Consider the following 57,671-nt stretch of genomic DNA (forward strand, 5'->3'; position numbering starts at 1 on the left):
TATTTTCTTCAAAACGTAGAAAACAAAAAGTGATCGGAATTTCTTCCGACCACTCCTGCCCCTAAAGGCTGCTTTTCCAATATAATAAACACTACTTTATCAATAACGAGCTTCTACAGCGCTCCAGTCAATTATCTTCCATAATTCGGCAAGATGGTCTGCACGACGGTTTTGGTAATCAAGATAATAAGCATGTTCCCATACGTCGAATCCCAAAAGCGGAGTCAACCCCTTTGTAATAGGGTTTCCGGCGTTAGGTTCTTTTGTAATTTCCAGGTTGCCTGCGTTATCTTTAGCCAGCCATACCCAGCCTGAGCCGAATACTGCTGTACCTGCTGTAACGAATTCTTTTTTGAAGTTTTCGAACGAACCCCATTTTTTGTTAATGGCTTCGGCGAGTTTTCCCTTAGGCTCTCCACCACCGTTAGGGCTGAAAGAAAGGAAATATATATTGTGGTTCAATGTCTGTCCTGCATTGTTGAAAATAGCTCCGTCACTTTCCTTTACGATTGTCTCAAGGTCGGCATTCTCAAATTTGGTTCCGGGAACAAGATTATTCAGGTTTGTTATATAAGTCTGAAGGTGCTTACCATAGTGTAACTCGATAGTCTGTTGGCTTATAACCGGCTCTAAAGCATTTGTCGCATATGGCAACTTTGGTAATTCAAATTTCATAGCTTTTGTTTTTTGATTGTTATTATTATCGTTGTTTATATTTTGTGCTTTAGCATTACTAATAAGTAATACAGAGAGCGTTAGACACGTAAAAAATATCCTTTTCATAAACTTCTGTTTTTTAGTGTGTATGCAAAATTAACAATCTTAATCCGATATTTGTTTAACAATTAGCTGATAATTATCATAAATTGTTTTTAAGGGATTATCGCTAAAATCTATAAGTGTTGATTGTGATATAAATACAGACTATGTTTCTTAAATTATATAGATAAAGATTTTAGAAAAAGATATCAGAATAAATATGTATTTTTGTTCTCAAAATTATCGAGTATATGCTTTTTGTAGATTCGTCCTTTATTTTATCGGAAATCGTAGAAGAAAATCACCAGTTGATCCCTGTTATCAACCGTTTTGGAATAAAACTGGGGCTGGGGGATAAAACCATAGACGATATTTGCCGGAAAGCAAATATCAATACGGAGTTTTTTCTCGCCATACTCAATACTTTCCTCAACGAGGATTACTTCCCTGAGCGCAAACTCCAAAAATTCGATATTGAATTGGTGGTCACATACATAAAGCAGACTGATGCATACTTGATACACGGGCAGCTACACAATCTGGAAAAGCATCTGAACGCTTTCATATCTATGAGCGACCCCAATAACCCCCAGTTGAAACTAATAAGCCGTCTGTTTACCGAGTTTAAGAATGAACTGATAGGACAGATTGAGCAGGGGATGATGAAAGGGGATGCTCCGTTGGCTCTTCTTACCGATCTTAAAAGCATTATAATTAAACATATATCCGGAAACTTTAACGAAAATATGTGCTATGCCACTATATTTACCATAGACAGTTTTCAACGGGATTTGGAGAAGCATAACCGCATCAGGGAGAAAATCTTAAAACCCATGATTGCGGATTTGTCCGAATCGGGGATAGAAGACCTGCAGGAACTGATATCGGTTAGCCATGCTATTAAAGCAACAAAAGCACAGGCTCTGTCGCAGCGGGAGCTGGATGTACTTCGCCTCGTGGCTTTGGGGCTGTTGAACAAAGAGGTGGCCGATAAACTCAATATAAGCCTGAACACCGTATTGTCGCACCGAAAGAATATTACAGCCAAATTGGGGATAAAAACAGTATCCGGTCTGATATTCTATTGTATGACAAACGGATATATTACCGCCGACGAAATAGAACTATAATATTATGGATAAGTTAAACCGTTACATATCTTTCGAATTACTTTTTGCCCTGTTGTTTATAATAGCCTTTTCGTTGCCGTGGCTCGATATGGGATTAGTGAAAATTGTAGGTTGGGATATACCGGACATACAGAAAAAGGTAACGAAAGTAACAAATTTTTTCTCCCGCAACAAAGAGTCGGTTTATACTACATATGTTGTTTATCTCGTTCCTCTACTCAGTATCTTCAGCGCCGTATTATGGCTGTCCCTCAAAAAGAAATCAGCGCGGGTATTCCTGATGATAGCAGGCGTATTGGCTTTTGCAGTCTCTCTCAATCTTTTCTATAAGCTGCCGAAATACGGGAGCGGGGTATATCTGCTCTGTGCCACTTCTGTCCTGTCGGTAGTATATCTGATAATCGTATTCCGAAAAAAGAAAGTGCAACCGGTAATAGATGAAGATGATCTATTAGATAATCCCGGCCCGGACATTCTCAGTGAACGGTAAAGAATATTTTCACGCAAAGGCGCAAAAGGTAACACATATATCAGTAAACAGTAAACAGTCAGCAGTTAACAACTCGTATCTCGTATCTTGTCTACTCGTAACTTGTAACTGCCCGAAGGGCGAAGTAACTTGTAACTGTTAAAAGGTAACACTTATTTCAGTAAACAGTAAACAGTAAACAGTCAGCAGTTAACAACTCGTATCTCGTATCTTGTCTACTCATAATTTGTAACTGCCCGTAGGGCGCAGAAATAACATTCGCCGAAGCGAAGGCGAGGCAAACTCGTAACTATATCCAAAAAGTTACAAAAGTTACACTTTTCCCACTATTTTTTATCTGTTCCTTTTTTCCCTCTCTGTAAGTCCCCCTTGGGGAAACAACGTTCGGCGGAGCCAATTTAGGGGGCTCCTTCAATACTTCAAAGAACTATCAGCTAAGCGCTGTATATATAGATAAAATTCTAAAGATAAGATAACATATCCCTTCTGGCATAGAAATACGGATATATCGGGCACTGCAATATAGAGAGCATTTAACAAATTAAATTTGACATAGAATTATTAAATGTCATTCTTTTTTCATTTCTTTGTTGTGGAAACGATTTCAAAAAAAACAGCACGCACAATAAATGAGATATGTATATATAATATTAGGGTTTATAACTCTAAGTCTGGGTTTGTTGGGTATAGTTACACCGGGATTACCGACCACTCCTTTTATTCTTCTTACAGGTATTTTGTTTGCGAAAAGTTCGCCACGCCTGCATCAGAAGCTAATGGACAATAAGTTGACGGGTAAATATATTCGCCGGGTCAATGAAGGATTTAGCTGGAAAGGACTGGCAATTTCGATAGGAATCATGTGGAGTATGATTATATTTACGGCATTTGTCGTATTCGGATATGGCACTATGCGTTTTGTAATGCTCGGTTTAGGATTGATCGGTACCATTTCCCAAATAATAGTCCTGAGTAAAAAGAAAAGGAAAAAAGCGGTGCTGATGCCGATAGATTTACCTGATAGCAACGTGGATACGGAGGATGAACTCAAGGTATCATGAGACGCTTAAAATATGTATATTTGTGTTATAAAATATATATGCTTTCCTTTGATTTTATGCGATATTTCTGTTTCTTTGTAGAAAGGGCTACGGGAAAGGAGATTTTATTAGGTTGCAATAAATAATTTAGCTGTGCTGACCGTTGGTTCATAGAAGACATTTGTAATTTGCTGATGGACAAAATCCTGAAATCTTGAAATTAAATTTATATAATAGAAAAGTTATGGAAAATAGAAATGAACAGGACAATCAGATTCAGATAGAACTGCCGGAAGACGTAGCCCAGGGAACATACTCAAATCTAGCTATCATAGCCCATTCCTCATCCGAATTTGTCATTGATTTTGTTCGCATTTTGCCCGGATTATCGAAGGCAAAGGTACAATCACGTATTATATTGACCCCCGAGCATGCCAAGCGTTTGCTATATGCGTTAAATGAAAATATCAATAGGTTCGAAGCCCAGAACGGGCCTGTATCTGCCGATAATTCGGCCGGATTTCTTCCGCCGATAACAGGACCAATAGGAGAAGCATAAAGTTATATTTTTAACTATTAAATAAAAGATTCTTATGAAAATCGGAATTCCTAAAGAGCTGAAAGCTTTTGAAAATCGGGTGGCAGTTACACCGGCAGGTGTGTATGAGTTTGTTATTGAGGGACATGAAGTATTTGTACAAACCGGAGCCGGGCTTAGCAGCGGCTTCACCGATCTGGACTATACGGAGGCCGGAGCAACCATTCTTTCCACCATCGGGGAGGTATATGCTATCGCGGATATGATTGTGAAAGTGAAAGAGCCGATTAAAGAGGAATATGACTTGGTAAGGGAAAATCAGATTGTATTTACTTATTTCCATTTTGCCTCCAGCCTTGAGCTTACCAAGGCGATGATAAAGAGTAAAGCGATCTGTATAGCTTATGAAACAGTAGAATTGCCTGACCGCTCACTGCCCCTGCTTGTGCCTATGAGTGAAGTTGCAGGGCGTATGGCTATTCAGGAAGGTGCGCGTTTTCTCGAAAAACCGCATTTGGGAAAAGGTGTTCTTCTGGGAGGAGTACCGGGCGTAAAACCGGCACATGTAATTGTTATCGGAGGCGGTATTGTAGGCGCACAATCAGCTAAAATAGCAGCCGGAATCGGAGCCAGAGTGACTATTCTGGACAAGAGCCTGCCTCGCTTGCGTTACCTGAGCGATATCATGCCTGCAAATGTCACCACCCGTTATTCGGATGCCCATACAATCAAGGAATTGTGTAAAGACGCCGATCTGATTGTCGGAGCAGTACTCATTGCCGGAGATAAAGCCCCGCAGGTGATATCGAAAGATATGCTCAAAATCATGCAGGCCGGCACAGTATTGGTAGATGTGGCCATAGATCAGGGCGGATGTTTCGAAACATCAAAACCGACTACACATCTCGACCCCGTATTTGTTATTGATGATGTAGTACATTACTGTGTTGCGAATATACCGGGCGCTGTACCTATGACTTCTACTTTAGCCCTTACAAACGCGACATTCCCTTACGCCCTCAGTATTGCAAACCTGGGCTGGGAAGAAGCTTGCCGTCAGTATAAAGATTTACGGAAAGGACTGAACATTCTGAAAGGCGATATTGTTTACAAAGCCGTAGCCCATACATTCGGCCTTGAATATAAAGAATATTGATATCGGAAATGCGAAGTGAAAAACGGAGAATGATAAATGAAACATGAAAAATATTTTTCACTTTTTGTTTTTCACTTCAGCTAAATAATAATAGAAATCCTCATATATTTACTAATATAAAACTAATATTTATGGAACTACTAAGTACATCGTTAATAGACTGGTCAAGAGCCCAGTTTGCTATGACAGCAATGTATCACTGGTTGTTTGTGCCCCTTACCCTCGGGCTGGGGATCATAATGGCAATCATGGAGACAATGTATGTGCGTACAGGTAACGAACAGTGGAAGAAGACCGCTAAGTTCTGGATGGTCATTTTCGGTATCAACTTCGCTATAGGGGTTGCTACAGGGATTATCATGGAATTTCAATTCGGTACCAACTGGTCTAACTACAGCTGGTTTGTAGGCGATATTTTTGGCGCGCCACTGGCTATCGAGGCCACACTGGCATTTTTCCTTGAAGCCACCTTTATTTCCATTATGTTCTTCGGATGGAAACGGGTTGGCAAAAAAGCTCACTTGACAGCTACATGGTTAACTGTTACCGGAGCGACCCTTTCGGCGTTATGGATACTTATTGCAAATGCGTGGATGCAATATCCTGTGGGAATGGAGTTTAATCCGGATACTACCCGTAACGAGATGATTAACTTCTGGGATATCGCTTTATCTCCGGTAGCTATTAATAAATTCTTTCATACGGTGCTTTCGGGCTGGATACTGGGTGCGGTATTCGTAGCCGGAGTGGCTGCGTGGTATCTGCTGAAAAAGAGAGATACCGAGTTCGCCAAACAGAGTATGAAAGTTGCAGCAGGATTCGGGTTAGCGTCATCTCTTCTTATAGCCTGGACAGGACATGGTTCGGCCCAGCAGGTAGCGGATAAGCAACCGATGAAGCTGGCTGTGATGGAAGGCTTATATGAAGGTGGAGAAGGAGTGGGGCTTATAGCCTTTGCCATCCCTAATCCGGCGAAAGAGTCATATAAAGACGGTGTGGACCCATATCTAATCAATATAAGTATACCGAAAGGCCTGTCATGGCTTAGCTTTGGCGAACTGGACGCCTACGTTCCGGGTATCAAGGACATAATTGACGGCGGATACAAAGAGCCGGATGGTTCTACTGCCCTTTCATTTGCAGAAAAACAGATCAAAGGAAAAGCAGCTATCCAGGCACTCGCCGATTACAAAAAGGCTAAAAAAGAGGGAAATGAAACGGCAGCCAATGAATATAAAGAAATATTGAAGTCTAATTATTCATATTTCGGATATGGTTATCTGGATACTCCGGAGCAACTGATACCGAATATACCGTTGGTGTACTGGCCATTCCACATTATGGTTTACCTTGGGGGCTGGTTCGTATTGTTGTTCGTTGTGCTTTCCTTCTTTGTGTATAGGAATAAAGATATCGAAAATAAGAAATGGCTTCTGTGGGCGTGTCTGTGGACTATTCCTTTGGCATACATTGCCGGTCAGGCCGGGTGGATGGTTGCCGAAATCGGACGCCAGCCTTGGACTATACAGGATGTATTACCACTACAGGCAGCGGTATCGGCTATTTCTGTTAAATCGGTAATGATATCATTCTTCTTGTTCCTGGCTTTGTTTACAGCATTACTTATCGCGGAGATTCGTATTATGCTCAATCAGATTAAAAAAGGTCCGGAGGACTCTCACTAATTAAGATTTTAAGATTTAATAATTTCAAGATTTCAAGATTAAAGTCACGAAATCTCTAAAAGATATAATTATGGATTATTCATTTTTACAACATTATTGGTGGTTCCTCATATGCCTGATCGGAGGTCTCTTCGCATTCCTTCTATTTGTTCAGGGCGGACAATCGATGCTCTTCTCTTTAGCTAAAGACGAAAAAGAGCGCATGATACTTGTTAATGCTTTAGGTCGCAAGTGGGAATATACATTTACTACTCTTGTAACTTTTGGCGGAGCTTTGTTCGCATCTTTCCCATTGTTTTATTCTACCAGTTTCGGCGGGGCATATTGGGTATGGATGGCGATTCTGTTCTGCTTCGTATTGCAGGCGGTATCATATGAGTTTCAGTCGAAACCAGGTAACCTGTATGGGCGTAATACGTACCGTTGGTTCTTGTTTACCAACGGCTTGCTGGGTACGTTCCTCGTGGGGGCGGCACTGGCTACATTCTTTACAGGATCTGACTTCACAGTGAATAAAGAAAATATGACTGATGTGATAAACCCGGTTATCAGCCGTTGGGGAAGTGAATGGCATGGCTTGGAAGCTCTTGCCAATCCTCGTAATTGGCTGTTAGGGCTGACAGTTTTCTTCCTTGCACGTACGCAGGCTTGTTTGTTCTTTATCAATCGCCTTCAGGACGAAAAGCTGGTAGATCGTTCGCGTAAGTTCTTATTGTATAATTGTGTACCATTTGTAATATTCTTCTTGGCATTTGTTATCTGGGCGTTTATTGCAGACGGGTTCGCTGTAAACCCTGATACAAAAGAAGTATTTATGGAACCACATAAATACTTTAATAACCTGATAGAGATGCCTGTAACGGGTATTGTGTTTGTCGCAGGAGTTTTGCTTGTACTATTTGGCATCGGTAAAACATTATTGACTAAAGGTTATAGTTTCGGTATATGGTTTACAGGGTCAGGTACAGTGCTGACTGTATGTATGCTGCTTCTTATCACAGGGTTCAACAATACAGCTTATTATCCATCTGCTACCGATCCTCAAAGCTCGTTGACAATACAAAATTCTTCTTCGAGTGAATTCACGTTAACAGTGATGAGCATTGTTTCCATCCTTGTTCCGTTTGTGCTTGCATATATTATTTATGCATGGAATTCTTTGGAAAAGAAACGCTTCGATGTAAAAGACTTCAAAGATGACGGACATGTGTATTGATCTGTCTTGTTAAATAGAAGAGACGGGAATACCAGCAAAGTATTCCCGTCTCTTTTTTTGTCCGTTAGTTATGGGGTAGCCTTCGATACAGTCTTTGACTGTGCGTAGCATAAAAGAATCCAACATTTAAATACAACTACTGATCCGCACTTTTAGTCAGCCAGTGAGTAAAGGAGAATTTATTATTCTATTTCGGACTAATAGAAACTTTTTGTAAATTTGGGTTATGATAATCTCAATAAATGTATGAGCCAGCCATTAGCAGAACGTTTGCGTCCACGTACCCTGGACGAATATATAGGACAAAAGCATCTTGTGGGTGAGGGCGCTATCCTGCGCAAGATGATAGAATCGGGGCGAATACCGTCATTTCTTCTCTGGGGACCTCCCGGAGTAGGAAAGACGACGCTGGCCCAGATAATAGCCAACACACTGGATACGCCGTTCTATACATTGAGCGCGATAAACTCAGGGGTGAAAGATGTACGTGAGGTGATAGAACAGGCCAAAAAGAGCCAGTTCTTCAATACAAAAAGCCCTATCTTATTTATCGATGAAATCCACCGTTTTTCAAAATCACAACAGGATTCGTTGCTCAATGCGGTAGAAACGGGGGTGATTACATTGATAGGCGCCACAACGGAAAACCCTTCATTTGAAGTTATACGGCCATTGTTGTCTCGTTGTCAGGTGTACGTTTTACAATCCTTGGATAAGAATGACCTGATCGAACTGGCTCACCGTGCCGTGACACAGGATATTATACTTAAAGAGCGGAATGTCGAATTACAGGAGACCAATGCATTGCTTCGCTTTTCGGGAGGTGACGCCCGCAAGTTGTTAAATATACTCGACTTAGTGACGGGAGCAGATGTCGGCGATAAGGTTGTCATAACAGATAAGGTAGTGACAGAACGCTTGCAGGAAAATCCGGCAGCATATGATAAAGGAGGCGAGATGCATTATGACATTATTTCAGCCTTTATCAAGTCTATCCGGGGCAGTGACCCCGACGCGGCCATCTACTGGCTGGCACGGATGGTGGCCGGTGGAGAAGATCCGAAGTTTATCGCCCGGCGGCTGGTTATTTCGGCGGCGGAAGATATAGGGCTGGCAAACCCCAATGCCCTCTTACTGGCGAATGCATGCTTCGATACTTTGCAGAAGATTGGCTGGCCGGAAGGCCGGATTGTCTTAGCCGAAGCTACTGTTTATCTGGCAACTTCGCCAAAGAGTAACTCGGCATATATGGCTATAGATGAGGCTATCGCGTTGGTGAATGAAACGGGTAACCTGCCGGTCCCCTTGCATCTGCGCAATGCTCCTACCAAGCTTATGAAAGAACTGGATTACGGTAAAAACTACAAATATGCGCACAGCTTCGAGAATAACTTTGTACAGCAGGATTATGTGCCTAAAGAAATAAAAGGACGCCAATTCTGGAAGCCTCAGCAAAATGCATCGGAGAGCAAAATTGTGGAATGGCTGAAAAAATTGTGGAAGGACAGGTATTGAACAGTGTGCCGGTATGCCAATCGGTAAATGTACCAATGAAATATGGGACGGTAAAAGAACTTTATAAATGATGAAAAAAGCTGTAATCAGAATCTTTGTGGTTTTATTATCACTCTATATATTTCTATGTGGGTTTTTTTACTTTTTTCAGGAAAAGCTGATATTTTACCCTACAAAACTTGATAATAACTATATTTTCCGGTTTAAGCAGGATTTTGAGGAAATATATTTAAAAGCGCAGGATGGGACACCATTGAATAGCCTCCTGTTCAAAACAGAAAATCCGAAAGGATTGATTTTCTATCTGCATGGTAATGCCGGGGCTCTTGATTCATGGGGACATCTGGCTTCTGTATATACGGATTTAGGCTACGATGTTTACTTCCTCGATTACAGAGGATTCGGCAAAAGCGGAGGAGAGGTTGATAGCCAGAATCAATTATTCAGTGATATCCAGCTCGCTTACAATGAGATGAAGAAGCGATATGATGAGGACCAGATAATTGTACTGGGTTTCTCTATCGGAACCGGTCCGGCCGCAAAGATTGCCGCGACAAATAATCCTCACCTGCTGATTTTACAGGCTCCTTATTATAGCCTTACAAATGTTATACAGGACATTTGTCCTGTTATCCCGGGTTTTCTGGTCAAATACAACTTGGAGACATGTAAATATGTGAGTGAATGTAAAATGCCGGTTGTCATCTTTCACGGAAATAAAGACAAGGTGATTAATTATAATAATTCCATGAGATTGAAGGCTGTATTAAAAAAATCGGATTCGCTGATTACATTAGAAAATGAAGAACACAACAATATAACTGATAATGAAGTGTATAGAAGGGAAATAAAAAGGCTGCTGGATAAATGAAATAGATATGACTGTGTCCTTAATCATCTTTACAACAATCGCAACCCTCATGTTTATCCAATACCCGATGCGGAAAATCGCCGTGTCCGACAATTTCGATGGGGCAGGAGGAGTATGATTCTTCGAGCCATTCGGTCGTAATATTGGTACCGGAATGATAGTGAAGGCCTTCATTCACGCAGGCTATATTTTTAACGAGCGATATCACCGTACCCACATCATGTGAGACAAGAATAATGGCGGTGTCTTTATTTATATCTTCGAGTATTTTATAAAAATCAGTCTCAAAACGTTTGTCCACATACGAATTAGGTTCGTCGAGCACCAGCAGGTCCGGTCCGTCTATAATAGCGCGTCCAAGTAAGGTGCGTTGGAGCTGGCCTCCGGATAATGCGCCTATAGGCCTGTCGATAAGTTTATCCAGTCCCATCTGATTCGCGATTACCCCTACTTTTTCTTTTTGTTCTTTGGTATAAGGTGAAAAAATACGGTGTTTGATAGTCAGCCCCGATAGTATAACATCGTGTACAGATATGGGGAATTTTTTATCTATCTGATTTATCTGGGGCAGATAACCGATGTTTATCTTATCTGTTTTTACGTTATTCCTGAAAAAAGATATAGTGCCGTTCGCTGGTTTTACAAGCCCGAGTATCGTTTTCAACAAAGTGGTCTTTCCACCGCCGTTAGGGCCGATAATACCCAGAAAATCGTCTTGAAAAACATTCAGGTTCACGTTTTTCAAGACATAAGGGCTGTCATCATATCCGACCGATAGGTCTCTTATTTCAAGTATCTTACTCATCAGTTTTCCTGTGCCAATGCTTTGGCTATTTTTATCATTTCTTCGTCCCAATTATACGATAACAGGTTTATCCGGATTGTTTTCCCATTTATCGCTTCTGCTACGGTTTCTGCATTTTTCGTATCGAATTCCTGCTGAATGAATACAACTTTTACTCCTTCAGCTTTTGCTTTGTCAATCAGTTCCTTTAACTGGGATGGAGATGGATTTTTTCCCTCGTATTCTATTGAATACTGAGTCAGTCCGTATTCATCGGCAAAATAGCTGAGTGCAGGATGATAGATTATAAATGATTTGCTCGGGGCTTTGTCTAAATACGATTTTATAATGCTGTCGGTATTGTTTATTCCCGACACCAACTTGTTGTAATTAGCCGTATAATCAGCTTCATTTTCGCCATCAAGTTCTAACAATGCTTTATACATGTTTTCGGCTATGATCTTAGCCGACCTTACCGAACTCCATGTATGCGGATCACCTCCGGCATGTCCGTATGTATGATTGTGTTTGTGACTGTCATCTTCGCAATGTATATGGGCATCACCTATAGGTTCTATTCCTTGCGAACAGTTTACTATCTTAAGTTCCGGATTACTCTGCGATACTTTATCTATCAATGTATTTTCTATGCCCAAATAACCGATTTTGAAGTATGCCACACTTTTGTCCATAGCCATCATCTGTGATGGGGTGAAGTCTGCACTTTCGGGATTGGACCCGGATGGAACAATACAATTTATCTGATAATGGTCCCCGGCAATTTTACTCAGGAAATATTTTTGTGGTTCTATAGTTACCGACAGAGTCCGGATTTTATCTGCTTTAGATGGTTTACAACCACTAAGAGATAGAATACCCAGTAATATCATGGTAACAACTAATTTATAACTCATAACTTATAATTTATAACTTGCGTCAGACCTATTCTCCTTTTGTTAGATCGTATATCTTGCGGATACGGTTCAGTTCTTTTTCAAAGTCTATTTCCAGATCGTGGAGTATACCGTCGTTCAAGTCATAGACCCAGCCGGCCACACGCGGATATCCCTTTGCCAGATACGATTTCTGTACTTCCGCCGTCTTTATTATATTCAGACATTGTTCGTATACGTTTATTTCTACCAGGCGGTTATACCTGGCTTGCGGGTCGGAAATGGTATCCAGTTCTTTCTCATGCAGGCGGTATACATCACGTATGTTACGCAGCCACGGATTCAGTATTCCTAAATCTTTAGGCTCCATAGCGGCTTTTATCCCCCCGCAATTGTAATGTCCGCATACAATGATATACTTTACATTCAGGTACTCCACCGCATAGTTTATTACCGACAATACATTAAGGTCATTGTTGACCACCATATTGGCAATATTACGATGTACAAATACTTCTCCGGGTTGAAGCCCCATTATTTCATTTGCATGCACACGGCTGTCGGAACATCCTATATAGAGATAATCGGGGTTTTGTTCATTTGCCAGATGGGTAAAAAAGTCCGGATTGTCCTCGCTTATTTTCTCTACCCATTTTTTATTTGCATCGAATATACCCTTGTATGATTTTTGTATTTCCATTATGTTTTATAAGTCTTTTACTTGTTTCAGAATACCGAGCACTTGTTCAACCAGTGAACGTGTCCCATCATTAACAATTACAAAATCAGAAAGTTTAGCTTTCTCTTCATCCGGCATCTGGTTTTGCATACGTTCCAGTACTTTTTCGCGGGTAGTATTATCCCGTTTCATAGTGCGTTCCAGTCTTATTTCCAGAGGTGCGTATACCATCACTATCCTATCCATAAGCTTATTGAAACCAGACTCGAAAAGAATCGCGGCTTCGTGTGCTATCACCGGATAATGTGCATGGTCAGTTACCCATTCTTTGAAATCTTTTTCTACTTCGGGATGTATTATTGCGTTTACCTCCTCCAATTTGGCTTTATCATTGAATATATGGGAAGCCAGCAAAGCTTTATTCAGCACACCGCCCTCAAATAATTCCTTCCCATAGATATTAATCAACTTTTCCTTTATGACTGGGGAAGTTGCCACAAGCCTTTTACTTTCTGCATCGGCAATGTAAACAGGAACATTACAAAGAGAAAATATTTCGGAAACGGTAGATTTGCCACTGCCTATTCCCCCTGTTATACCCAATTTAATCATTTTGTGAAGGATTGTAATTAAGTAAAAGTATATAATTATAGATGTATTCCGGCCCTATATCAATTCTTGAAAAACATATCATTAACTATTATTTACTTAGTGTTGTATTTAAGCCTTTTCCAATCAGTTGATAGCTTAGTAAATAATAGGTCCGCAACCTATTTCTGCTCCAGCACAAATTCCACTTCGGAAGGAACAGGTCCTTTTGTCTGTATATAATCCGGACTTTCGGTTATCCGTACAGGAATTGAGGCTTCTTTCAGGTCTTTGAGGTCATTATAGTCTACAATTACCTGAAAATCGTGAGACGAAATATCGTTATATCTTTTGATACCGACAAAGAACGGGATCTTGATAGACGACGGGAAGAACTTGATTGTCAGGTTTTCCGGTAAATTGATGCACTCGACAGGAACTTCCACTTCTTTTGTGCTGAATTTATCTACCGATACATTTAATTCTACAGTGTTGGGTACAAAACGAATGCCTTTGGTCTGCTTCATCGCAACCAGCATTTTTTTATCCTCTGTTACTTCACGGAGCGTATCGCTGACCGTGTGAGCGTAATGCAGCGTATCCAACGCGGCACGGCTGCCGTATACAAGCACCGAATCGGGTTTGATTGTCAGCTCACCGTCGATCAGATAGCCTGATGCCAGGCTTATGTACCCGTCATATATAACAGGCAGTTTCTTCTGATGCAATACGGCATATGCATAAGATACGCGGGTAGGAGAATAGCTTATCAGTTCCGAAGAAGCAAAAAGTTTCCCCCGTACCAGCTGTTCGAAGTTTCGTCCCTGGATCACCTTTTCCTGTGTCCCTTTCACTATATCCCTTACATCTACTTCCAAAGAATCGTTTCTGTGAGTGAAATAGTATTTGAACATAGACGCCCCGTCATCTTTGATGCGTACATATATCTTCAACGGCAGTTCGTTTTCGAAAACTATACTGTCAGGTATATTCACATACTTAACAGGTATGGTAAGAGTAGACTCAAATTTTTGACGATAAACCTGCATCATCCAAAAAACTGAGGAAAGCAATACAAAAAACAAAAAAGTCAGCATCTTTTTCCATGAAATTTTTGTGAAAAACGATCTGACTTCCTGTATTATGAAATTTCTAGTATCGCTCATATAGCTATACCTGACTTATGTTTCGTTCAAAAGAATTATCTGTTGTTAGTCTGGGTATCGGCAGCAGAAACGTAAACAGAAGATTTTTCTATTGTAATTTTTATTCCGTCGGCAATTTCAAGTACAAATGTAGAGTCGTTTACCTCTTTCACTTTTCCGTGGATACCTCCGGCTGTAACTACTTTGTCTCCTACTTTGATGGCATTACGCGCTTCCTGCAATGCTTTTTGTTTCTTTTGCTGCGGACGTATCATAAAGAAATACATGATGGCAAACAATAACACCATCATCACAATCATGCTACCGCTGCTACCTAATCCCAGAAAACCTCCGCCGGCAGGTGCACCACCCTCGGCTGCTTGTAATAATACACTTAATAAAGTCATAAATTCTTTAATATTTGATTTATATTATTCTTGATTTATCTCCTTTTCTAAAAAAAGCTTTACAAATATAAGCGATTATTTTGAATTAGAGCGAAGGTGAAAATATGATAAATATTATTATTTCTTAATTATCTTCTTTTCTTCTTTCAGTTCTTTTACAATTGCATCCAAAATACCGTTTATAAAAGATGCGCTTTTAGCTGTACTATACGATTTTGCTATATCTATATATTCGTTCAGGGTTACGCTTATCGGTATGGATGGGAAGCTCACTATCTCAGCTATAGCTATCTGCATTATTACCATGTCCATGAGAGCGATACGTTCCGATTCCCAGTTTTTGGTGTATTTATCTATCAACCCGCGATACTCTTTGCCATTCCAAAGGGATTCCCGTAACAATTTCACAGCAAATTCCCTATCGGAATCGTCTTTGAACATAGGAAGCAATTCCTGAGCCGTTCCCTTATTTTCCTCAAATCGTTTAATTGTTTTCAAAACAAAAGACTCGATGATTTCAATGTCGTCATTCCAGTAAAGGCTTTCATCCTCCAGCAAGGTGTATAATTCTTCATCGGTACAAATGACGTGTTTGAACGTTTTACGCCAAAATTCGCGATCATTGTCATAATTGTGAGAATCACTTTCCATATATTCTCTATAAATATCCGAATTCAGAATATTGTCAAGCATCCTACGAACGAAAGTCTCATGTTCGTACCATGAGAACGGCCTGTCTTTAAGATATTTATTCAATTCGAGGTTTTCTCTCAACTGAAGAATAAATTTGTTTTTTAATAGTCTCGTATTTGGCTTTATATCTTCTTCTGTGGGCAAAAGTTTCGACTTGCGGTTATCGACTTTTTGGGCATAGGAGTCGGTGAGTTCAACCAAAAGTGATAGTAAATAGAAGTATAAATCGTATGATTTTTGCAGACTGAAAAGAAGCTCGTTTTCGGCTTTTCTCATGTCTGTAGTTTCACCCTGACTGTATGAAAACAGTATCTGGACAACTCTGATACGGATAAGAACGCGGTTTATCATTTCTACATTTAAAATGTTTCAGGCTGCAAAATTAAACATTTTTTTCAATAAAGTAACTATTTTCGGAATAGAGTTCATTATGGCGTCTGTAATATATTTCAGAAAACTTTATCTATACAGTCGGAATAGTCAGAGCCGGGGGCTTTAGCAGTTAGCTTACAGCTCTTTGAGAGATTGGAAACCAAGCGTTGAGTGAAAAGTGACAGAATAAAAAAAGAAAAAATGTCAGTTTTTTTTGAAAGAGTTACAAATTATTGCGCTTCAGGCTGTCTGACAAGGATGAAAAAGGTATCGGCCAATAGCTAAAAATAGCTATCTTTGTCCCCTGATAATTAAATAAATTTATAAGGGATAGACTAAACATTTATTCTGATAGAATGTTTTAAAATTAAATATGAAAAGAATAGTTATTGCAATCGACGGTTTTTCATCGAACGGTAAAAGTACAATGGCGAAAAGCCTGGCAAAACAAATCGGATACATCTATATAGACAGCGGGGCCATGTACAGGGCAGTTACACTTTTCTGCATCCAGCAAGATTTATTCGAAGATGGCAAATTGAACGAAGGTAAATTGCATGACGAAATAAAAAATATCAGAATAGAGTTTCAGTTAAACAAAGATACAGGAGCGCCTGATACGTATCTTAACGGAGAGAATGTTGAATCCGCTATCCGTAGCATGGATGTTTCATCGAAAGTAAGCATTGTGAGCGCCATTCCATTTGTGCGTCATGCAATGGTTGCTTTGCAACAACAGTTGGGTAAGGCTAAAGGCATAGTGATGGATGGGAGGGATATTGGTACAGTTGTATTCCCTGACGCTGAGATGAAAGTCTTTGTTACCGCGGATGCCACAATAAGAGCACAACGGCGTTTCGATGAGTTACGTTCGAAAGGTAATACGGAAACAACTTTCGATGAAGTATTGGAAAATCTGAAATCCAGGGACCATATGGATCAGACGCGTGCTGAAAGTCCATTGGTAAAAGCGGATGACGCCATCCTTCTGGATAATTCATATATGACCATTGATGAACAGATGCAATGGTTGCTGGAGAAGTTTAAACAAATAACAACAAACTAAATGAGTAATATAGAGATAGACGCAAAATCAGGTTTCTGTTTTGGAGTGGTCAATGCCATAAAAAAAGCGGAAGAGGAACTGGCAAAAGGAGGTACATTATATTGCCTCGGTGACATTGTACACAATAATCTGGAAGTTGACAGACTTGAACAACTCGGTTTGAAAACAATCAATCACGAGGAATTTGCAAAATTGAAAGATGCCAGGGTTTTATTGAGGGCTCATGGCGAACCGCCGTCCACATATCAGATAGCGAAGGACAATAATATTGAAATTATCGATGCTTCATGCCCGGTAGTGCTCCGCCTGCAGAAGAAGATACATGACAAGTATGATAATGAAAAAGATAATAATACACAAATAGTTATCTATGGGAAAAACGGGCATGCGGAAGTAAACGGACTGCTTGGGCAAACCGAGTCTACCGCCATTGTCATAGAAAAGAAAGACGATCTGGAGAAACTTGATTTCTCAAAAAACATCTGCTTGTTTTCTCAGACAACCAAACCGCTCGACGGATTTCAGGAAATCATTGATATCATGCAAAGCCGCATGATAGGCGATGCCAAATTTGAATTCTTTGATACCATCTGCCGGCAGGTGTCGAACCGCATTCCGAATATCAAAGAGTTTGCCTCAAAGAATGATATCATCTTCTTTGTTGCAGGAGAAAAGAGCTCGAACGGAAAGGTACTGTTTGCAGAATGTAAGAAATACAATCCAAATTCTTATTTCATAACCGCGCCGTCTGATATTGATCCCGATGTTGTCAGCAAAACCGCATCTATCGGAATCTGTGGTGCAACCTCTACACCAAAATGGCAAATGGAAGAGGTTGAAGCCAAGATAAATGAAATAAGATCGGTATTAGTTTAGCCAAATTGCTTTAAAAAATTACCGAATCAGCTATTTTATTCTTATTTTTGTACCGGATTTTCAAAAATGCAAAAGAGAATAAAATATTAGTAAAACTATGTCTACAATTAAGTGTATCGGTATTTTGACATCCGGAGGTGATGCTCCCGGTATGAATGCTGCAATCCGTGCTGTTACGCGTGCCGCTATTTATAACGGGTTGGAAGTAAAAGGTATTATGCGTGGTTATAAAGGGCTGATATTCGATGAAATCGAACCATTCAGAACCAATAGCGTAAGTAATATAATACAGCAAGGCGGTACAATACTGAAGACAGCCCGTAGTAAAGAATTTCAGACACCGGAAGGCCGTAAAATAGCTTATGAGGCCCTGCAAAGAGAAGGTATTGATGCATTGGTAGTTATCGGTGGTGACGGATCTCTCACCGGAGCTCGTATATTTGCGCAGGAGTTTAACTATCCTATCGTTGGTTTACCCGGAACTATAGATAACGACTTGCAAGGTACCGACCTGACTATCGGTTACGATACTGCACTGAACACCATTATGCAGGCTGTGGATAAGATACGTGATACAGCGAGTTCGCACGAACGTTTGTTCTTCATTGAAGTTATGGGACGTGAATGTGGTTTTCTTGCGCTGAACGGTGCTATTGCATCAGGTGCAGAAGCTGCCATTATCCCTGAAATGATGCTGCAGCAAGACCAGTTGGGAGACCTGATTTCCAATGGTTTCCGCAAAAGTAAAAACAGTAGTTTGGTCCTTGTTACCGAAGGTGACATTACCGGAGGTGCCATGGCCATGGCAGAACGTGTAAAGACTGAATATCCCCAATACGACGTACGTGTAACGATTCTGGGACATGTGCAGCGTGGAGGTTCTCCTACTGCCAATGACCGTATTCTGGCGAGCCGGATGGGTGCAGCGGCAATTGATGCTTTGCTGGACGGACAGCGTAATGTGATGATTGGCATACAGAACGACGAAATAGTGAATGTGCCGTTTTCAAAGGCGATCAAGAAAAATAAGCCGTTGCAGCAGGACTTGGTAAATACATTGAAAATTCTTTCAATATAATCAGAAAAATCTTTCGACTGTAATAGATACAGAATACAGAGCCTGCTAAAACAGGCTCTGTATTTCGTTTATATGAAGATTCATAATAGTTAGCATTTATAGATAAAGCACCTCTAATTTAATACATCTACTATCCAATAAATCATTCTCTTCATCTATCATTAACACATATTTCAAAACGTATTATTATACTGACTCATCGTTATAGCTCAAATTGTACATATTTATTTGCCCATCCAATTATTTAACCTGCAACCGTTTGCATATTTAATTAGGCGATTAAGCGACAGAACAAAGGCCTGCATAAATAAATTGAGCTAGTTTTACATCCGGTTACATTCTATTGATAATTCAATCTAATTTTAATCATGAAAAATCTTCATTTTATTTTCCTGTCTCTATTAATATTTGCCGGATGCAGTGATAATGATGACCCTGTTGTACCAGTGGTTCCCGAACCACCAACGTCAGGTTCTTCTATCGGAGATCTGAGAGATGGTATAACCGTTATCAGTGACGATTCTTTAGCTTTTGTATTATTTGCGCCGGGTAAGCAATCAGTATATCTCATAGGTGATTTCAACGACTGGAGAGTGTCTGAGGCATACAAAATGAATCAGAAAGATGACCGGTTCTGGATAAAGATCGGAGGTTTGGAGAAAGGCAAAGAATATATATGCCAGTATTTGATTGATAATAAAATAAGAGTCGCAGACCCTTATGCTTCCAAAATATCAGATCCGCAAAACGATCGGTATATAAACATGGAATACGATATATATCCGGGTCTGATTACACCGACAACAAAAACAACAGGCCTGTCTATGGTCGTAAACACTTCACCTGCCGGATACTCTTGGAAGGTATCGGATTTTAGCCCTCAGAATCCTGGGAACATGGTTGTCTATGAAGTGCTTATCCGTGATTTTACGGAGAAACGGAGTATAAAAGGAGTGCAGGAGAAACTTAATTATATAAAGAACCTGGGAGTAAATGCTATTGAACTGATGCCATTCAATGAGTTTGAAGGGAATGACAGTTGGGGATACAATCCGTCTTTCTACTTCGCCACGGATAAGGCATATGGTACCTCGAATGATTATAAAGCTTTTATAGATGAATGCCATGCAAATGGTATAGCTGTAATCATGGACATGGTACTGAATCACAGTTTTAGTCAAAGCCCTATGGTCACTATGTATAAGAACGATAATGATGATAATATCGAGGATAACCCATGGTATAACAAGGAATCTCCAAATCCCGTTTATTCCTGGGGTTATGATTTCAATCATGAAAGCAAATATACCCAGGCTTTCGTAGACAGTGTATGCTCGTACTGGATGAAGGAGTATAAGGTAGACGGATTCCGTTTCGATTTCACAAAAGGCTTTACTAATACAAAAGGAGATGGCAATGCATTAGATCAGGCCCGTATCAATATCTTGAAAAGGATGGTGGATGAGATTCGCAAACGGAATCCTGATGCAATTATCATTTTTGAACATCTGGCTGATAACAGCGAAGAGAAGGTATTAGCCGATTATGGAATCTATCTATGGGGCAATATCAATTACAACTTCAATGAAGCGACTATGGGCTGGGGTAAATATATTGGTGACTATAACAAACAAAACGGGGATATCAGCTGGGCCTCATATGCGGAAAGAGGCTGGACAAAACCAAACCTGGTGGCTTATATGGAAAGCCACGACGAAGAACGCATCATGTTCAAAAACAATAGCTATGGCTATAAGGACAACCCTCTTTACAATGTGCAGGAACCGGCCGTCGGATTGGCACGCACAGAGGCTGCCGCTGTAATCCTGATGTCACTTCCCGGTCCGAAGATGATTTGGCAGTTCGGCGAATTGGGATATGATTATTCTATCAATTCCCGTGAAGACGGCTACTGGACAAGCGACTATGAAGACGGGCGTTTTCGTACAGCTAAGAAACCAATCAAATGGGATTATTTAGAAGATACAAACAGGAAAGCCTTGTATGATGTATATGCCGAAATGAACAAACTGCATACGACCAATCCTATTTTCTCCACAACTGATTATACCATAGGCATTGCCGATAATTTCAAGCAAATACTACTGAAGTCGGCTGGTGGTTATGTATGCGCTATCGCCAATTTCGACATTGTCCCTGCAACTGCAACTGTAAACTTTGGCAAGACAGGAACATGGCAGGACTATTTTACAGACAAGACATTAGTTGTGACCGGATTAACGCAAGAAATAACATTGAACCCGGGTGAATATTATTTGTATTTCAGCAAGTAATCATCCGATAATGGTCGCCACAATACGGCGGCTGCCCCCGTGGTTGCGGAACTCGCACAAATAGATTCCCTGCCAGACACCCATATTAAGACGGCCCTTTGTAATCGGTATAGTAAGACTAACCCCTGCAAGAGTCGTCTTTGCATGTGCAGGCATATCGTCATCACCTTCCATAGTATGCACATAGTAAGGTTCGCGTTCACGTACCAGGCGATTGAAGATTGATTCCATATCTTCCCGCACATCCGGGTCGGCATTCTCATTAATAGTGAGAGCTGCTGAAGTGTGTTTTATGAATAGATGTAGTAAACCTGCCTGAGGTAAAGCGGGCAGGTTCCGGACTATTTCTTCCGTTATCAGATGAAACCCCCTGTTGCGGGGTTGTAAAGAGAATTCTACCTGACCGGCCATGATCACAAGCAGTTTTCGGCGTGATAAGACGATCGTACCAATGGCCCGCTCTCCACATAATCGAATCCTTTGCTTAGGGCAACTTCCTTGAAACGCTTAAACTCGTCCGGATGGATATATGAAACCACTGGCAAATGCTTGCGCGATGGCTGCAGATATTGGCCGATAGTCAACACCGAACAGTTCGATGCACGGAGATCATCCATTAACTGAAATATTTCTTCGGTAGTTTCTCCCAAACCGACCATCATTCCCGATTTAGCTTTCAGTCCATTATCCGCAATACGTTTCAATACCGACAGGCTTACATCGTATTTTGCCGCGCTGCGTACTTTCGGGGTAAGGCTTCTCACCGTTTCCATATTATGTGATATAACATTGGGTGCAGCCTTGCATACCATATCTACCAGTTCAAATTTACCCTGAAAATCAGGTATCAGCACTTCGATAGTAGTAGAGGGATTTACCTGACGCACCTTGTTGATGGTATCTACCCAGTGCTGGGCTCCCTGATCCGGGAGATCATCTCTGTCTACCGAAGTTATTACTGCATGCTTAAGTCCCATCAGCTGTATAGATTTGGCTACATTAGCCGGCTCGAAAGGGTTTAAAGCCAGTGGACGTCCGGTCTTTGTATTGCAGAACTTGCACGAGCGGGTACAAATATCACCGCCGATCATAAATGTTGCGGTTCCCCGTCCCCAGCATTCACCCATGTTAGGGCAACGTCCGCTGGTGCAAATCGTATGTAATCCATGTGATTCTACTATATTTAAAGTTTCGGAGAAATGATCGCTACCTCCCAGTTTTATTTTCAACCAGTCCGGTTTTTTTACATGTTCCATCTATATTGTGAATTATGATTTTAGAAAATATAAAACAAAGATAAGCCTTAGAATGTTTCCCATGAAAATAGTAAGGGTTAAAAAGTCATCTATTTATACTATCATTGATAGATGAACAAAATACAAAACTTAGAAACGGAACCTCATTTCCCAATCTAAGCAAAAAAGGAAGTTCACAAAATCACTTCGTTAACTCCGGGGCCTTAACACAAACTTTACAAAACTACATCCATAAAACGGCATACGCAGTAAAAAGTTTTACGGAAATTAAAATCAATATGAAAAAGATATTAGGCAATAGATAGGATATGCGGAAAGAATACAGTATATCCTGATTTTATTTATAGACAAACCAAGTCTTCAAGTGGACAATTATTATAAGAATTTTACAATTTGTAAGCACCATTTTGTTATATCAGGCAATATGTAAGCAATAAGGTGGTAAAATAAAGGTATTATACCCATAAAATAAAGCAATTTGAAAGCAGTTAGTCAAATGCCCCAAAAAAACTTATCATTATAATCACCTCCATGCAATCGGAAAAGACGGATGGACCGAAGAAAAGGAACTGCATTTCATGCAGAAATACTCGCCGCCGATACTTGACAGGATTCAAAACAAGCTTTCAAAAATAGCCCGACGCCGCAATTTCATTCCTGACCCTGATATCTACCAAGCCGTCACGTACATGCAGAACGAAATGGCAGATATCGGTAATATTCTTACCGCAGCCAACTACCAACTCGACAACAATGCCGTTGAACGGGTGAACTGCAGTATCTCTCTGATGCGACGCAACTCTTTGTTCTCCGGAAGCCATAAGGGAGCCGATCAGGCTGTGGTCTATTACTCGTTAGCATGTTCCTGTCGTTGTAAAGGTATAAATTTCTTTGAATACTTCTCTGACATTTTGAATCGTGTCGCCGCATTACGACCCACAACTCCTATTGAGCATTACCGCAATCCCTTGCCTGATAGATGGCATAAATAAAACATTGTACTCAAGGCCAAAAGCTATCCCGGTTTGCAATATTAATACGAATCGGGGATAGTTTTTATACTTAATCCAAGGGGGTATTAACAAATTTCTTATGTCATCCTCGAGACGCTTACCAGTGGCAGACCCTTTTATATTTTTGTTTGATGAAAAAAGAAACAAAGACCTTGTTGTACTCTTTGTACAGAAGGTAAAAAACGGAACAGATGCTACCTTTAACAATCGTTTCATTTGGGTCGGTGGTATGACATATAAGCGTATCATATCATCGATATTTGTTCCGTGAGAAAGCTCCATTGCCATAATCTTTTTCTACAAAATTAATGGTAAAATGTTGTCTACAAAAGATATAGTTGTCCAGTCGATTTCATAAGTCTGTCAAAGATTGAAAGAAAGGGCGAAACTTCCAAAAGTGAGGTTTCGCCCAATTATCTAAATTTATACGATTTGTTTTTTATTTGTACGATTTAAAGCGCCGATTATACATAAAGCGTATTGCTCATTTTAAATGTACAATAAGCACCTAAAGGAATATCGAAATACTTATTTGAGGACAAGAGTATTATCTTGGTCTGACAAAAGCCTTCATTAATATAAAAACCAGTCTTAGTGACCTTATTAGTGTATATATTTCAATAGTTTACTAAATACCAGTTACTTACGGTAGGACTGGCACCCTATTGCGTAACACTATGTTGTTTGTAAATGAAGAGGATGTGTCAGTAGTTAATAAAATGGCACACCCTCTTTTTATTTATCCGGCAATTTGTCAGTTAGCCTTTACCAGTTTGATATTATCTAGGAACCAACGGTTGGCTGTACTTAACTGCCAATTACTCTGCCGGATCGTGATGCGCGTGTCTTTGCTGATCGTAACGCCGTCGAGCCGCACTTCGGCTGCGATCCATTCGAGCCTGTGACCGCTCTCCCATCCCGCTACGGGTACGTCAAATGTCGTTTCGTTGCTTCCGTTTGTAACGATGACGATCAGGTTGACGGGATCGATTACACCCGAACCCTGGCGCATCGGGCACCAAACGAACGACAACACGGCGGTGGCACCGGATGGCACATCCTCTTCAAGTTTCGGAAGAATGATACCTGCCTGATAGCCGGTTTTACCGAATTTGAGGTAATTCTGCTGGAGATAGATACATTCGCTCGCGTTTGTGCTCGAAGGAGTGACACGCAGGAATTCATAACCCTTCGCGATAAGAGCGTTAAGGGCTGAAATGCCGTCAATCTTCGGGGTGGGCAGTTGTGGAGCGGTGGCATCGAGGTTGTTCATCTCGACAGTTTGCCCGGCTGTACCTGCTTCAGCCCAAGGTTGCAACCATTCAAAATCATCAGCGAAATATATGATTTCATAAAGTCCCTTGTCTTCTACTTTAGTCGCTATCAATCTGACAACCGGTGCAGCTACACCGGCAAAATAACCCGTAACTTTTACCTTATGCCCATTCAGCGAGGCAATCCCCAAACTTTCAGGCGCATCTATCACTGAAACAGAATAATTTGCGCCCTCTACCGTTATATTATTACCATTCAATATGCCGCTGACCATAACAAAAGCCCTCGAAGCGGAAGTGTAGGTATTCACCTTATCGGTAATATCTGTCGCAATAGGATAGGATACCGTCCCACCCGTAGAATTAACATTCACTTCGTCACACTCCACGTAAGGGAGCGAATAAGTATCGGAGAGTTTTGTTCCTTTTACCGAAACCTTATCGCCAACACTTACAGTGGAGGAACTCTGCATAAGGATATTAACAATTCCATCGCTAACAATGAAACCTTTTGTAGTGACAGTTGTTACTGTAATTTGCGGTACTGATACTACCTCTTCGTTTGCCAATACCGCTAATTCCGCAAGCGTATATTCCTTGCAGTCGCGATATTTATCTCCTTCCTGAAAAATTATCACTTCCGCCCTACTTGCCAGTGTGCTACCCTTGAATACAACAGCAGTCTTGCGAGGATTGTCAGCAGCACCACCGCGCATATTTTCAGTTACAGAAATTGTAACATCCATAGTTCCGGTACCCAAAGCGGGAGTGACTGTTACCCATTCGGGAACATCCGCCACCCAGTCAGCGTCAGCATAGACTGTGATGACTTTTTCTAACCTTCCGGTCGCTTCGAAATTCAGTGCACCAGTACTTGCCAATACAGCTTTGGAGAGTGTACTTTCTTCATCGCGGCACCCCTCTAAGAGATTCATAGACGCCAACAGGAGAAAGACCATTATATAATAACATATACGTTTCATAATCTTGCATTTTTTTCAATTACTATTTTTCAGTTAAAAAGAGAGACCATCATTCCAACCCGGATTCTGCGTGAGATTGTGATTAAGCGAACGTTCGTTGATAGGAATTGGGTAGAGATAATCACGTACCTCGTTGAAAGGTGTACGTTCGATATTTTTATGATAGTAGATGTAGCCCTTATCACCTCCGGAAAGAATTATTTCTTTTCCTATCTCATATGCTACTCCGGAAGAAACGGTTGGTTTGGGTGTTCCATTGGCATAGAGGGTAACATCAACCTTTCCGTCTCCACTCAGGTCGTATGCTCCGGGACCGGGAAAATACATACCATAAGTAGACTGGCCAATGCAATAACCGGCTTTCCAACGCACCAAGTCATTGAAGCGGAATCCTTCTTGGTTCAGTTCAATGGCCCGCTCACGACGGATTTCAAGGATGACACCCTTGTTCGTACCTGCAACATTCGGATAACCTGTCTCAGCTTCAGACAGGTATCTGTCCGGAGAGGCATTGGCAGTACCCATATTAAGGTCCGGCATTCCTACGCGTCGACGAATCAGGTTAATAGTTTTGTCCAGATCGGCTTGTGTCAAGGTACCAAGTTCAGCCTTTGCTTCGGCATAATTCAAGAGCACCTCCGCATAGCGGTAAACCGGAAGGTCGCATGTAGAGCGATCGTTACGATCGACATTCCCGCCGGAGGCCTTTGGATCTTGCACAAATTTGATGGGCTGATAACCGGTGACACTTGTCGAAAGATCGGGTGGCAGCACTATTGTGGTACCAATACGCGTATAGCCCGGTGTACGGATGCTTTGAGACAAACGGGGATCGCGATTCTTCATTTCGTCAATGAACGACATTTCCTGCCAGCCGGACTGATTGGTGAATGCCGTACCGTCTTTCATCAGATAAGTGTTCACCATCTTGCGGGTCAGTCCCGGGCGTCCCTGTGTAGGCACCAGCGTATGAGCTGTAGCGTTGTGGTAAATGCTGAGTCCGTAGTCAAATTTGATAGCGAGAATATACTCATCCATATTTGCATTCTCTTCGGCAAAAAGTGTTAGGTAATCGCTTTCAGGATGATTTGTGCTATATAGTTTGTAAGGATAATCGGAATCCTCCATTATCAGTTGCGCAGCCGCTACCGACTGCTCCAAATAATACTTGTAGTCGTGCCCTTCAAGACTGAGTTGGTGATATTTCCGGTAGGTACCTTCATATAAACAGAACTGAGCTTTCAGTGCCATGGCTGCATATTTATTGACACGATAAGGACTGCTTGTCTCCTTTTTTTTATTTGGGAGATTGGCAATAGCATAGTCTATATCTTCCATCATGTGAGTCATAACCAATTCCCGTGAATCGCGTGCCTTGTAGAGTAGTTCTCCATCCGCTGAACCCAATTCAACTTCATACCAAGGCACATCACCGAAACGTTTTACCTTCTCGAAATAGAAAAAAGCACGGAAAAAGCGAGTCAAAGCCTTGTATTTAATGACGGCATTCTCGTCTTTACACTGATCAGCGTAAGCCAACAGCGTGTTCATACGTCGCAAATCGGTCCATGTCCAACCACTACCTGAAGCGGGGACGGTACGTTTGGTACCTCCCAACATTTCATCCGGCAGGTTCTGGCAGACATATAGATCACTTTGTCTGTCGTAGGGTGATTTATTTAGCATATTATTGTAGAAAGGATTGCTGAATAACTGAAGATCTGTCTCAGTCTGGAAATAGTCCGATTGGGAAATCTCACTCAACGGCTGCAAGTCCAGCATATCATTGCAGGCCGTGAAACCCATGAGCAATGTCATGGATGCTATAATAATTCGTTTCATCTTAATCATAATTTTAAGAATTAAAAGGTAATATCAACACCAAACATCAGCGTCTTCTGCCAAGGATAGAAAGCATTGCTGGCCACCTCATCGGAACCAAATTTTTTCACGAAAGCTCCTTCGGGATCAATGTATTTAGTACGTTTCTTAAAAGGCGACCAATAGCTAAGATTCTCACCCGAAAAATAGAAACGAACCAAATCGACGCCAACTTTCTTTGTCAAAGTAATAGGAATAGTATAACCTACTGTCAGATTCTTAAGGCGCAGGTAACGTATGTTCTGGAGATAGCGATCATTGACTTTGCTAAGAGGACCTGACGTAGCTGAATATGCCATCGGTCGAGTGAAGTAAGCACTTGGATTATCTTCAGCCCACACATTTTTCAAGAAATCTTTTGGCAGATAAGTCTGGTAAGGATACGAATAAGGACCCCAGAATTGCATGGTTTGCCCAGATGGATACCAATAATGGTTGCCTGTCCCTTGTAAAAATATCGAGGTATCGAAACCATACCAACGGAGACTTACATTGATACCGTAAGAGAGGCTTGGAAGCGAGTTTCCCAAGATCTTGCGGTCGCCCGGATCATTGACATTATTGCTACCGATACCCAGTTTGTGGTCTCCATCAAGATCTAAGAACTTAAGGTCACCTGCCTGCCAACCGCCGGTGATACGACCATTAATATAGCTTAAATCTACCTCTTTGGCATAAGCCTGTGCCTCATCCGTACTTTGAAACAGTCCGTCGGTAACGAATCCCCATATTTCGCCCAAACGCATACCTTCGTAATAGCTCTTGGCAAAGGTCTTGTCTGCATTGTCATACTTGGTAATATAACTGCTGTAGTCACTGACATTGAAACCAATGCTGTACTCCAGAGGTTTATTTCCTATGGAAAACTTGTCTCTCCATAGGACAGACAACTCATAACCTTTCGTGCGCAAGTCGGCGGTATTCATTTTCGGTACACTGGCTCCGTACACAGCCGGCAGTTCAATACCATCGGTCAGCATGTCCTTTGTATTGCGCACATAACCGTCAAAAGTAACGTTCAACCGATTGTTCAACATACCAAGGTCAACACCAAGATTCCATTGTTCCGCTGTTTCCCAAGTCAAGTCGGAAGCAATCGGAGCTCCTAATGATGAGTATTTACCCATGGTGCTACCTTCGTTGAACGAATAGCCGGCGAAATCATTAATCGTAACCCTTCGGATAAAAGTATAATAATCAGAAACATTCTGGTTACCCAAGCTACCGAAAGAAGCTCTCAACTTCAAGTTATCAATGATGTTTCGAGTCTTCTCGAAAAAAGGTTCTTCGGAAATACGCCAACCTACGGAGGCGGAAGGGAACCATCCCCACCGACTACTGGCGGCAAAACGCGAAGTTCCATCGTAACGTCCGCTGATCTCTGCGAGATAACGACCTTTGTAATCGTAGTTAACACGACCGAAGATACCAGCTAAGGCATATTCATTCTGTCCACCACCTACTTCTGTGATTGTTTGACCCTCCGAATTTTGACCAACAAGGTTCAAGTCATCCAGCGTTGTGGAAGAGAGGTATTCTCCGGCTGCTGAAAGATTCTTTATATACAACCTTTCGTAGTTGAAACCTACTACGCCTGATACATGGTGTGTATTCTTGAACGTTTGTTCATAGTTGGCATAAGTATTCGCCGAATAGTAATTGCGTGTATTGGCTGATTCGTCTAAGCGATTGGCACCGGCACCGGTTGCATACACACCGAGTTCAGTGTCAGGATAGTCCCGATAATACATGTTATTGGAACGGCTTGTATTACGTGTTTGATACAGACGATAAGTGAAATCTGCTGTAAGGCTCAACGATTTGATCGGAGTAATGACCAGCCGGGTAGTGTTGGAAAAATCGTTCGCCCGATCTACGTTGCGGTGCGAACCTTCACCTACAATGATGTGGCGACCATTGGCTACTTTATAATTCAGATAGGGTGTACTGTAGAGCCATGATCCATCCGGATTTTTCATCGGGAAATTGGCCAATGCATGCCTGGCGCTGTATGCAATGGTATTCTCTACACTACCATCACCTTGGAAAGTGTATTGCGAACCGTAGAATGACGTGTTGTTTGTCATCGTCGCCCATTTGTTGATACGAAAGTCAATCTTTGAACGAAGATTATATTTTTTGTAGATATCCGGATTCGTCTTCAAAATACCTTTCTGATAATCATATGCTCCGGAGACGAGGTATTTGATGTCTTTCGCTCCTCCGCTGATAGAGATGTTGTGTTGTTGCACCGGATGAGTATCTGAAAACATCATGTGCCACCAGTCATAGTTACCGTAGTAAACCCACTGATTCCGTCCGTTTCTCACGTCTTCAACCACCCACGGACGATCAGGATGCTCTGTTTTATCGTTCACCCGAGCCAATAACTGCTGCATATCACGGTCTGTATAGTTGACATACAACGTTCCCGAATCAGCCTTCCAGAACTTGTTGATGGTATATACAGACCAATATCCGGTAGTCTCATAATCAGTGGAAGTTGTTGGACTCTCCCATCCGATGCGGCCGCTATAGCGAACAGTCGCTTTATTGTCTTGTGCCGATCCGGACTTCGTTGTAACAAGTATAACTCCAAAAGCCGCACGAGCACCGTAAACAGCAGCAGCCGAAGCATCTTTGATGACTGAGATGGATTCTACATCGTTCGCGTTGACAAGATTCAGGTCACCAACTGCACCGTCGATCAGCACAAGTGGCGAAGCCCCGTTAATAGATGTCACACCACGTACATTAATATCGGGCGAACTACCGGGTACACCTGAAGATGTGGTGATGTTAAGTCCTGCGACAGATCCTTGCAGCATATTGGTTAACGAATGGGATGCTCGGTTTTCGAGCGATTTGCCACTCACCGTTGTAACGGCTCCAGTCAAGTTAACCTTTTTCTGTGTTCCATAACCGATAACTACCGTTTCATCAAGTAAAATAGCATCTTCTTGCATATAAATCTTAATCTCATTTTGATTTGGGGAAATCTTGACTTTTTGGGACAAAAAACCCACATAAGAGATATTCAAAATGACAGCCTCTGATGGAACTTGAAGTCTGAAAGAACCATCCTCTGCAGTAATAGTAGCTCGAGTCATACCATTGACCTGAATGGTAACTCCCACGAGAGGATCTTGTTTCTCATCAAGTACTTGACCTAATATTACTCTGTCCTGGGCAGAAAGAACCGAAACACTCCCCACTATTAACAGTAGCCATAAAATAAATGATTTGAGTACTTTCATAAATTTACAGTATTAAAATTAAAGTAATTTTTATTTGGATTTATAGACATCTGTAGAGAAAGCCTTAGGACGTTGCATATTTTCTGTCCATGTGTGTCCGAATTCATCCTTGACAGTAATAACCAAGTCCGTATTGGCATTGTCTACTTTCATCTTGAAGAAATGACTGGCTTTTTCGGTAATAAAACTAGGAGTAGCAGTGAGAGTAGCCGAATTGAAACGTTTCACGGAAAGAGCAGCAATATGCAGCGGGTCATATGCCCAGACTTTTATAGGAGTCAGATCTTTCCCGGACTCATCAGTCACCGTCAATGTCCAGCGCGGGTTCCAGTTCCAGATATTTATCAGTACTTCATTATTGTTGTTTGCCGGATAAGCATTGACATACTGCATATATTTATTTTTAACTGTGCTGGAGATATTAGAAGGCATCAACGGAACATCCGTCAACGAGAAGCTTACATTGTTCAGGTCGTAACTGCGAAACTGGTAATCCTGCGTCCATCCCGTACCCTTGTAGAGATATTGAATATTTGTACCAGAAACATCCCAAATAGCATATCCGCCCGGGGTGCCATCAGGACTAATATGAACACCCTGAGTTAAGTAGTTTGACCACCACCATGAGGCACAAATAGCTCCCGAGTTGTGTTCAAAGAATTCCTTACCGCCTACAATAGAGGCTTCAGGCGTTACATTGAAGATCTCATGCGTATGTCCTGTCACAAAATGCACCTTATAGTCCTTCACAATATTAAGAAGCTGATTGGTACTAGTCACATCATGATCAATCTTGAAATCACCGGATTCTAAAGGATAGAATACTTGCGCATGCATCACGATGACCAGCGGTGTGGATTTGCTAATATAAGAGAGGTCTTTTGTTAACCAAGTCAATTGTTCAGCAAAAAGATTTTTTGAATAATTACGCGAATCCGTTCCATCATAATTGTTGCAATCGATGTCATCCAAGACAACATAATGTACCTTCCCTATATTAAAGGAATAATAGGTCGGTCCAATGAAACTCATATATTTGCTCTCTGCGCTAAAATCGTTCGTTGTCTTATAATCATAATCATGATTACCGATAGTATGGAATATCTGTAAATTCTTAATAAGACCGTTAATAGTATTCAGGTAATTAGGAAGCTCAAAATACTTATTTGAATACCAATACAAATCCCATGTCATATCTCCCAGCGTAATCGCATACATTTTCTCGCTTGGATGAGCATTACGGTAATTGTTCAAGTCGGTTGTGAAATCCTTAAATTGATTAATATCATTCGTACGATCGGCAAGGTGCATATCTCCAAGCATGAAGACTTTATAAATATCTTGTCCTGTAACCTTCTTGAGAGTAAAGTCTACTCGTTCTGCTGTGTTAGCATTGCCTTTTAATGTCTGAGAGAACAAAGGAAGCACTCCTGAAGAAGGGACTTCGTAATTGCTCGGAACAGAGATAAAGACATAATTTCTTTTTTTCGCAGACTTGAGTTGATAGATACCTTTTTCATCTGTAGTGGTCACTTCTACACCATCCGAAACCACGACATCTTTCACGCCACCCTCTTCCGATTTAACGATGCCATATATCGTAGTGCCTTCATCTGGCGTAAACAAAAAATCAACAATATTAATATATATACGTCCAATAGACTTCTTCTGTACATTCCTTTTAAGGTAAACATTGTAATTACCTGTTTCACATTCATTGGAAATCCTTACAGTAAAGTTTGTGGATGTAACAGCGATGATAGGACAAATGTAAGATATACCACCCGACTCCAGAATGAATGAGTCGGATGTTTTTAGTCCAACGCCCTCTTGTCCTATAAAGACATATTCATCACCTCTGATAATATCAATTGAGGACGGAAGGCTAATCCGTACATCAAAATTATCCGTAGGTTCTTCTGTACCGTTCCCACTCTTGCAACCATACAATGGTAAAATGGATACTAGTACCAACCCCAATAAATATATTTCAATATTTCTAATACTACTATTTTTCATGTCACTCAATTCAATAATTTAAAAGTATATTTTCTTATTTAGCAAGTAATTCCAGCAATCGTTCCGGATTATTCGTTGTAATGTAATCTACCCCCAGTCCTATAAAATATTTCAAGTCCTCATCCCTGTCAACTATCCAGACATTCACTTCCAAACCTAATTGCTGTGCTTCCTTTACTCATTCGGAATGCTGTCTTAATACATCTGCCGAATAATCAATCTCTGCCAAACCAAGTTTCTTGATTTTCTTCGGAGATAAACCCTATCCAAATAATAAATTTTGGTATTGGGCAGTAGTTTTTTGAAAGCCAAACAAGCATTAAGGGAAAACGCAAAGATGTCCTTACGATCCAACAATTTGTACTTCTTTAAAGCTTTGACAATTCTTGCCGCAGATTCATCTTTTCTGGAAAGATCTGTCAGAGATTTCATTTCCAGAATAACACGAGTATTCGGTTTACTTGCCGCCACTTTCAAATATTCATCAAGAGTGGGAATTTGTTCTCCGTTATCCAAGCGTACTTTACAGATTTTAGCAAATGGTGTAGTTTCCATATTAACCCCTTTGAACTTTATATAATGATTGACGACTAATTTTCCATCAGTTGTCATCCAAACATCAAATTCAGAACTAATAGAGCCATAGAATCAGCCTTTATAAAAGAAGACAGAGAGTTTTGAGCCGCCCCCTGTGTCATCAAATAACCACGGTGGGCTATTACCTTCACTAGAGCATAAGAGATAGAATACATCACGAAGAGTAATACAAATAATGGAACCCTTTTTTTATAACATATTAATTATTAAATAAATAATTGAATTCTTTGTTTCGAATTCGATATGTTAGTTCTAATCTTCCAACCCTCTGTATGGAATTTCACTTTTGGATTCGGAACGTCATTGCATTTTACAATGATCACACCTTCTTTTTCCCAGTGTTGCTTGACAATAAAGCCACTCATTGAACCTGCAGCATGTTTTGTCTCCTCAATGACTGCTGTTGCGCTAATTAATGGTTCTGATGTTTCCGGGTCGGTTATTATCCCGGATACAGATCCGTTTTGTTGGGCATAAACTGAGGTTATGCTCCCCATAATAATGAAGAGTAATAAGGTCAGTTTTATCCCTCTTCTGGATTGATTCCATCTGAAAATAAAAACATTCATAGTATTCCGTTTAGATTAAATGAATTAAATTCTTGTTTTAAGTGCATCACTTTCCTTTTTTTTATGAAGCACAAAATAAGAAGAGTTTTATTGTATGGTAATTTAGATTTAATTAAGAATTGGTTAAATAATGTGTTTTTTTATCTTTGAAGCCTTGCTTTTTCTTTATTCCATGTAGTTGCAGTAAACAGAATAGATAAAACGCAAGCTCCAACAAGAATGATGAACATATAGTCCCATGATAAATGTTCTACTACAAACCCTAAGCCTATATTCGCAAATAACGATGTTCCGAGAAAATATCCGAAGAATCCTGTTAGTCCGGCAGCTGTACCGGCAGCTTTTTTAGGAACAAGGTCTAGAGCCTGTACTCCTATCAACATTACAGGGCCATAGATGAGAAATCCAATTGCAATAAGTGCGATATTATCAACTATAATGTTTCCTGCCGGATTCTTCCAGTACACTATTACTGCAATCATAGTTAATAGCATATAGATAATAATGGCTGGAGCACGCCTTCCTCTAAATATCTTATCTGAAATCCATCCGCACAGGAGAGTACCCGGTATACCTGCATATTCATATGCAAAATAGGCCCATCCTGATTCTTTGACAGAAAAACCTTTGGCGTCTTCCAGATATGCCGGAGCCCAGTCTAATACACCATATCTCACCAGGTATATAAATGCATTAGCAAAGGCAATAAGCCAGAGTAATTTGTTGTTTAATACATATTTAAGAAATATCTCTTTGGTAGTTAGTTCTTCTTCCTGACTTTTAGAGTAGTCGGCCGGGTAATCATTCTTATAAGCTTCTATGTTTGGTAAACCGCATGATTGAGGGGTGTCTCTGATGAGTAAATAGGCTATGAATGCAACTATAATAGCTACAAAGGCAGGGAAATATAATTTACTATGCCAGTCTCCGAATATAGCAACTCCTAAAATAGCCAGAGGACCTATTATCCCTCCGCCAACATTATGAGCTATATTCCAAATAGACATCTTAGTCCCTCTTTCTTTGATTGAAAACCAATGTACCATTACACGTCCGCAAGGAGCCCATCCCATACCCTGAAACCATCCGTTCATAAAAAATAGAATGAACATAACTACTACGGATGAAGTTAGAACAGGTATTAGTCCTAAAAAAACAAGAGTTAGGGCTGAAAGAAGAAGCCCTAAAGGAAGAAATATTCTGGCATTGCTCCTGTCGGAAACACTTCCCATAATAAACTTACTGATACCATAGGCAATCGAAACCGCCGAAAGGACGATTCCTAAAGCAGCTTTAGAGGAGCCTTCTTCTATGAGGTCGGGCATTATTAGCGAGAAGTTTTTTCTTACTAAATAATATCCGGCATAACCAATAAATATACCCAAAAAGACTTGTAAGCGTAATTTCTTATATTCTTTATCTATTTTTTCGTTGGGTAATAAATCTTTGTGTGCTGGTGGTTTTAAAAAATTGAACATGATATTAATCGTAAATTGGTTTTGTATTTAAGCTTATTAGTACACATGATAAAAAAGTCAACGAATATCTTATCGAAATTAAATCGAAAGTCATTCACAAAGAAACGAATTTTTTCGAAATAAAATAATAATAAGTGTTATTTTTAATAAATGATTTCTTTTTTATATTATAATTCCTTGAATAAGTTTGGATAGTCTGAGATGATTCCGTCAACACCCATGTCCTTCAATTGTTTAATTTCGCTAATTGTATTTACTGTCCATGGCAAAACTTTTACATTTATTGAATGGCAATACTGAATCATTTCATCGGTGACCATTGTGTATTCCGGGCTGTAAGTATGAGGAATGAAGCCTAGTGTCTTAAATTGTTGTTTTACGCTTTCCTTATCCTTCTTGCTGACAAGCAAAGAAGTCTTTATGTCCGGATATTTATTGTGTATAATCTGTAGGGCTCTCATGTCGAAAGATTGTACAACTGTTCTGTTTCGGATACCATTGTCTGTAATTGTTTTTATGGCGAGGTTTACAAATTCTTCCACAGGCGGATGGTTGATGTAATCTCCTTTTTGAGATGATTTTATCTCTATGTTGTAAAGCATTGATTTTCCTTTTCTACGAGCGTGCTCTTCCGAAGCTATTATTAGGTCTGAAAGTAAAGGTTTAGATGCAGCAATGCTTTTCTTTTGAGGAAAATCAGGGTTGTTTTTTACACCGACATCATATTTTCGTATGCTGTCGTATGTCATGGTGTATAAGAGCCGTTTCTTTGCTTCCGAGGCTGTTAAGAATTTACCTTCAGGGGTGGTTGTTATTTTGTCGTTGAAGTATGGATCATGTGATACGATTACTTTTTTGTCTTTAGATATTTGAAGGTCGAGCTCTAGTGTTACGACATCTCTGTCTATAGCGTCTATCATGGCAGGTATTGTGTTTTCAGGCATAAGACCTCTTCCTCCTCTGTGAGCCTCTGTGTCGAAGATCGATTGGGGCTTGGTGCTGTTCGCTATATTTTCCCTTGTTTTGCAGCCTAAAAGAAGTGCAGAACAGGCTGCAGCTAGAAATATCTTCTTCATGTTATTTGCTTTGGTGTTTAATCTGATATGATTCAAAATGTCTTTTCTATATAATTACCTGTAAAAATAATAAAATTTCAAATCAAAACATAAATATTTCGAATTAAATGAATTATATTTCAAATGTATTAAGAATACCCTTTGGTATGGTTGTTTATTTTGCTTTTCGGTTAAATGTTTGTTATTTTGTATGAAAATATCTAATGTTATGAATTTGAAGCTGTCCGTGTTGAATATACTTTTTATATTGCCTATGTTGCTTTGGGCTTAAATATCTCAAGAAACATGGGTTAGGGTTAATTTTGTAAAAAGTGAATATATGATTCCGATGAGGGATGGAGTTCATTTATACACTGCTGTGTATGCTCCTGTGGATAGAGGAGAGAAGCATCCGTTTCTTCTAACCCGCACTCCTTATTCATGTAAGCCTTATGGAGTTCCATTTTTTAAGGAGGCTTTGTGGGATAGTTATCTATATGAATATCTGAAAGAAGAATACATTTATGTTGTTCAAGATGTGAGGGGTGAATGGAAGAGTGAAGGAGAATTTGAAAATGTTCGGCCTTTTATTGCTCAAAAACAAAATAATAGAGATATAGATGAGGCTAGTGATGCATACGATACTGTCGAATGGCTTGTGAAAATATATCTAATAATAATGGTCGTGTAGGTGTTTTTGGTGTATCTTACCCCGGATTTAATTTGGGCTGATAATTTATATCGTCTTCGGGCAATGTTAGGAATAGTCCGTCTGTTTCTTCTATACAATAGCTGGCTATTCTTTTCAGAATCATATTTTCTTTAATACACTCTTCGGCAGATTCCATATCTGTAACTGCATAACGGGCTCCACTATGCAATAGCCCATGATTACGTCTGGTAGCTCCGGGGGCTATATCATATCGTTCTATTAATAGTGTGTGAATCCCCTTCGGGAGCAATCACAGGCAACACCGGCTCCTGTAGCTCCTCCACCGATAATAATAATTACGTCAAATGGATCTGAAAGGTTTGTTAATCCCATACTGCTTATTTTAATAAATGTATTATGATGCAAAATAACGAACATTTCGAAATATACCGAAATAAAAATGAACCTTTTGTGTTGTTTTTCTTTTGTTTGGTTAAAAAATAAGGATATATAAAAGTGCTGCTAACACACTTCCGCAAATAGGAGCTATGACGGGAAGCCATGCGTATCCCCAGTTGCTGTCTCTTTTGCCTTTGATGGGTAATATGGCATGCGCTATTCTTGGACCCAAGTCTCGGGCGGGGTTTATAGCATATCCTGTTGTTCCTCCTAGCGACATACCGATGGCGACGATAAGTAAAGCCACGGGTAAAGGGCCTGCTATTTCAGCCCCGGCAGCCATCAATACGCCAAAAACTAAAATGAATGTTCCTATTATTTCACTTGCTAAATTAGAAATGAGAGATTTTATGGCAGGAGCAGTACAAAATACTCCTAGTTTCGCGTTCGGGTTTTCTTCTTCATCGAAGTGAGGTTTGTACATGAGATAAATTAAACACGCTCCAACTATAGCTCCAAGCATTTGTGCTATAATATAACCTAATATACTTCCTTTAAATTTTCCGGCTACGGCTAAACCTATAGTCAGGGCAGGATTGAGGTGTCCACCTGAATAAGGTGAGGATATGTAGGCAGCCACAAAAACAGCCAGTCCCCATCCGAATGCTATGACTACCCATCCCGAATTGTTTCCTAGTGTTTTTTTTAGAGACACATTGGCGCATACGCCGGCTCCAAAGAGTATAAGAATAGCTGTTCCAATGAATTCGAATAAAATATCTTGTCCCATAATATTAGTGTTGGTTAATTTGTGAATCCTTTATTTTGCCCATGATCGTGAGCGATAAACGGCATCTGCCCATTTTCTTTTTGCCAATTGCATATCTACTGCTTTGTCTGGGGTAAATTGTGTTTCGATGTGCCATTGCTGTTTTATTTCATTTACATCTGCCCAGTATCCGACAGCCAGACCTGCCAGGTATGCAGCTCCTAGTGCTGTGGTTTCTGTTGTTTGAGGGCGTATCACAGATTGTCCTAATACATTGGACTGAAACTGCATCAATAGATTATTATTAGCTGCACCACCGTCTACTCTCAGTTCTTTTAGTCCTACTCCGGCATCAAGGATCATAGCATTGATAACGTCCATAGTTTGGTAGGCTATGCCTTCCAGTGCAGCCCGGGCTATATGCGCAGAAGTTGTGCCTCTGGATATACCGACAATAGTTCCGCGTGCATACTGATCCCAATATGGAGCTCCTAATCCTGTGAGTGCCGGAATAAAATATACATCGCCACTATCTGGTACCTGCATTGCAAGTTGTTCTATTTCGGAAGAAGAGTTTATAATTTTCAACCCGTCTCTGAGCCACTGTACTATAGCTCCTCCCACGAAGATACTGCCTTCCAAGGCATAGGTTGTTTTTCTATCTAACCGCCAGCCTATAGTTGTTATCAGATTGTTTTTAGAAAATACAGGCTGCTCTCCTGTATTCATTAGAATGAAACAACCAGTTCCATAGGTGTTTTTTACCATACCCGGTTCTACACACATTTGTCCGAAAAGAGCTGCCTGCTGGTCGCCTGCAATTCCTGCAATCGGAACTTTCGATGCAAATATTGTTGTTTTGGTGTGTCCATATATTTCGCTTGAATCACATACTTTTGGTAACATGTTTCGAGGGATGTCGAATAGCTTCAGCAAATCTTCGTCCCACTCAAGTGTACTTATGTTGAAGAGCATTGTTCGCGAAGCATTTGAGACATCTGTAGCATGTACCTCTCCTCTTGTGAGTTGCCAGATAATCCAAGAATCTACTGTCCCGAATGCTAACTCGCATTTCTCTGCTTTGGCTCTGGCTCCCTCTACATTGTCCAATATCCATTTTATCTTGGTTGCACTAAAATATGCATCAATAATGAGTCCGGTTCTTTCTTTTATGTAGGGAAGCAGTCCTTCGTTTTTTAGCTTGTCGCAATAGTCGGAGGTTCGTCTGTCTTGCCATACGATGGCATTATAAATGGGCTCTCCCGTGTTCCTATCCCAAACGATGGTTGTTTCTCGTTGGTTAGTTATACCGATGGCAGCTATATTTTTCCCATTGATGTTTATTTTTGTGATGGCCTCGGCGGCTACTGCTGCTTGAGAAGACCATATTTCGTGAGGATTGTGCTCTACCCACCCACTTTGGGGAAATATCTGAGTAAACTCCTTTTGGGCAACAGAGCATATCTCTCCTTTTTTGTTAAAAACAATGGCTCTGGAGCTTGTAGTTCCTGCATCAAATGATAAAATATACTGTTCCATGGTTGTGATAGGTTTTAGTTGTTTTGTTGTTGAGGTTTATAAGGTACAAGCAAATAGTTCTGAGCAAGAGTGATAAATCCTTCTGTTTGTTCCTTTTCCCATTCTTCGCTTTTTCCCATTTCTTTGGCCATTATTGCTGCTACTTTTGGTGTCATGTCAATCGCTGCTCTTGCATCGAGGAATAGAGCCCTGAGCCTTCTTGCTAATACATCCTCTACAGTTAGAGCCATTTCTTCTCGTACAGCCCATACTACTTCCGAGGCTGTGTAGTCACATCTTTCATGCAGTTTTTCTGCTAATTGCGGCAGGTCTTGTTCCAGCTTTTTAATTTTTTCGAAATCACTTCCGTATACGTAGTTAAAATTGGATCTGTCAACATTTTCTTTGTAACCATGTATACGCAATAGTCTGGTTTTGCATTCTTTTTTTGAAAGATTTCCTATTTCAATGGCTTTGTTTACTACGTCTTCTGCCATATCCCGGTATGTAGTCCATTTTCCTCCGGTGATGGTGATAAGCCCACTTTCTGATATAACTACTTTGTGACTGCGAGATATTTCTTTTGTCTTTTGTCCGTCTGCACCTTTTTTAGGTGCGGCTAAAGGTCTTAAGCCGGCGAAAACAGAAAGGATGTCTTCTCGTTTTGGTTGTTTGGCAAGATACTGTCCTGCGGTTTTTAGTATAAATTCAATCTCTTCTTTCAAAGCCTGTGGTTCAAGTACGAACTCTTTTAAGGGAGTATCTGTGGTTCCTAATACTACTTTTCCGTGCCATGGAACGCCAAACATTACTCGCCCATCGCTTGTCTTAGGTATCATTATAGCTGTATCTCCCCCCAGAAAAGAATTGTCGACAACAAGATGAACTCCCTGGCTTGGGCGGACGATATTGTCTTTTTCGGCAGAATCCATCTTCATGAGGTCGTCCACAAATATACCGGTAGCGTTAATAACGACTTTTGCTTTCAGAGTATAGTTTTCTTTTCCTATCTCGTCGAAAACAGTTACACCGGATATGTCGCCTTTATCGTTTTTTGTAAGGTTGGTTACTTTGACATAGTTGGCGAGAGTGGCTCCTTGTTCTGCCGCTGTTTGCAAAAGATTTATAGCCATACGGGAGTCGTCGAACTGGCCATCATGATACACTACTCCGCCTCTTAGCTTGTTTCCTTCGATTTGAGGAATTTCTTTTATTACCGACTTTTTGCTCATAGGTAGGGATCTGCCCAAACCGCGTTTTCCGGCAAGGATGTCATATATAGTAAGCCCTATTGTATAGAATGGTTTTTCCCACCACTTGTAATTACCTATTATGAAGCGTTGGTCTTTTACTAAATGTGGTGCATTCTTTCTCATCAAGCCTCTTTCACGAAGAGCCTCTATGACCAGCCCTACACCTCCTTGTGCCAAATAACGCACCCCACCATGGACAAGCTTTGTGCTGCGGCTAGAAGTGGCTTTCGTGAAGTCCGCTTGTTCTAAAAGTACAACTTTGAAGCCCCGGGAAGCGGCGTCGACTGCTGCACCAAGTCCTGTAGCTCCCCCTCCTACTATTGCTATATCCCATACGATAGAAGGGTTTGCTATTTGCTTTATATGATTATCTCTTTTCATCTTATTGGGTTTTTTATATATATACAAAGATAATTAGTGATATGAAATAAAAAAACAAAATCGAAACTTATTTGATATTATCAACAACTTTATTGCTGTTTTTCGAATGGTTTTTTATTTAATATGAAGTTAAACGAAATAAAGTTGTTTCGTTTATGATTTTTTGATTGTTTTTATATTTAAAGGTGGAAACATAGAGCTGATATATGTAAGCTGTTTAGTGTTTACGTGTTTTGTTCCTAAATCGTGATAAAAGAAGTTTTTAGATAGTTGAATGTTTTATTAATGCTTTTTTAGTTGTTTCGAAGAGTAATTCTTTTGTATCATTTCTAGTGGTTGATTAAAAAAAATGTATCTTTATCCTCGAAAGATAGAAATGTTGTTAAATAGAAATTAATATATAAAACAAGAGTATCTGTATAATTCATTATAATTACGGATTAATTATCGTATGGGAAATATCGCAAAACGGCATAAATTAATATTAGAGCAGTTAAAGAAAGACGGGTATGTAAAAGTACAGGAACTTAGCGAGCTAATGCAGGTTTCGGAAGTTACAATTCGTAAAGATTTAAAGTATCTGGAAAGTAAAAAGCTATTGTATCGCAATCATGGAAGTGCGAGTAGCCTGAGCTCGATAATTTCTGATAAGCATATAGATATAAAAGAAAAAATGTATATGGAAGAGAAAGCTCAGATAGCGAAAGCTGCAAATGGGCTTTTAGAAGCAAATGATAAGATTATTATAGCATCGGGTACTACTCTTCTTGCATTTGCTAACGAAATAAATGTAAATGAAAATATCACAGTTATTACATCCTCGGTTAAGGTGTCCTTGGCTCTATGCTATAATACTAATATAGAGGTGATTCAATTAGGTGGTATTATGCGCAAGAATTCTGTGTCTGTGATAGGGTTTTATGCACAGAATATATTGGAAAGTCTTTCTTGCAATAAGTTGTTTCTGGGGGTAGATGGAATTGATCTTGATTATGGATTGACTACGAGCGATATGAGCGAGGCTCGTATCAATCAACAAATGATTGACGCTTCCCAAAAGATAATAATTATGACAGATTCGTCTAAATTTGGAAAAAGAGGTTTCTGTAAGATTTGCGATTTTGATAAAGTTCATCATATTATTACCGACAGAAATGCTCCGTCTCATATTATAGATGCTATTCGCGAGCGTAATATAGAAGTTACTCTTGTATAAGAATAATATATTATGCACTGGTTATCAATATGATGTTATTAAATTTTATTAATCCGCTGCTATTTCGTATCTTTATTAGGTATAATCGTTCACTTTTAATTGAACTTTGGTAGAATTGACTGCGATACATTGAATGAATATTACGAAAACTTAGGCCCCCAAAAAATTGGGGAAGGGTATTATACCCATCTAAATACAGGAAGCAACAACTACGGAAGGCAGACATCCTGCTGCTCAATCGAAGGGAAAGCCCTGTTCCCTAATCTGTCAGCCCGTCCAGCTTACCAACTGCTTCACGCTTATTCTTATCTATGACTTTGGCATATATCTGTGTCGTCTTCATATCGGCATGTCCCAATAATTTACTTACTGTCTCGATAGGTACATCCAGGGACAGCAAAAGGGTGGCGTTTGTGTGCCTTACCCGCGTGGAATGTCACGTGCTTCTTTATCCCTGTCGCCAATACCCAGCTTTTAAGGGCCTGGTTCGTAAAGCCGCTGGAAGACAATGGGTAGATAATATCTTCTCCCATAGCAGTCCCCCTCTCCGGCAGGAATTTTAAAGCTTCATCTAATATATAGATAAACTTTTTCGAAAAGATTAAATTTCATTTGCCTTGTTTATAAATAAAAAAGAACCGATAAAAACCGGTTCCTTTTATATAAACTAATCTTCTTTGTTTACTCTTTTTCTTTATACCATTTATACAGGCTTCCGTCTACAAACTGGAAATACCATTCATTTTTGAATTTGTCTTTGTACATGATAGTCTGGTTGTTATTATCTTTCTGTTCAACCACAGTGTATTTATCGCCCATCAATGTCACAATTTGCTGAGGGGTCATGCCCAACTGGACTTGTTTGAGCTGAGTGTTGTAAGCAGTCCCGCATGCTGTAAGCATTGCCGCTGTAAATAAAACGAAAAGGAATTTTTTCATAATCGATATAGTTTGTATTTATTTTACTTGATAAACAACCATTAACGGATATAAGTTCACCGAAACTTTTTCAGATACAAAATTACACTAAAAACCGATAGGCCGGTTGTTTTTTCAATTAAGTTAAAAACGGAATTATAAAGGATTTATTGTTAAAGTTCTCTGGCAACTGCTAAGGAATTTGTCAACAGACTTGAAAATAATTATCTATATAGTTAGAGCTGATAGCCTTTAGCTGTTAGCTGATAGCTCTTTGAAGTATTGAAGGAGCCCCCTAAATTGGCTCCGCCGAACGTTGTTTCCCCAAGGGGGACTTACAGAGAGGGAAAAAAGTAACAGATAAAAAATAGTGGGAAAAGTGTAACTTTTGTAACTTTTTGGATATAGTTACGAGTTTGCCTCGCCTTCGCTTCGGCGAATGTTATTTCTGCGCCCTACGGGCAGTTACAAATTATGAGTAGACAAGATACGAGATACGAGTTGTTAACTGCTGACTGTTTACTGTTTACTGTTAACTGAAATAAGTGTTACCTTTGTTACCTTTTAACTATATATAGTTAACGGATGCAAAAATAACAAGATGAAAACAATGAAAAAACTGTCAGATGTGTCAGGTTTTAACATTATATGGTTAATAAATATATATTCGGCCTATAGTTACAACTGCTAATTTTCGTATTTGCTAATTTAATTGGCACACCGGCATATTAGATAATTAGCACATTAATTTTACCTTTGTATCATACATAAAAACAGTGTCGATTAAATGATTCCATTTCTATACAATGTAGCGCAGGCATATTACAAATCTTACGGGCAGGAGATAAGCCGTTATACGTTTGTATTTCCTAACCGCAGGGCAGGGATATTTTTTCAGCACTATTTGTCCCAAATTGCAGGGCGTCCGATTTTTTCGCCCGAAATCCTGACCGTTACGGATCTTTTCGAAAAACTGAGTCCGTATAAAAAAGCCGACCGGATCGAGATGCTTTTCTTATTATATGATATTTATATACGGGTAAGCTCCTCTACCGAGACTTTCGATGAATTCCTCTATTGGGGTGAAATGCTGTTGAATGACTTCGACGATGTAGATAAATATCTGGTAGACGCACAGCAACTATTTCGTAATATACATGACCTGAAAGAGATTGATGCCGGATTCGATTATCTTACCGAAAGCCAGATAGAAGCTATCCGCCGCTTTTGGTCGAACTTTCTGCCAATCGGGGAGAATGATAAGAAAAAGGACTTTTTGGAGATGTGGGAGGTACTTTTCCAATTGTACACCTCTTTGCGCGAGCAGCTCCATAGCAGGGGAATGGCCTATGAAGGAATGATTTTCCGTGATGTGACCGAACGTTTAGCGAATGATACAGATTATAAGCTACCCTTCGAAAAAGTGATTTTTGTCGGACTGAACGGGCATAGTAAATCGGAAGAAACACTTTTGAAGTATTTGCATAAAGGTAAAATTGCCGATTTCTACTGGGACTATTCCTCCCCTTTGGTCCGTGACCCGCAAAACAAAGCCTCATTCTTTATAGACAGGAATAAGATGCTTTTCCCTACACAGCTGACTTTAGAGTCCGAAGAATTAAGCATGGATCTGCCCGTAGTTGAGGTGATAGGCATTCCATCGGCTGTAGGGCAGGCTAAATACGTACATTCCATCATCAGGTCACTGATGGATGAAAAAAAGATCACTTCGTCTACTCAAGCTATGAACACAGCTTTGGTGTTGCCTGACGAAAACCTGTTGCTTCCGGCATTATATTCCATCCCCGGAGAAATAGATAAGATCAATGTAACAATGGGCTACAACCTCGGTAATAGTTCTATTTCGGGATTGATGGAGCATGTGTTTGAATTGCAGCGTAATATACGCAGGTCGGAAAATTATACAGGCTTTTATTACAAGCCGGTACTGGCGATACTCAATCATCGTTATATAACCAATGTGGCAAGTGACGAAGCCAAAGCGTTACGGACAAATATTATCCAATATAATAAAACAACGGTTTCATCTCAGGACTTACAGGGTCATTCCTTATTTCAGCTCATTTTCAGGCCGGTGTTCAACTGGCAGGATATACCCGGTTATTTACAGTCGGTACTGTCGGCATTAAACAGGACATTATCCGTGAATGAGAAAAACGAAGGAAAAGAAGAGGATATAAATACACGTTCCATCGACATAGAATGCGAGTTTATTGTAGAGTATTATAAAACGATAAACAAGATGGACGAAGCTCTTAAAAACGTTTCGCCCGAAATGTCGGTAGATACTTACTTCAAACTGTTGCGAAGGCTGATAGCCGGCATTAGCGTTCCTTTCAGGGGGGAACCCCTGTCGGGATTGCAGATAATGGGCGTATTGGAAACACGTGCCCTCGATTTCGACAACCTTATTATCCTGTCGATGAATGAAGGTATATTTCCATTGAAGAAAGCAGCCAGTTCGTTCATTCCATATAATTTGCGTAAAGGTTTTGACCTGCCTACATACGAGCATCAGGACAGTATCTTTTCCTATCACTTTTACAGGATGATCAACCGGGCAAAGCGTATTTATCTGCTTTACGATACCCGTACCGAAGGCTTGCAGACAGGCGAAGTCAGCCGCTACTATAACCAGATAAAGCATTTATATAACGACTCATTCGATATCCGCGAGAAACTCGCTGTATATAAAGTATCGTCTACCGAAAGCCTTGCTATTTCCATACAGAAAACGCCCCAGATAATGGAAAAGATGAATGTCTTCCTGCAAGGCGGGGATAAACGATTATCAGCCAGCTCTATCAACACATACCTGAATTGCCCGTTACAATTCTATTTTTCTGTAGTGGAAAATATGGAGGAAGAGGACGAGATAGCGGAAACGGTCGAAGCCAGTACATTCGGTACCATATTTCACTCTATAATGGAATGGTTGTACGAGCCGTTTAAAAGTAAAATGGTAACAGCCGATTTACTTCACAACATCAGCAAAAACAATAAATTGCTGACGGAAATGATAGAACGGTCGTTTGCCGGGAACTATTTTAAGAGCGAGAAAGTAAAACGGCTGACAGGTCAGAACTACCTGACAGGAGAAGTTTTACGCAAATATATCAGGCAGGTACTGGCTACAGATGCCAAGCTTACGCCATTTATCTATATCGACTCTGAGGAACGCATAAGGAAAGACTATCTTTTGCCCTCTGGTAAGGTAGTTTCGCTGAAAGGTATTATCGACCGTGTGGACGAGGTAAAAGGTCATACCCGTATTATCGACTATAAGACAGGAAAAGGAGTGCTGCGCTATAAGAAAATGGAGGATTTGTTCGATAAGGAAATGAAAGACCGCCCTAAAGCTGTAATGCAGGTCTTTATGTATTCGCATCTATATCTGCTCGACCATCCGGACAAGATACTGGAGCCGGGCATTTATTACTTACGAAATCTTTTCGATACCAAGTTCGATCCTGATGTAATCAGTAAATCGGGCAGGGGAGACGGGCGTATTACGGACTTTTCGGAATACAGGGCGGAGTTTACAGAATATTTTGATGCTTGCCTCGAAGAAATATTCGATCCGCAGGTACCGTTTAGCCAGACACCGACAGGTGAGGCTTGTAAATGGTGTATATTTACGAATATATGCAAGAAATAGGATTATAAGTGCTCCTTTTATATTGGTATTTTCTCTTCCAGGACAGAGTTTCCCGATTTATCATAATAAGTACAGGTTTTAGCAAGTATGTCTACTGTCCATTTGTCTATTCCTGTTTCTGCCGAATCCCTGCAAAAAGTCAAGTAATCGGTTTTTCCTTGCTGATGGGCTTTTAGGTGATATTTAAAATTATCGCTATCTGCTTCAGGAGAAATATGCAAATCGGTATACCCGGCATTCGATACAATGGAATAATCTTCTTTTCCGATATATTCAGCATGCCCGTCACGCACATAAATGGTATATCTTAAAACTCCAAGGGATAATAACTCTTTGGTATATTGCGGAAAATCAGTCCCGCTTTTCACTTTTGCATGAGCTTCCTTTATTTGGGTTAATGTAAACATATATCCGGTTTTATTGATTGGATATGGATAGAACAATAATTTGGAGTGTAAAGTTTTATTGGAAGAAAAACAACCAGATTTTTAACCGTATTATCAGTTGAATGATAGGTTGAATTGTTGAACGATTTTATTGAGGATTGGAAGAGGATTATGGAATTTATTCATAGTTTCACTCTATTTAATAAATTATAAATTACAACATGGAAAACTTTATCATAATATTCATATTCCTTTGCACATTCATTTCATGTAGTAAATCAAGCAAACATATAAAGGAAGAAGATACATCTATATATTGGGAAACTTTGAGGATCGAATCAAGAAGTCAAACAATTATAATTGATAGATGTGAAGAATATGGTATACGAGATACTTGTGACTTCGAAGAAGTGAAGATAAATGAGTCTTATACTGAGTATAAGCCAATAAACAGAGGACAAGAATATTTTAAAATAAGTCAACAGGAGAAAGATTCATTATTTCTATATATTTATGATATTGTGATCAATCCTGTATACACAGACCAATTTGCCACATGTTATGTAGGCAACATTTCTATTGGATTTAGTGCAGGTAATACAACTCAAATATGTAAATACAATTCCGTTGGTAATTGGACTACAATATCCTTATCAACAGCAAAATTATATCGCCTACTAAAAGAAAAAATAAAAATATCAGAATATTAGTTTTATCAAACTTCTTAAACCACCGATATAAAACAAAAAAGCAACCGATTTCCCGATTGCTTTTCCCTTTAGTTGCGGAGACCGGATTCGAACCGATGACCTCCAGGTTATGAGCCTGGCGAGCTACCACTGCTCCACCCCGCGATATTGTGAGTGCAAAAGTATGCATTTTATTATAACACTCCAAATAAAAATGGCATTAATAAATAAAAAACTTTTGCTATTTACACTACTGGCTGATTAAAAACAGATTAGCTGCAGCTATTTTTTACCAACTATAATACAAACCAAATCCGACTCTCTGATAGTAGGAAAAATATCCCCACTTTGTATCTTTTCTGTCGTATGGAATATTATCGTCATATTTTACGTACAAATAAAGGGAAGTACTGAAATAACTGTTAAGCTTGAAATTTACAGAGTTTTCAAATTCTACATAAACCCTCTCATAATTTGTAAAATATTTCAGGCGGGAAGTGAAATTGGTATATCGGTTGCGACTATAGCTAACATTCAGGTTGTAAGTAGAACCATATTCTGTTTTTGCTTTGTCTCCCTCATCTATGCCAAACCAAGTTGCTTTGACCTTATCACTCCTCACATATTTGTAGTTAAGAGACAATACCGAGATATCCGCAGTTATATTAAATTTCCTGTATTTATCGGCTTTGGAAACTATTTCTTTGGCATATCTCATACCTACCCCGAGGTTCAGCTCAAACGGGGAAAGAAAAGCTCTTTGTCTTACCTTATTCGCGTCATTTACATTATATCTGTTAAACAAAGGCGTCTTCATTTCCAGATTCGAAGAATAGGACCAGTTTTTAAATGCATTTACACCAAAAGAACTATATGTCCTGAACAAGTCGTCCAGGATATTCACCTTATTCACTGTATCCGCCTTCATTTGCTGGATACTTAGCCTCCATTCCAGCAAATTGTTAAAATACACTTTATTCTTCTTGTAATTTAAATTGACTTTATGCTCACTATATATATTAAAATTGTTTTCTCCCGACCAATTGTCAGAAAAGCTATTTTGACTCAGGTCTAACTTATGAGAACCGTTTTTGAGCCAATATACAGGCTTAATTCTTATTTTTTCTATTCCGGGCGTACTGAATTCTACCGGGTTGTCTGCTGTAATAAGCTCTTTCCACGGGTTTCTTTGCTCCACCACCTTTTCTTTTATTACCGACCCATCCTTAAATGTCATGGCATTCAACCTTATCTGCTGCGGATTATTCATATAATATCTTCGTCTCATAGCCTCTATTTCTTCCGCCCGTTTGAGCATAGGGGCAAATGTACTATCAGGTGATATCAGGTAGAAGGGTTCAGATTGAATAGAAGTGGTATCCTTTGGGATAAAATCCAACTGTGGAGATAGTATCTTACCATCAAATACAACGGGTAAAAAAGCCGGCTCAAAAATAATCGTATCCCTGAATGATGTGTAATTATCGAAAGGAGTCCAGTCAGGCTCTACTATCAATAAACCATTGCTGTCGCGGAGCGGTAGTAAATTGGCTTCGTGTAGCTGATTAATATATGCCGTATCTATTTTCAGAGGAGCTGAAAAACCTTTGGTTGTATCTTTTGTTGAAATTTCCTTTAATCTGGTATCTATATCTGTTATTTTATTTAACAGGCTGTCTTTATTGGCTCTCGTATTATTTGTATGTTGGGCACTTACCGATACGAACACGATAAAAAATATAATAAAACTGAAAAAGAACTTGAATACTCTCATTTCATTTATCTTTTTTCTATAAAAGAACATTCTACTACTTTCCGAGATTTCAGATCCATTTGTTATTCATTTATATAAATAATTATTATTCATAGAAATAGGGAAACAAATGCATCCGCCTATTTACTAAATTGCAAATTTAGCAATTAAATCTTAATTTTCATTTTAATTTATATTAAATGAGCCACGTCTTACAGATAATCAAAAATTGTAATTATAACACGAAACATATCGATTTGCATGTTGTTTGAATATTTTGATGTAAATTTGTAACATATTAGAGAAACAATCAAAAATGAATACATTTGGTAATATTTTCAGACTCACATCATATGGCGAATCGCATGGTGCAGCTATTGGCGGAGTTATAGACGGATGTCCGGCAGGAATCGTGGTGGATATGGATTTCATCCAAAATGAACTGAATCGCCGGCGTCCTGGACAATCAAAAATAACCACACCACGAAAAGAATCCGACGAAGTAGAATTCTTATCGGGAATATACGATGGTAAGACAACAGGCACCCCGATAGGTTTTATTATTCGTAACAACAACCAACATTCATCCGACTATGACAACCTGAAAGATATTTACCGCCCGTCGCATGCCGATTACACCTATACTCAAAAGTATGGTATCCGCGACCATCGTGGCGGGGGGCGTTCGTCTGCCCGTGAAACTATTGCCCGCTGTGTAGGCGGAGCATTGGCCAAGCTGGCTTTGAAACAACTTGATATTGAAGTTACGGCTTATACGTCACAGGTAGGATACATCAAGCTTGAGAAAGCATATAATGAATATGACCTGTCATTGATAGAATCTACACCTGTACGTTGTCCCGACCCGGAAAAGGCTGCCGGAATGATATCCCTGATAGAAGAAGTTAAATCGAAAGGGGATACGATCGGCGGCGTTATAACCTGTGTGGTAAAAGGAACTCCGGTGGGCTTGGGTGAACCGGTTTTCGGAAAATTGCATGCGGCATTAGGTAGTGCCATGCTTGGAATCAATGCTGTAAAAGGGTTTGAATATGGCGATGGTTTCGATGTAAATCATCGTGGTTCGGAAGTTAATGATGTATTCTATAACGATAATGGACAGGTAAAAACGCATACAAATCATTCGGGTGGTATTCAGGGAGGTATATCAAACGGACAGGATATCTATTTCCGGGTGGCATTTAAGCCTGTGGCTACAATACTGATGCATCAGGAAACTATAAACAAGGAGGGTGAGCATACTGACCTTAAAGCTCGCGGGCGTCATGATGCCTGTGTGCTTCCCCGGGCTGTACCTATTGTGGAAGCTATGGCAGCGATGACCATCCTGGATTATTATTTGTTGAATCAGGTAAATAAGTCCTTTTTATAAGGAATAAAAGCAATCGAATTATCGGTTGTTTTTTCTTTTTATATTAGCCGGGTAGGGACTCCGATAGCTTTTAACAGGGAGCATACCGCTTTCTTATAACAAATTTTCTATCACCTTCCTCATCTTTTCTATCGCATTATCCCATCTGAAACGTTGGACATACTCATTGCCATTTTTCGCCATCGCTATACGGTATTCATTGTTCCTTATCAGGTAAATAATCCGTTCGGCCATCTGCTTCACATCCCTCACTTCTACAAGTAAGGCTGTCTTACCCTCGAAGGCATATTCCTGATGACCTTCTATATCGGTGCACACCAGAGCGCACCCACAGAACATGGACTCGACAGACACCAGCCCAAAGCCTTCCGTGAAGCTATTGGAAATGAAAATAGCATTACGGTTATAAAGGCCACAAAGATCGTCAGGTTCGCGGAAATACCGTATCCATTCCGGCAGGCCATCCGGGCAAGGTGAAATGCCGAACAATTCTACCTGTAGTTCCGGTATTGATTCTTTCACGAGCATTAATGCTTCCAACCCGTATTTAGAACCTTTAATTTCCTGTATAGAATAAGTCATCGCTACAGATGCCGGATTTCTGTTTTCAATCCTGTCTCTTATAAAATATTTTGTGTTATCTACTCCGTTTTCAATAAGTTCTATCCTGTTTTTAGTGTACTTACTTACAATATTTTTCAGATACGATGCCACAACCACATTTACAGTATCTTTCATATCATAAGAAGCAAACAGCAAGTCTTCGTGTCCTTCCCAGTTTTCGAAACCCTGTATCAGGTTTATCTTCCGGCCTTTACTTGTATTCAGGCGTCCCATTTCCAGCACTGTAGACCACCATGTGGCTATTACAATATCGGCATCAGGTATATACTTATCTTCTACCTGAAGAACATACGACATGGTAACAGATGGCTCGAAATCGAACCATATATCCTTTCTGAAACCTTCTATTCTGGATAATATACGACGTATGGAGTAGGGAAGGCGGTACTTCATATATTGCGTTCTTATCGGATATATAAGATGCACTTTAAAACCCCGTTTTGCCAGGCGGTTGGCATATTCATACATCACCCTGAACCCTCCGGCCGGACGTCGCGGCTTAAATGGCAAAATGAACGTTATTTCCACAGGTTCGCCTTTTATCGCAATAATTTTCCCATCAGAGGTTACAGCCAGATTTCCGCGCTTTATATCTTCACGTATTTCTTTTATCTTTTTAATGTATGCTTTCCTGTTTTCTAAGTCCTGTATAGTTTCCGGTCGTCCCATATTGCCATAGAAAGGAATAATGGGTTCTCTCCAGACATCATTTTCGGTCAGGCCAGATAGTCTATGTTTATATTTACGCATATAAGGATAGCTTTTTATAAAGACAAATATACGGAAAAATATTACTGAGAGTTACATTATACGGCAAACGCACGAAAATCGGCAACGTTTCAATTAACAGTAAACAGTAAACTGTCTGCCAGCCCGTAATTTGTAACTGCCCGTAGGGCGCAGAAATAACATTCGCCGAAGCGAAGGCGAGGCAAACTCGTAACTATATCCAAAAAGTTACAAAAGTTACACTTTTCCCACTATTTTTTATCTGTTCCTTTTTTCCCTCTCTGTAAGTCCCCCTTGGGGAAACAACGTTCGGCGGAGCCAATTTAGGGGGCTCCTTCAATACTTCAAAGAGCTATCAGCTAACAGCTAAAGGCTATCAGCTTAATATATAGATAAACTTTTTCAAAAAGAATTAAATGCTGTTTGCCCTGATTATATTACAATTAAGTTTAACCATATATCGTCCTAAATGGAGCAAAAGCACATGTCTTATATTAATCCTTAACGCATCTTACTGATCTGATACCGCCTTCTTGGACAGCCAGATTATTCTGATAGCTTTTTATAGCGTGGGCCGAAAGGAAAGTATCCGGCTTTCTTACGAAGTTTGTATTTGCGATACAGATTCAAAGGTTTCTTCTTTATCTTACCTTTATAATTAGCGATGAAGTCGTCGACAGAATCGAGAATACGAGCCGATGATTTGCCATCGCGAAAAGGATGTACCTGATCCATAAATAACCGGATATTCTCCATTAGATCCGCCGGACACTCAAATGCTTTTTCCAATGCTTCCTCGAGGAGATCAGGACTGTCTATATTTATAAGATGGCTGGCAGGAAAAGTGTTTTTGTATGTCACTGCAGGCTTGTTGAACCAGAGGTACTCATAAATGACAGATGAGGTATCGCTTAACATAACATCCGATTGCCGGAATAAGCCCGCTTTATCTTCTGTCTCACAAAAGGTGGCATTGTCGTACTGTTGAGCCAGGTTCCTGTAACGGCTAACAGTTTCTTCATCCATCTTCGGATGAAAAGAAAACAGCCATACCCAGTCTTTTTTATTGAGTAGCTCTTCTATCTTATCATAAAGGACTGAGGCCGATTCCATATTCTTTGTAAAAGTGGGTGCAAATATAATCGTCGGTTTTGTATTCGAAGTTTGATCTTCAGGAGAGGATAACCACCCGTCAAACTTGCACCAACCGGTTTCATATACTTTAAAGAATCCGTATTTTTGCTCCAATTCTTTGAAGCGGGGAGTAAACATCGGACTGGTGGTACAATAAATATCGAAAAATCCCCGGATTTTGTAATGGTCTCCATAATCGCCCCGTTTATAGTATAGTCCGTGGAAAACTTCTACTTTCAGCCCCGGGAAAAAATCATAGACCCGTACTCCCGGAACGAAAACCGCGATGGGATCGTATTCCATGACTTCCCTGATTGTTTTCAATTGCTTCTCATTATCATTCAGGTACACGGGAGCAGACTCCTCTATATACCACGCTACATCATCCCCTCTTCTCCATATCTCGTCCTGCAAAGGCCGGAGGATGGTATATGAATATGATAAGGAAACAAAAAACAAGTATTTTTTCATAGATACGGCGCATTAATTTATCATTTCGAGCACAAAAGTATAAAAAAGATAGGGGAGAACAACCTTGATACGAAATTAACTGACAGCTTTTGGCTCTCGCTATTTTTTACAGGTGAAAGCCAATAGTGTTTTGGTATTGCTCATAATAAATATAAGCGGTATTCGATTACGCATACCATAGAATTAACAAGTCGTAAGTTTTGAGTAATAAGTTGAGAAGGCTGTATTACTGTTTACTGCTAACTGTTTACTGTTAAAGCAATCAAAAAGAGGTTTCTTTTTTATACTGCGACTGACCGGCAGGCGAAAACTCCTAAAAATATTCCTATCTTTGAACTTCTGTTTTGAGTAATATTTATGAATCAAAGATATCCTTCCGTACTGCTGGAAAATGCGGTGAATGAATTTGCCCGGCTACCGGGTATAGGCCGTAAAACGGCCCTGCGTCTTATCCTCCACCTGTTAAGGCAGGATGATACGCTGGTAGATAGTTTTGCTCAGTCGCTGATAGCCCTGAAGCATGAAGTGAAATACTGCAAGGTATGCCATAATATAAGCGATGCGGAGGTATGTCCCATCTGCCTGGACAAATCACGGGATTCATCAACTATCTGTGTGGTGGAAAACATAAAGGAAGTAATGGCTATTGAAAATACGATGCAGTTTAAAGGGCAGTATCATGTACTAGGCGGTATTATTTCCCCCATAGACGGTATAGGACCTGCCGACCTTGAGATCGAAAGTCTCGTAAAGCGTGTGTCACACGGAAGTATCAACGAGATAATCCTTGCGTTGAGTACTACAATGGAGGGTGATACTACCAACTTTTATATTTATAAGAAACTTGCGCCATACGACGTAAAAGTATCTATGATTGCCAGAGGCATTTCGATCGGTGACGAAATAGAATATGCGGACGAAGTCACACTGGGACGTTCGATTCTGAACCGGACCCTATTCAACGAATCTTACAGGATGTGAAAGTGAAGATTAAAAAGTGAGAAGTGAAGAATTTCCTATAACCCATAACCGCAATTTATTCTTATATTTGTATCATGCTTAACAACAATACATTGAAACTCGTAACAAATCAAATATGGTAATCGCAGTAGATTTTGACGGAACGATAGTGGAACATGAATATCCTAAAATAGGGAAGGCAATACCGTTTGCCATCGAGACATTGCTCCAATTGCAAAAAGAAGGGCATATCCTTCTTATGTGGACAGTGCGCGACGGTGATATGCTTCAGGAAGCAGTAAGCTATTGTGAAAAAAAGGGGCTGAAGTTCTACGCTGCGAACAAGAATCATCCGGACGAAGATGTGACCACCTCATCCCGAAAGCTGAATGCCGATATGTTTATCGACGACCGCAATCTGGGCGGGTTACCCGACTGGGGGGTCATCTATCATGCGATAAAGGCTATGGAAAGAGGGGAAACTTCGTTTGAAAGAATAATGATGTCATCAGGCGAAAACCAACGCATCCGCCGCAGGAAGAAGAACTTCTTTATCCGTCTGGGGGAAATGTTTGAAAACAACAGGTACTGAAAATAATGATGAGTTGTAAGTTATGGGTTACGAATTGACCGGCATAACTTGCAACTTATAATACATCGTTCATAACTCATAATTAAGAATCATGGTGCTGAAAAATTCATATATATCGTTAAGAGCTGTAGAACCAGAAGATCTGGACCAGCTCTATGGCTGGGAAAATTCCACCGCATTGTGGGTTCACGGTAATACTCTTGCTCCGTATTCAAAGCTGATACTGCGCCAGTATATCAATGACGCCCTGGAAATGGATATTTTTCAGAGTAAGCAATTGCGCTTGATGATAGACCTTACGGATGAGAAAGTAACCATAGGAACAATCGACCTGTATGAAATAGACGCGCACAACCGCCGGGCCGGTATCGGAATACTGATAGACGAGGCTTTCCGGCAGAAAGGGTACGCTTCACAGGCTTTAAGCCTGATGGGCGATTACGCTTTCAACTTCCTGTATCTTCATCAGTTGTATGCATACATATCCGTTAGCAATACAAACAGTATCAGGCTTTTCGAAAAAGCGGGGTATAAAGAAGTCGGCATATTTAAAGACTGGATACAGAGAGTAGATAAGTTTGAAGATGTGCAATTATCTCAATTGGTTAACAATAAGTAATTCAAATAATTACAATGAATGAAGATATAAAGAATGCCTTCGATGTACTGGTTGCAGGAGGTCTTATCCTTTACCCAACCGATACTATATGGGGAATTGGCTGCGATGCAACTAATGAAGAGGCTGTGCGAAAAGTATATGAGCTAAAAAAGCGTACTGATAGTAAAGCTTTGATTACATTGCTGGATAATCCGGTTAAGCTGGATTTCTATATTGACGGAGTACCCGAAATAGCCTGGGATCTTATCGAACTGGCTGATAAGCCTCTTACCATAATATATGATAATGCGCGTAATGTGGCGCCCAACCTGATAGCGGAAGACGGCAGCCTTGCTATCCGCATTACCAAAGAGAACTTTTCGCAGGAACTTTGTAAACGTTTTCGCAAAGCGTTGGTATCTACATCCGCCAATATCAGTGGGGAGCCCTCTCCGGCGAACTTCGGCGAGATTAGCGATGAAATCAAAAACGGTGTGGATTATATTGTCCGATACAGGCAGGACGATATCTCCAGATCGAAGGCCTCGAGCATAATTAAGCTGGGTAAATCGGGTGAAGTAAAAATAATCAGGGAATGACGGGTATACACGAAGATGAATTATTAGAAAGCGTATCCTACAGCGATGGCATAAGCAAAGAAACATTCGACCAGTGTATATTCTCGAAATGTGATTTTTCCAATGCCAAAATTACAGGTTGCAGCTTTACGGACTGTACTTTTACCTTTTGTAACTTTTCAATGGCTGATCTGGCCCAATCTACACTAAATAATGTGGAGTTTAGTAATTGTAAAATATTAGGCGTGAAATTCAACCACTGCCACGACTTTATATTTCAGGTTGGCTTTGATAAATGCATACTGGACTACAGCTCATTCGA

At 40.1% G+C, this 57,671-nt stretch carries 52 protein-coding genes, 1 tRNA gene and 2 pseudogenes (1 of these 55 running past the window's edge); 25 read left to right on the forward strand and 30 right to left on the reverse strand.

Translation table 11 applies throughout. The features are described from left to right. Positions 1 to 99 precede the first annotated feature (99 nt). The gene (locus ACFO6W_RS03585; protein WP_194225796.1) at positions 100 to 675 is read right to left on the reverse strand and encodes a superoxide dismutase; all 576 of its coding nucleotides are present in this window, start codon (positions 673 to 675) and stop codon (positions 100 to 102) included. A gap of 335 nt (positions 676 to 1,010) precedes the next feature. On the opposite strand from ACFO6W_RS03585, the gene ACFO6W_RS03590 reads away from it, so the two are divergent. The 9 genes from ACFO6W_RS03590 (at position 1,011) to ACFO6W_RS03630 (ending at position 10,400) form a co-directional block, all read left to right on the forward strand. Beyond that, positions 1,011 to 1,889, forward strand: coding sequence for a LuxR C-terminal-related transcriptional regulator (locus tag ACFO6W_RS03590; protein WP_379993978.1), 879 nt, complete (start codon positions 1,011 to 1,013; stop codon positions 1,887 to 1,889). A gap of 4 nt (positions 1,890 to 1,893) precedes the next feature. Further along, positions 1,894 to 2,379: a hypothetical protein gene (locus ACFO6W_RS03595; RefSeq protein ID WP_379993979.1), complete on the forward strand. Its 486-nt coding sequence runs from the start codon at positions 1,894 to 1,896 to the stop codon at positions 2,377 to 2,379. Between the two features lie 629 nt (positions 2,380 to 3,008). Next, complete coding sequence (locus ACFO6W_RS03600; RefSeq protein ID WP_379993981.1) at positions 3,009 to 3,440, forward strand: YbaN family protein; 432 nt, start codon at positions 3,009 to 3,011, stop codon at positions 3,438 to 3,440. Positions 3,441 to 3,663: 223 nt separating this feature from the next. After that, positions 3,664 to 3,978: a DUF3467 domain-containing protein gene (locus tag ACFO6W_RS03605; protein ID WP_379993982.1), complete on the forward strand. Its 315-nt coding sequence runs from the start codon at positions 3,664 to 3,666 to the stop codon at positions 3,976 to 3,978. 34 nt (positions 3,979 to 4,012) lie between these two features. Continuing rightward, a complete protein-coding gene (gene ald, locus ACFO6W_RS03610; RefSeq protein WP_379993983.1) occupies positions 4,013 to 5,113 on the forward strand; it encodes an alanine dehydrogenase in 1,101 nt (366 codons plus the stop codon). Positions 5,114 to 5,244: 131 nt separating this feature from the next. Next, positions 5,245 to 6,798: a cytochrome ubiquinol oxidase subunit I gene (locus ACFO6W_RS03615; protein WP_379993984.1), complete on the forward strand. Its 1,554-nt coding sequence runs from the start codon at positions 5,245 to 5,247 to the stop codon at positions 6,796 to 6,798. A 70-nt stretch (positions 6,799 to 6,868) separates the two neighbouring features. Beyond that, positions 6,869 to 8,014 (forward strand): cytochrome d ubiquinol oxidase subunit II, encoded by a 1,146-nt coding sequence (cydB, locus tag ACFO6W_RS03620; protein ID WP_379993986.1) that lies wholly within the window; start codon positions 6,869 to 6,871, stop codon positions 8,012 to 8,014. A gap of 246 nt (positions 8,015 to 8,260) precedes the next feature. Next, complete coding sequence (locus ACFO6W_RS03625) at positions 8,261 to 9,529, forward strand: replication-associated recombination protein A (RefSeq protein ID WP_379993987.1); 1,269 nt, start codon at positions 8,261 to 8,263, stop codon at positions 9,527 to 9,529. A gap of 67 nt (positions 9,530 to 9,596) precedes the next feature. Beyond that, a complete protein-coding gene (locus ACFO6W_RS03630) occupies positions 9,597 to 10,400 on the forward strand; it encodes an alpha/beta hydrolase (protein WP_379993988.1) in 804 nt (267 codons plus the stop codon). Positions 10,401 to 10,419: 19 nt separating this feature from the next. On the opposite strand, the gene ACFO6W_RS03635 is transcribed toward ACFO6W_RS03630, so the two are convergent. From ACFO6W_RS03635 to nusB, 7 genes are all read right to left on the reverse strand, one after another. Continuing rightward, entirely contained in the window at positions 10,420 to 11,205 is a 786-nt protein-coding gene (locus tag ACFO6W_RS03635; protein ID WP_379993989.1) for a metal ABC transporter ATP-binding protein, read from the reverse strand. Next, complete coding sequence (locus tag ACFO6W_RS03640) at positions 11,205 to 12,098, reverse strand: metal ABC transporter solute-binding protein, Zn/Mn family (protein ID WP_379993990.1); 894 nt, start codon at positions 12,096 to 12,098, stop codon at positions 11,205 to 11,207. Before ACFO6W_RS03640 ends, ACFO6W_RS03635 begins: the two co-directional genes overlap by 1 nt. Before the next feature lie 28 nt (positions 12,099 to 12,126). Continuing rightward, positions 12,127 to 12,777, reverse strand: a complete 651-nt coding sequence (locus ACFO6W_RS03645; RefSeq protein ID WP_379993991.1) for a carbonic anhydrase — start codon at positions 12,775 to 12,777, stop codon at positions 12,127 to 12,129. Between the two features lie 6 nt (positions 12,778 to 12,783). Beyond that, on the reverse strand, positions 12,784 to 13,368 hold the full coding sequence (gene coaE / locus ACFO6W_RS03650) for a dephospho-CoA kinase (RefSeq protein ID WP_379993992.1): 585 nt from the start codon (positions 13,366 to 13,368) through the stop codon (positions 12,784 to 12,786). Positions 13,369 to 13,526: 158 nt separating this feature from the next. Beyond that, on the reverse strand, positions 13,527 to 14,510 hold the full coding sequence (locus ACFO6W_RS03655) for a CdaR family protein (RefSeq protein ID WP_379993993.1): 984 nt from the start codon (positions 14,508 to 14,510) through the stop codon (positions 13,527 to 13,529). Positions 14,511 to 14,545: 35 nt separating this feature from the next. Beyond that, complete coding sequence (gene yajC / locus ACFO6W_RS03660; protein ID WP_379993994.1) at positions 14,546 to 14,896, reverse strand: preprotein translocase subunit YajC; 351 nt, start codon at positions 14,894 to 14,896, stop codon at positions 14,546 to 14,548. Positions 14,897 to 15,013: 117 nt separating this feature from the next. After that, on the reverse strand, positions 15,014 to 15,940 hold the full coding sequence (gene nusB, locus ACFO6W_RS03665) for a transcription antitermination factor NusB (protein ID WP_379993996.1): 927 nt from the start codon (positions 15,938 to 15,940) through the stop codon (positions 15,014 to 15,016). Between the two features lie 394 nt (positions 15,941 to 16,334). Here nusB and cmk point away from each other — a divergent pair, with 394 nt between their 5' ends. The 4 genes from cmk (at position 16,335) to ACFO6W_RS03685 (ending at position 21,275) form a co-directional block, all read left to right on the forward strand. Continuing rightward, a complete protein-coding gene (gene cmk, locus ACFO6W_RS03670) occupies positions 16,335 to 17,027 on the forward strand; it encodes a (d)CMP kinase (protein ID WP_379993997.1) in 693 nt (230 codons plus the stop codon). Then, a complete protein-coding gene (locus ACFO6W_RS03675) occupies positions 17,028 to 17,903 on the forward strand; it encodes a 4-hydroxy-3-methylbut-2-enyl diphosphate reductase (protein ID WP_379993998.1) in 876 nt (291 codons plus the stop codon). It begins immediately after the preceding gene. 97 nt (positions 17,904 to 18,000) lie between these two features. Beyond that, the gene (gene pfkA / locus ACFO6W_RS03680; protein ID WP_379994000.1) at positions 18,001 to 18,981 is read left to right on the forward strand and encodes a 6-phosphofructokinase; all 981 of its coding nucleotides are present in this window, start codon (positions 18,001 to 18,003) and stop codon (positions 18,979 to 18,981) included. Positions 18,982 to 19,349: 368 nt separating this feature from the next. After that, complete coding sequence (locus tag ACFO6W_RS03685; protein WP_379994001.1) at positions 19,350 to 21,275, forward strand: alpha-amylase family glycosyl hydrolase; 1,926 nt, start codon at positions 19,350 to 19,352, stop codon at positions 21,273 to 21,275. On the opposite strand, the gene ACFO6W_RS03690 is transcribed toward ACFO6W_RS03685, so the two are convergent. Continuing rightward, positions 21,276 to 21,686 (reverse strand): secondary thiamine-phosphate synthase enzyme YjbQ, encoded by a 411-nt coding sequence (locus tag ACFO6W_RS03690; protein ID WP_379994002.1) that lies wholly within the window; start codon positions 21,684 to 21,686, stop codon positions 21,276 to 21,278. A 2-nt stretch (positions 21,687 to 21,688) separates the two neighbouring features. Continuing rightward, entirely contained in the window at positions 21,689 to 22,531 is an 843-nt protein-coding gene (gene lipA, locus ACFO6W_RS03695; RefSeq protein WP_379994003.1) for a lipoyl synthase, read from the reverse strand. A gap of 578 nt (positions 22,532 to 23,109) precedes the next feature. Between lipA and ACFO6W_RS03700 the strand changes: the two genes are divergently transcribed. Together ACFO6W_RS03700 and ACFO6W_RS03705 are read left to right on the forward strand one after the other, a co-directional pair. After that, positions 23,110 to 23,523, forward strand: coding sequence for an IS66 family transposase (locus ACFO6W_RS03700; RefSeq protein ID WP_379994004.1), 414 nt, complete (start codon positions 23,110 to 23,112; stop codon positions 23,521 to 23,523). Between the two features lie 100 nt (positions 23,524 to 23,623). Then, the gene (locus ACFO6W_RS03705; RefSeq protein ID WP_379994005.1) at positions 23,624 to 23,815 is read left to right on the forward strand and encodes a hypothetical protein; all 192 of its coding nucleotides are present in this window, start codon (positions 23,624 to 23,626) and stop codon (positions 23,813 to 23,815) included. Between the two features lie 483 nt (positions 23,816 to 24,298). On the opposite strand, the gene ACFO6W_RS03710 is transcribed toward ACFO6W_RS03705, so the two are convergent. The 9 genes from ACFO6W_RS03710 to ACFO6W_RS03750 form a co-directional block, all read right to left on the reverse strand. Next, positions 24,299 to 25,801, reverse strand: coding sequence for a BACON domain-containing protein (locus ACFO6W_RS03710; protein WP_379994006.1), 1,503 nt, complete (start codon positions 25,799 to 25,801; stop codon positions 24,299 to 24,301). A gap of 33 nt (positions 25,802 to 25,834) precedes the next feature. After that, the gene (locus ACFO6W_RS03715; protein ID WP_379994007.1) at positions 25,835 to 27,643 is read right to left on the reverse strand and encodes a RagB/SusD family nutrient uptake outer membrane protein; all 1,809 of its coding nucleotides are present in this window, start codon (positions 27,641 to 27,643) and stop codon (positions 25,835 to 25,837) included. Positions 27,644 to 27,663: 20 nt separating this feature from the next. Then, positions 27,664 to 30,939, reverse strand: a complete 3,276-nt coding sequence (locus ACFO6W_RS03720) for a SusC/RagA family TonB-linked outer membrane protein (protein WP_379994008.1) — start codon at positions 30,937 to 30,939, stop codon at positions 27,664 to 27,666. A 30-nt stretch (positions 30,940 to 30,969) separates the two neighbouring features. Further along, positions 30,970 to 32,958, reverse strand: coding sequence for a calcineurin-like phosphoesterase C-terminal domain-containing protein (locus ACFO6W_RS03725; protein ID WP_379994009.1), 1,989 nt, complete (start codon positions 32,956 to 32,958; stop codon positions 30,970 to 30,972). Between the two features lie 34 nt (positions 32,959 to 32,992). Next, positions 32,993 to 33,106, reverse strand: a complete 114-nt coding sequence (locus tag ACFO6W_RS03730; protein ID WP_379994010.1) for a hypothetical protein — start codon at positions 33,104 to 33,106, stop codon at positions 32,993 to 32,995. 47 nt (positions 33,107 to 33,153) lie between these two features. Continuing rightward, positions 33,154 to 33,513: a hypothetical protein gene (locus ACFO6W_RS03735; protein ID WP_379994011.1), complete on the reverse strand. Its 360-nt coding sequence runs from the start codon at positions 33,511 to 33,513 to the stop codon at positions 33,154 to 33,156. Positions 33,514 to 33,761: 248 nt separating this feature from the next. Further along, positions 33,762 to 34,124: a hypothetical protein gene (locus ACFO6W_RS03740; RefSeq protein WP_379994012.1), complete on the reverse strand. Its 363-nt coding sequence runs from the start codon at positions 34,122 to 34,124 to the stop codon at positions 33,762 to 33,764. Positions 34,125 to 34,264: 140 nt separating this feature from the next. After that, entirely contained in the window at positions 34,265 to 35,602 is a 1,338-nt protein-coding gene (glpT, locus tag ACFO6W_RS03745; RefSeq protein ID WP_379994013.1) for a glycerol-3-phosphate transporter, read from the reverse strand. 167 nt (positions 35,603 to 35,769) lie between these two features. Continuing rightward, entirely contained in the window at positions 35,770 to 36,678 is a 909-nt protein-coding gene (locus ACFO6W_RS03750; RefSeq protein ID WP_379994014.1) for a glycerophosphodiester phosphodiesterase family protein, read from the reverse strand. 319 nt (positions 36,679 to 36,997) lie between these two features. Between ACFO6W_RS03750 and ACFO6W_RS03755 the strand changes: the two genes are divergently transcribed. Continuing rightward, positions 36,998 to 37,348, forward strand: coding sequence for a CocE/NonD family hydrolase (locus ACFO6W_RS03755; protein ID WP_379994015.1), 351 nt, complete (start codon positions 36,998 to 37,000; stop codon positions 37,346 to 37,348). 37 nt (positions 37,349 to 37,385) lie between these two features. Here ACFO6W_RS03755 and ACFO6W_RS03760 read toward each other — a convergent pair. The 4 genes and pseudogenes from ACFO6W_RS03760 to ACFO6W_RS03775 all read right to left on the reverse strand — a co-directional run. Beyond that, a pseudogene (locus tag ACFO6W_RS03760) lies at positions 37,386 to 37,702 on the reverse strand (FAD-dependent oxidoreductase); the annotation flags it as partial. 100 nt (positions 37,703 to 37,802) lie between these two features. Next, on the reverse strand, positions 37,803 to 38,498 hold the full coding sequence (locus ACFO6W_RS03765; RefSeq protein ID WP_379994016.1) for an MIP/aquaporin family protein: 696 nt from the start codon (positions 38,496 to 38,498) through the stop codon (positions 37,803 to 37,805). A gap of 30 nt (positions 38,499 to 38,528) precedes the next feature. Further along, a complete protein-coding gene (glpK, locus tag ACFO6W_RS03770; protein ID WP_379994017.1) occupies positions 38,529 to 40,016 on the reverse strand; it encodes a glycerol kinase GlpK in 1,488 nt (495 codons plus the stop codon). Positions 40,017 to 40,030: 14 nt separating this feature from the next. Continuing rightward, complete coding sequence (locus tag ACFO6W_RS03775) at positions 40,031 to 41,629, reverse strand: glycerol-3-phosphate dehydrogenase/oxidase (RefSeq protein WP_379994019.1); 1,599 nt, start codon at positions 41,627 to 41,629, stop codon at positions 40,031 to 40,033. A 451-nt stretch (positions 41,630 to 42,080) separates the two neighbouring features. Between ACFO6W_RS03775 and ACFO6W_RS03780 the strand changes: the two genes are divergently transcribed. Continuing rightward, a complete protein-coding gene (locus tag ACFO6W_RS03780; RefSeq protein ID WP_379994020.1) occupies positions 42,081 to 42,845 on the forward strand; it encodes a DeoR/GlpR family DNA-binding transcription regulator in 765 nt (254 codons plus the stop codon). A gap of 259 nt (positions 42,846 to 43,104) precedes the next feature. Here ACFO6W_RS03780 and ACFO6W_RS03785 read toward each other — a convergent pair. Both ACFO6W_RS03785 and ACFO6W_RS03790 read right to left on the reverse strand, forming a co-directional pair. Continuing rightward, positions 43,105 to 43,266, reverse strand: a pseudogene (locus tag ACFO6W_RS03785) (tyrosine-type recombinase/integrase); the annotation flags it as partial. Between the two features lie 260 nt (positions 43,267 to 43,526). Beyond that, a complete protein-coding gene (locus tag ACFO6W_RS03790) occupies positions 43,527 to 43,784 on the reverse strand; it encodes a hypothetical protein (RefSeq protein WP_379994021.1) in 258 nt (85 codons plus the stop codon). 766 nt (positions 43,785 to 44,550) lie between these two features. On the opposite strand from ACFO6W_RS03790, the gene ACFO6W_RS03795 reads away from it, so the two are divergent. Beyond that, positions 44,551 to 47,442: a PD-(D/E)XK nuclease family protein gene (locus tag ACFO6W_RS03795; RefSeq protein WP_379994022.1), complete on the forward strand. Its 2,892-nt coding sequence runs from the start codon at positions 44,551 to 44,553 to the stop codon at positions 47,440 to 47,442. A gap of 17 nt (positions 47,443 to 47,459) precedes the next feature. Here the strand turns inward: ACFO6W_RS03795 and ACFO6W_RS03800 are convergent, their stop codons facing one another. Continuing rightward, the gene (locus ACFO6W_RS03800; protein ID WP_379994023.1) at positions 47,460 to 47,849 is read right to left on the reverse strand and encodes a DUF1398 domain-containing protein; all 390 of its coding nucleotides are present in this window, start codon (positions 47,847 to 47,849) and stop codon (positions 47,460 to 47,462) included. Between the two features lie 200 nt (positions 47,850 to 48,049). On the opposite strand from ACFO6W_RS03800, the gene ACFO6W_RS03805 reads away from it, so the two are divergent. Next, on the forward strand, positions 48,050 to 48,538 hold the full coding sequence (locus ACFO6W_RS03805) for a hypothetical protein (RefSeq protein WP_379994024.1): 489 nt from the start codon (positions 48,050 to 48,052) through the stop codon (positions 48,536 to 48,538). Between the two features lie 72 nt (positions 48,539 to 48,610). Here ACFO6W_RS03805 and ACFO6W_RS03810 read toward each other — a convergent pair. After that, positions 48,611 to 48,682: transfer RNA gene (locus ACFO6W_RS03810), tRNA-Met, on the reverse strand. 124 nt (positions 48,683 to 48,806) lie between these two features. After that, positions 48,807 to 50,291 carry a DUF3078 domain-containing protein gene (locus tag ACFO6W_RS03815; protein WP_379994025.1) on the reverse strand — a complete coding sequence of 495 codons (1,485 nt, stop codon included), beginning with the start codon at positions 50,289 to 50,291 and terminating at the stop codon, positions 48,807 to 48,809. Between the two features lie 295 nt (positions 50,292 to 50,586). Here ACFO6W_RS03815 and aroC point away from each other — a divergent pair, with 295 nt between their 5' ends. Further along, positions 50,587 to 51,663, forward strand: coding sequence for a chorismate synthase (gene aroC / locus ACFO6W_RS03820; RefSeq protein ID WP_379994026.1), 1,077 nt, complete (start codon positions 50,587 to 50,589; stop codon positions 51,661 to 51,663). A gap of 93 nt (positions 51,664 to 51,756) precedes the next feature. Here the strand turns inward: aroC and ACFO6W_RS03825 are convergent, their stop codons facing one another. Next, positions 51,757 to 53,037 carry a glycosyltransferase family 4 protein gene (locus ACFO6W_RS03825; RefSeq protein WP_379994027.1) on the reverse strand — a complete coding sequence of 427 codons (1,281 nt, stop codon included), beginning with the start codon at positions 53,035 to 53,037 and terminating at the stop codon, positions 51,757 to 51,759. Positions 53,038 to 53,562: 525 nt separating this feature from the next. After that, complete coding sequence (locus ACFO6W_RS03830) at positions 53,563 to 54,621, reverse strand: CDP-glycerol glycerophosphotransferase family protein (RefSeq protein ID WP_379994028.1); 1,059 nt, start codon at positions 54,619 to 54,621, stop codon at positions 53,563 to 53,565. Between the two features lie 357 nt (positions 54,622 to 54,978). On the opposite strand from ACFO6W_RS03830, the gene recR reads away from it, so the two are divergent. The 5 genes from recR to ACFO6W_RS03855 all read left to right on the forward strand — a co-directional run. Continuing rightward, positions 54,979 to 55,602: a recombination mediator RecR gene (gene recR, locus ACFO6W_RS03835; RefSeq protein WP_379994029.1), complete on the forward strand. Its 624-nt coding sequence runs from the start codon at positions 54,979 to 54,981 to the stop codon at positions 55,600 to 55,602. Positions 55,603 to 55,717: 115 nt separating this feature from the next. Then, entirely contained in the window at positions 55,718 to 56,173 is a 456-nt protein-coding gene (locus ACFO6W_RS03840) for a BT0820 family HAD-type phosphatase (RefSeq protein ID WP_379994031.1), read from the forward strand. Between the two features lie 91 nt (positions 56,174 to 56,264). Further along, positions 56,265 to 56,792, forward strand: a complete 528-nt coding sequence (locus ACFO6W_RS03845) for a GNAT family N-acetyltransferase (protein WP_379994032.1) — start codon at positions 56,265 to 56,267, stop codon at positions 56,790 to 56,792. A 14-nt stretch (positions 56,793 to 56,806) separates the two neighbouring features. Continuing rightward, on the forward strand, positions 56,807 to 57,370 hold the full coding sequence (locus ACFO6W_RS03850) for an L-threonylcarbamoyladenylate synthase (protein WP_379994034.1): 564 nt from the start codon (positions 56,807 to 56,809) through the stop codon (positions 57,368 to 57,370). After that, positions 57,367 to 57,671, forward strand: the 5' portion of a protein-coding gene (locus tag ACFO6W_RS03855; RefSeq protein WP_379994035.1) for a pentapeptide repeat-containing protein. The gene runs 262 nt beyond the window's last position; the window shows 305 of its 567 coding nt (coding positions 1–305); the start codon lies at positions 57,367 to 57,369; its stop codon lies beyond the right edge, outside the window. The genes ACFO6W_RS03850 and ACFO6W_RS03855 overlap by 4 nt, the downstream gene beginning before the upstream one ends.

This window comes from Dysgonomonas termitidis, from assembly GCF_042654545.1.
Lineage (GTDB): Bacteria > Bacteroidota > Bacteroidia > Bacteroidales > Dysgonomonadaceae > Dysgonomonas > Dysgonomonas termitidis.

What these genes read in the sequence shown, in the direction of transcription:
- ACFO6W_RS03585 (WP_194225796.1), bottom strand. Translation starts at nt 675, where the DNA reads ATGAAATTTGAATTACCAAAGTTGCCATATGCGACAAATGCTTTAGAG.
- ACFO6W_RS03590 (WP_379993978.1), top strand. Translation starts at nt 1,011, where the DNA reads ATGCTTTTTGTAGATTCGTCCTTTATTTTATCGGAAATCGTAGAAGAA.
- ACFO6W_RS03595 (WP_379993979.1), top strand. Translation starts at nt 1,894, where the DNA reads ATGGATAAGTTAAACCGTTACATATCTTTCGAATTACTTTTTGCCCTG.
- ACFO6W_RS03600 (WP_379993981.1), top strand. Translation starts at nt 3,009, where the DNA reads ATGAGATATGTATATATAATATTAGGGTTTATAACTCTAAGTCTGGGT.
- ACFO6W_RS03605 (WP_379993982.1), top strand. Translation starts at nt 3,664, where the DNA reads ATGGAAAATAGAAATGAACAGGACAATCAGATTCAGATAGAACTGCCG.
- ald (WP_379993983.1), top strand. Translation starts at nt 4,013, where the DNA reads ATGAAAATCGGAATTCCTAAAGAGCTGAAAGCTTTTGAAAATCGGGTG.
- ACFO6W_RS03615 (WP_379993984.1), top strand. Translation starts at nt 5,245, where the DNA reads ATGGAACTACTAAGTACATCGTTAATAGACTGGTCAAGAGCCCAGTTT.
- cydB (WP_379993986.1), top strand. Translation starts at nt 6,869, where the DNA reads ATGGATTATTCATTTTTACAACATTATTGGTGGTTCCTCATATGCCTG.
- ACFO6W_RS03625 (WP_379993987.1), top strand. Translation starts at nt 8,261, where the DNA reads ATGAGCCAGCCATTAGCAGAACGTTTGCGTCCACGTACCCTGGACGAA.
- ACFO6W_RS03630 (WP_379993988.1), top strand. Translation starts at nt 9,597, where the DNA reads ATGATGAAAAAAGCTGTAATCAGAATCTTTGTGGTTTTATTATCACTC.
- ACFO6W_RS03635 (WP_379993989.1), bottom strand. Translation starts at nt 11,205, where the DNA reads ATGAGTAAGATACTTGAAATAAGAGACCTATCGGTCGGATATGATGAC.
- ACFO6W_RS03640 (WP_379993990.1), bottom strand. Translation starts at nt 12,098, where the DNA reads ATGAGTTATAAATTAGTTGTTACCATGATATTACTGGGTATTCTATCT.
- ACFO6W_RS03645 (WP_379993991.1), bottom strand. Translation starts at nt 12,777, where the DNA reads ATGGAAATACAAAAATCATACAAGGGTATATTCGATGCAAATAAAAAA.
- coaE (WP_379993992.1), bottom strand. Translation starts at nt 13,368, where the DNA reads ATGATTAAATTGGGTATAACAGGGGGAATAGGCAGTGGCAAATCTACC.
- ACFO6W_RS03655 (WP_379993993.1), bottom strand. Translation starts at nt 14,510, where the DNA reads ATGAGCGATACTAGAAATTTCATAATACAGGAAGTCAGATCGTTTTTC.
- yajC (WP_379993994.1), bottom strand. Translation starts at nt 14,896, where the DNA reads ATGACTTTATTAAGTGTATTATTACAAGCAGCCGAGGGTGGTGCACCT.
- nusB (WP_379993996.1), bottom strand. Translation starts at nt 15,940, where the DNA reads ATGATAAACCGCGTTCTTATCCGTATCAGAGTTGTCCAGATACTGTTT.
- cmk (WP_379993997.1), top strand. Translation starts at nt 16,335, where the DNA reads ATGAAAAGAATAGTTATTGCAATCGACGGTTTTTCATCGAACGGTAAA.
- ACFO6W_RS03675 (WP_379993998.1), top strand. Translation starts at nt 17,028, where the DNA reads ATGAGTAATATAGAGATAGACGCAAAATCAGGTTTCTGTTTTGGAGTG.
- pfkA (WP_379994000.1), top strand. Translation starts at nt 18,001, where the DNA reads ATGTCTACAATTAAGTGTATCGGTATTTTGACATCCGGAGGTGATGCT.
- ACFO6W_RS03685 (WP_379994001.1), top strand. Translation starts at nt 19,350, where the DNA reads ATGAAAAATCTTCATTTTATTTTCCTGTCTCTATTAATATTTGCCGGA.
- ACFO6W_RS03690 (WP_379994002.1), bottom strand. Translation starts at nt 21,686, where the DNA reads ATGGCCGGTCAGGTAGAATTCTCTTTACAACCCCGCAACAGGGGGTTT.
- lipA (WP_379994003.1), bottom strand. Translation starts at nt 22,531, where the DNA reads ATGGAACATGTAAAAAAACCGGACTGGTTGAAAATAAAACTGGGAGGT.
- ACFO6W_RS03700 (WP_379994004.1), top strand. Translation starts at nt 23,110, where the DNA reads ATGCAGAAATACTCGCCGCCGATACTTGACAGGATTCAAAACAAGCTT.
- ACFO6W_RS03705 (WP_379994005.1), top strand. Translation starts at nt 23,624, where the DNA reads ATGTCATCCTCGAGACGCTTACCAGTGGCAGACCCTTTTATATTTTTG.
- ACFO6W_RS03710 (WP_379994006.1), bottom strand. Translation starts at nt 25,801, where the DNA reads ATGAAACGTATATGTTATTATATAATGGTCTTTCTCCTGTTGGCGTCT.
- ACFO6W_RS03715 (WP_379994007.1), bottom strand. Translation starts at nt 27,643, where the DNA reads ATGAAACGAATTATTATAGCATCCATGACATTGCTCATGGGTTTCACG.
- ACFO6W_RS03720 (WP_379994008.1), bottom strand. Translation starts at nt 30,939, where the DNA reads ATGAAAGTACTCAAATCATTTATTTTATGGCTACTGTTAATAGTGGGG.
- ACFO6W_RS03725 (WP_379994009.1), bottom strand. Translation starts at nt 32,958, where the DNA reads ATGAAAAATAGTAGTATTAGAAATATTGAAATATATTTATTGGGGTTG.
- ACFO6W_RS03735 (WP_379994011.1), bottom strand. Translation starts at nt 33,513, where the DNA reads ATGGAAACTACACCATTTGCTAAAATCTGTAAAGTACGCTTGGATAAC.
- ACFO6W_RS03740 (WP_379994012.1), bottom strand. Translation starts at nt 34,124, where the DNA reads ATGAATGTTTTTATTTTCAGATGGAATCAATCCAGAAGAGGGATAAAA.
- glpT (WP_379994013.1), bottom strand. Translation starts at nt 35,602, where the DNA reads ATGTTCAATTTTTTAAAACCACCAGCACACAAAGATTTATTACCCAAC.
- ACFO6W_RS03750 (WP_379994014.1), bottom strand. Translation starts at nt 36,678, where the DNA reads ATGAAGAAGATATTTCTAGCTGCAGCCTGTTCTGCACTTCTTTTAGGC.
- ACFO6W_RS03755 (WP_379994015.1), top strand. Translation starts at nt 36,998, where the DNA reads ATGATTCCGATGAGGGATGGAGTTCATTTATACACTGCTGTGTATGCT.
- ACFO6W_RS03765 (WP_379994016.1), bottom strand. Translation starts at nt 38,498, where the DNA reads ATGGGACAAGATATTTTATTCGAATTCATTGGAACAGCTATTCTTATA.
- glpK (WP_379994017.1), bottom strand. Translation starts at nt 40,016, where the DNA reads ATGGAACAGTATATTTTATCATTTGATGCAGGAACTACAAGCTCCAGA.
- ACFO6W_RS03775 (WP_379994019.1), bottom strand. Translation starts at nt 41,629, where the DNA reads ATGAAAAGAGATAATCATATAAAGCAAATAGCAAACCCTTCTATCGTA.
- ACFO6W_RS03780 (WP_379994020.1), top strand. Translation starts at nt 42,081, where the DNA reads ATGGGAAATATCGCAAAACGGCATAAATTAATATTAGAGCAGTTAAAG.
- ACFO6W_RS03790 (WP_379994021.1), bottom strand. Translation starts at nt 43,784, where the DNA reads ATGAAAAAATTCCTTTTCGTTTTATTTACAGCGGCAATGCTTACAGCA.
- ACFO6W_RS03795 (WP_379994022.1), top strand. Translation starts at nt 44,551, where the DNA reads ATGATTCCATTTCTATACAATGTAGCGCAGGCATATTACAAATCTTAC.
- ACFO6W_RS03800 (WP_379994023.1), bottom strand. Translation starts at nt 47,849, where the DNA reads ATGTTTACATTAACCCAAATAAAGGAAGCTCATGCAAAAGTGAAAAGC.
- ACFO6W_RS03805 (WP_379994024.1), top strand. Translation starts at nt 48,050, where the DNA reads ATGGAAAACTTTATCATAATATTCATATTCCTTTGCACATTCATTTCA.
- ACFO6W_RS03815 (WP_379994025.1), bottom strand. Translation starts at nt 50,291, where the DNA reads ATGAGAGTATTCAAGTTCTTTTTCAGTTTTATTATATTTTTTATCGTG.
- aroC (WP_379994026.1), top strand. Translation starts at nt 50,587, where the DNA reads ATGAATACATTTGGTAATATTTTCAGACTCACATCATATGGCGAATCG.
- ACFO6W_RS03825 (WP_379994027.1), bottom strand. Translation starts at nt 53,037, where the DNA reads ATGCGTAAATATAAACATAGACTATCTGGCCTGACCGAAAATGATGTC.
- ACFO6W_RS03830 (WP_379994028.1), bottom strand. Translation starts at nt 54,621, where the DNA reads ATGAAAAAATACTTGTTTTTTGTTTCCTTATCATATTCATATACCATC.
- recR (WP_379994029.1), top strand. Translation starts at nt 54,979, where the DNA reads ATGAATCAAAGATATCCTTCCGTACTGCTGGAAAATGCGGTGAATGAA.
- ACFO6W_RS03840 (WP_379994031.1), top strand. Translation starts at nt 55,718, where the DNA reads ATGGTAATCGCAGTAGATTTTGACGGAACGATAGTGGAACATGAATAT.
- ACFO6W_RS03845 (WP_379994032.1), top strand. Translation starts at nt 56,265, where the DNA reads ATGGTGCTGAAAAATTCATATATATCGTTAAGAGCTGTAGAACCAGAA.
- ACFO6W_RS03850 (WP_379994034.1), top strand. Translation starts at nt 56,807, where the DNA reads ATGAATGAAGATATAAAGAATGCCTTCGATGTACTGGTTGCAGGAGGT.